This is a genomic window from Rhodococcus sp. Z6_132 (genome assembly GCF_058133635.1).
The window spans coordinates 507924-565168 of sequence record NZ_JBYUNP010000002.1; the positions used below are offsets into that span (position 1 = coordinate 507924).

Consider the following 57245-nt stretch of genomic DNA (forward strand, 5'->3'; position numbering starts at 1 on the left):
GTGCTCAGCAGTCGTAGTACAGGGAGAACTCGTACGGGTGCGGGCGCAGCCGGACGGGGTCGATCTCGTTGGTGCGCTTCATCTCGATCCAGGTCTCGATGAGGTCGGGCGTGAAGACACCACCCTCGAGCAGGTAGTCGTGGTCGGCCTCGAGGCGGTCGATCACGGCGGGCAGCGAGGTCGGAGCCTGCGCGATGTCCTTGGCCTCCTCGGGCGGCAGCTCGTAGAGGTCCTTGTCCACCGGGGCGGCGGGCTCGATCTTGTTCTTCACCCCGTCCAGACCGGCCATCATCATGGCGGCGAAGGCCAGGTACGGGTTGCCCGAGGAGTCGGGGGAGCGGAACTCGATGCGCTTGGCCTTGGGGTTGTTGCCCGTGATCGGGATGCGGACGCACGCCGAGCGGTTGCGCTGGGAGTACACCAGGTTGATCGGCGCCTCGTAGCCCGGCACCAGGCGGTGGTAGGAGTTCACCGTCGGGTTGGTGAACGCCAGCAGGCTCGGGGCGTGGTGCAGGATGCCGCCGATGTAGTGCCGGGCCACGTCGGACAGGCCCGCGTAGCCGGCCTCGTCGTGGAACAGCGGCACGCCGTCCTTCCACAGCGACTGGTGGCAGTGCATGCCGGAGCCGTTGTCACCGAAGAGCGGCTTGGGCATGAACGTCACCGTCTTGCCCGCGGCCTTGGCGGTGTTCTTGATGATGTACTTGAAGCGCATCACGTCGTCGGCGGCGTGCAGCAGGGTGTTGAACTTGTAGTTGATCTCGGCCTGGCCGCCGGAGCCCACCTCGCTGTGCAGGCGCTCCAGCTCGAAGCCGGCGTTCTGCAGGTTGGTGGACATCGTGTCGCGCAGGTCGACGTAGTGGTCGGCCGGGGCCACGGGGAAGTAGCCACCCTTGTAGCGGGTCTTGTGCCCCAGGTTGGGGGAGCCGTCCAGCTCGTTCTCGCGGCCGGTGTTCCACCAGCCCGCCTCGGCGTCGAGCTTGTAGAACGTGCCGTTGGGCTGGGAGTCGAAGGTGACCGAGTCGAAGATGTAGAACTCGGCCTCGGCCCCGAAGAAGCAGGTGTCGGCGATGCCGGTGCTGGCCAGGTACTCCTCGGCCTTGCGGGCGACGTTGCGGGGGTCGCGGCTGTAGGACTCGCGGGTGAACGGGTCGTGCACGAAGAAGCTCATGTTCAGCGTCTTGGCGGCACGGAACGGGTCCAGGTGCGCCGTCGCCGGGTCGGGCAGCAGCATCATGTCGGACTCGTGGATGGACTGGAACCCACGCACCGAGGAGCCGTCGAAGGCGAGGCCGTCGTCGAAGACGTCCTGGGTGAAGGCCTTGGCCGGCACGGTGAAGTGCTGCATCACGCCGGGCAGGTCACAGAACCTGATGTCGACGTACTCGATGTCCTCGTCAGCCAGGTACTTCAGGACCTCTTCAGAATTTTTGAACAACCTAGTGGCTCCTTCGCTCGGTCCCGCGCGGCAAGAGCGTGCGGGTTTGCAACGGGCTCTGACTGTAAACAGGCCTTGTTGCCCGGTAGTCAACCGTATGTTTCGCCAATGTTACGGGGACGGGGCGGGAGGGGTGGTCCCTGCCCCGTGCGGGCCCGCCTACCCTGGACCGCATGGCACGAATCACCGGTTCCTGGCTGTCCGGATCGGCAGCGGGGCTGCCCATGGGAGCCGACGGCAAGCCCGCACGCTACCGGGGAGAACGCTTGGGGCTGCCCGAGACCGGGCCACGTGCGCTGGCCACCGTGGGCCGTCGGGCCGGGGGGCTGGCCATCGACTGGGCCATCGCCACGGTGATCGCCGCGGCGATCGGGTCGATGTCCTGGAACCTGGCCGTCTGGGCGGTTGTGTCGATCATCTCGGTGGCCTTGTTCTCGATGACGCCCGGCCAGGCCGCCGTGGGCATCGGGGTGGCCCGCGTCGACCGGGAGGCGCCGGTGGGGCTGTGGCGCTCCGTCGTGCGCGTCGCCCTGGTGGGGCTCGTGCTGCCGGCGCTGTTCACCGACGGCGACGGCCGCGGCGTGCAGGACCGGCTCACCAGCACCGCCGTGATCCGCTCCCGCTGATCCCGCGCTGACCGGGCCCCGGCACCCGGGTGTCCTAGCGGCGGCGGGCGGTGCGCTGCGGGTTGCGGATCTTGGCGCCGGCGGGGTTGGGGCCCTTGGGGATGGCCGGGCCACCGCCGCGCGAGCTCAGTGCCGACAGCCGGGAGTCGATGGTGTCCATCCGCTTGGTGTCGATGTTGCGAGGCAGCTTGGCCACGTGCCGCTGCAGCTTGCTCAGCGGAACCTGGCCCTCCTCGTTGCCCACCACGATGTCGTAGATGGGGGTGTCGCCGACCAGGCGGGCGACCTTCTTCTTCTCCTGCGCCAGCAGGCCCTTCACCCGGTGCGGGGCACCCTCGGCGACCAGGATGACGCCGGGACGCCCGACCACGCGGTGCACGGCGTCGAACTGGGTGGTGGCAGCGACGGCGGACTTGACCCGCCACGCGCCACGCATGTTCTCCAGCGCCCACCCGGCGGCACCGGGCTGGCCCTCGGCCTTGGTGTAGACGCTGCGCTGCAGGCGGCGGCCGAACACGACGAACGCGATGAGCACACCCATGACGAGGCCGAACGGCAGAGTGAGCCACTGGATGCCGATGAGGTAGCCGAGCCCGAAGAGCACCAGGGTGGTGAGCACCACGGTGCCCACCAGGATCGGCAGCAGCGCCTTGTCCTCCTTGCGCTGCATCTGGAACGCCTGCCACATCTGGCCACGACGCTCCTTCGACGCCTGCTTGCGCACGCGCCGAGCCTCTGCTTTTGCCGCCTTGTCGGGCTTGCCCTTCGCCATGCCTCCCAGGATACGGCGGAGGCACCCTCCGCTCGCCGCCGGTGGCCCGGAGTCAGCGCGCGAGCAGCGCGCTGGCCTCCTGGCGAGCCGTGCCGGCCTCGGCGAGGTGGCGCAGGTTCTCCGGCACGGCGTCGCCCCGGTGGGTGACGGCCTGGGTGAACAGCCGTCCGGCGCGGTAGCTGGAGCGCACCAGCGGCCCGGACATCACGGCGGAGAAGCCCATGGCGGTGGCCGCCTCGGAGTGAGCGATGAACTCCTCCGGCTTGACCCAGCGGTCCACGGGGTGGTGCAGCGGACTGGGCCGCAGGTACTGGGTGATGGTGAGGATCTCGCAGCCGGCCTGCTGCAGGTCCGACATCGCCTCGGTCACCTCGTCGAAGGTCTCGCCCATGCCCAGGATCAGGTTGGACTTGGTGACCAGGCCGTCCTCGCGGGCGGCGGTGATGACGTCCAGCGAGCGCTGGTAGCGGAAGGCGGGACGGATCCGCTTGAAGATCCGGGGCACGGTCTCCACGTTGTGGGCCAGCACCTCCGGGCGGGAGGAGAAGACCTCGGCCAGCTGGTCGGGCTGGGCGGTGAAGTCGGGGATGAGCAGCTCCACGCCGGTGTCCGGGTTGAGGTGGTGGATGCGGCGGACGGTCTCGGCGTACAGCCACGCACCGCCGTCGGGCAGGTCGTCGCGGGCGACGCCGGTGATGGTGGAGTAGCGCAGGCCCATCGCCTGCACGCTCTCGGCCACCCGGCGCGGCTCGTCGCGGTCGAGCGCGGCGGGCTTGCCGGTGTCGATCTGGCAGAAGTCGCAGCGGCGGGTGCACTGCTCGCCGCCGATCAGGAAGGTCGCCTCGCGGTCTTCCCAGCACTCGTAGATGTTGGGACAGCCCGCCTCCTCGCACACCGTGTGCAGGCCCTCCCGCTTCACCAGGCCCTTGAGCTCGGTGAACTGGGGGCCCATCTTCGCGGTGGTGCGGATCCAGCTCGGCTTGCGCTCGATCGGCGTCTCGGAGTTGCGGGTCTCGATGCGGAGAAGCTTGCGTCCCTCTGGTGCCACAGTCACGTCCCGGATCCTACGCCCGGCGAACGGACACCCCTGGGGCGGCGAGTCAGCCGTGCGAGATGCGGTTGGACGGTCCCGACGGGTGGATGAGGCTGGGCGCGGGAACGATGCCGGACTGCTGCCCGCTGAGCGACCACACCACCTTGGCCAGCCGCTCGTCCTGCGCGACGGGGGAGGGCCCGATGAGCTCTGGGGCGCCGCGCAGCTGCCCGAGCCCGGAGGGGCCGTAGTACTCGCCACTGAGCACGCCGGGTGCGGTGGCCGCGTAGAGCTGGGGCAGCGCACCCCGGCGAGGCGTCTGGCCCAGCAGGCCGATGCCGAACTCCGTGACGCGGCCGGTGAGGCTGCGCGGACCGCGCTGCATGCTGTTGGCCAGGTTGGTGGCGGCAAAGCCGGGGTGCGCAGCCACGCTCAGCACGTGCGGGGCGTCCACCCGCAGACGGCGGTGCAGCTCGAAGGCGAAGAGCAGGTTGGCCAGCTTGGAGCGGGAGTAGGCGGACTGCGGGTTGTAGTCGGCGCCGCGGCTCTGCGCGTCCAGGCGCAGCGGGGAGATCTTGGCGAAGCGTGCGGTGACGCTGGAGACGGTGACCACCCGAGCGCCCTGGGTGGCGGTCAGCGCGGGGTAGAGCAGCCAGGTGAGCGCAGCGTGGCCCAGGTGGTTGGTGGCCCACTGTGACTCGAAGCCGTCCACCGTGAGGGTCAGCGGCGGAGCCATGATGCCGGCGTTGTTGATCAGCGCGTGCACGGAGTCACCGGTGCGCTCGCGGATGTCGGCCGCGGCGTGGCGCACCGAGCTGAGGTCCCCCAGGTCGAGCTGCACCAGCTCGGGGCGCTGCCCGGTGGCGCAGGCGGTGACCTCCTCGAGCGCAGCAGCCCCCCGCTCGGGGTTGCGGGCGGTGATGAGCACCTTGCCCCCACGCTCGGCCAGCGCACAGGCCGACCGCAGACCCAGCGCCCCGGTCCCACCGGTCACCACGATGGTGCGGCCGCTCTGGTCCAGCATGTCGATCTCGGTCCACGTGGGGCGCGTCGCTCGAACGTTCATTCTCTATGCATACCCTGTGATCAGGGTTGGCTGCTGGCCAGGGAACCCAGGTGCAGGTCAAGGCCGGGTACCTGCAGGGGGCGCCGCGGCAGGTCCCTCTCGGTCAGCGGCAGCGCACCCTCGAGCGCGGCCAGCACCGCGGTGGTGACGGCGTCGACCACGTCGGCGGGCTCGACCTGCCGGTTCAGCTCGCGGGTGAGCGAGGTGACCCCGGCGTCGGTGATGCCGCACGGAACGATGCTGTCGAAGCTGCGCAGGTCGGCACTGCAGTTGAGGGCGAACCCGTGCAGGGTGACCCCGCGCTGCACCCGCACGCCGATGGCGGCGATCTTGCGCTCGGGCTGGGTGCTGGTGGCCGCCAGCCACACCCCGGACCGGCCGTCCACGCGTCCCGTGGGCACGCCGAGGTCGTCGCAGACGGTGATCAGGGCCTGCTCCAGGCGCCGGACGTAGTCCACCACGTCGAGCGGCTCGGCCAGCCCGATGATGGGGTAGCCGACCAGCTGGCCGGGGCCGTGCCAGGTGATCTTGCCGCCGCGGTCCACGTCGATCACCGGGGTGCCGTCGGTGGGGCGCTCCTCGTCGGTGGTGCGCCGCCCCGCGGTGTACACCGGCGGGTGCTCCAGCAGCATCAGTGTGTCCGGACCGGTGCCGTCGGCGCGGGCCGCAGCGTGGGCGCGCTGCAGGGCCAGGGCCTCGGTGTAGTCGAGGAGTCCGTGCCGGGAGACCACCACGGCGTCGTGGCCGGCCCGCAGCGAACGGGTGGGTGCGCTCATGGGCGCACACGCTACGCCCGGCGCGCTCAGCGGCAGGCTGCCCGTAGGGCGGACGCCACGTCAGCGTGCCGGAACCGGTAGCCGGCCTGCTGCAGCACCGCGGGCACGGCCCGCTGCCCGGCCAGCACGCCCTCGGTGGCGAACTCCCCGAGCGCGGCGCGCAGGGCGAAGCCGGGCACCACCCACGGGGCGGGGCGGTGCAGCACCGCGGCGAGCGCACGGGAGAACTCGGCGTTGGTGACCGGCGCCGGCCCCGTGACGTTCATCGGGCCGGAGATGGCCGGGTTCTCCAGCGCGAAGGCGATGGCGGCGACCTGGTCGTCCAGGGAGACCCACGGGTAGTACTGCCGGCCGCTGCCCAGGCGCCCGCCCAGACCCAGGGAGTACAGCGGCTTGAGCCGGCCCAGCAGTCCGCCGCTGGGGGCGAGGACCAGCCCGGTGCGCAGCAGCACCACGCGGGCGGCCGCTGCCGCGGGCAGGGCGGCGCCCTCCCAGTCGGCGCAGACCTGGGAGAGGAAGTCCGGTCCGGCCGGGGACGCCTCGGTGACCACCGCGTCGCCGGTGTCGCCGTAGTAGCCGACGGCACTGGCACTGAGGAAGGTGGGCACGCCCTGGGCGAGCACTGCCCGGGCCAGCACCTCGGTGGGTGCGATGCGGCTGTCCCGGATCTGCTGCTTGTAGCTGCCGGTCCAGCGCTTGTCGCCGATGCCGACGCCGCAGAGGTTCACCACGGCGTCGGCACCGTCGAGCGCGGCGTCGGCACCGTGGCCGGCCGCAGGGTCCCACTCGTGCTCGTCGCCGGCTCCCGCCGTGCGCCGGACCAGCCGCAGCACCTCGTGCCCACCTGCGCGCAGGTGAGCCATCAGGGCTGTGCCGATCAGGCCGGAGGAGCCGGCGACGACCACGCGCATCGTGGCGCTACAGACCGAGGTCAGCCTCGAACGCTGCGTCCTCCAGTCGCTGCTTGACCGTGGTCAGGAAGCGTCCGGCGTCGGCACCGTCGATGAGGCGGTGGTCGTAGGTGAGCGGCAGGAAGCACATCGACCGGATCGCCAGCGAGTCGTTGCCGAGCTCGTCGGTGACCACGACCGGCCGCTTGACGATGGCGCCCGTGCCCAGCATGCCCGCCTGCGGCGGGACCAGGATCGGGGTGTCGAACAGGGCGCCCTGGCTGCCGATGTTGGTGATGGTGAACGTGCCGCCGGAGAGCTCGTCGGGCTTGAGCTTGTTGTTGCGGGTGCGGTCGGCCAGGTCGGCGATGGCCCGGGCCAGCCCAGCCAGGGACAGGTCGCCGGCGTTGTGGATCACCGGGGAGAGCAGCCCGTTGGGGGTGTCCACGGCGATCGCCAGGTGCACCGCGCCGTGGTAGGTGATCTCCTTGGCGTCCTCGTTGTAGGAGGCGTTGACGTTGGGGTGCGCCTTGAGCGCCTCCACCACGGCCTTGGCGAAGAACGGCAGGAACGTCAGGTTGACGCCCTCGGACTTCTGGAACGAGGCCTTGGCCCGCGTGCGCAGCGCCGCCACCCGAGACATGTCGACCTCGAAGGTCTGGGTGAGCTGCGCGGTGGTCTGCAGCGACTCCCGCGTCTTGGTGGCGGTGATCTGCCGGATCCGGTTGGCCTTCTGCTTGGTGCCACGCAGGGCGGCCAGCTCGGGACGCACGCCAGCGGTGGCCGCGGGGGAGCGGCCGGTGTCGCTGGTGCTGGCGGCCTCCTCGGCCGGAGCGGCCTGCTGGGAGTCGGCGTCCTTGGCCTCGGCGGCGGCGAGCACGTCCTGCTTGCGGATGCGGCCACCCACCCCGGTGCCGGTGAGCGAGTCGAGGTCCACGCCCTTCTGGTTGGCGAGCTTGCGCACCAGCGGGGTCACGTAGGGCGCGGAGCCCTTGTCCCCCGCCGAGGTGCTCGCGTCCGGCTTGGACTCGGCGGGCTTGGGCTCGGCGGGCTTGGGCTCGGCGGGCGTGGACTCGGCCTTGGCCGGCTCGGCCGCCTCCTGCTCCTCGGCGGCCTCCTCCGCGGCGTCGTCGGTCTCGGCGCGCTGCGCCGTCTCGTCCTGGGTGGCCTCGCCCTCGGCGGTCTCCTGCTCGGGCTCGCTGTCGTCGGTGTCGTCGGCCCCGGCGGAGGCGTCGTCGGCGGAGCCGATCTTGCCCAGCACCCCGCCGACCTCGACGGTGTCGTCCTCGGCGGCGGTCTGCTCCAGGAGCACGCCGGCCACGGGGGAGGGGATCTCGGTGTCGACCTTGTCGGTGGAGATCTCCACCAGGGGCTCGTCCACGGCGACCTCGTCACCGACCTGCTTGAGCCAGCGGGTGATGATGCCCTCGGTGACGCTCTCGCCCAGCTCGGGCATGGTCACGTCGGTGCCGGAGCCACCCTTGTTGGGCTTGGCGCCACCGGCCGGTGCCTGCTCAGCCTCGTCCTGGTCCTGGCTGGACTCCTCAGCACCGGACTCCTCGGTGCTCGACTCCTCGGCGCCGGACTCCTCGGCCTCGGGCTCCGCAGCGGAGTCCTCGTCCTCGGTGCTGTCCTGCTCGGCGGTGTCGTCGGCGGAGTCCCCACCGTCGTCGGTGGACTCACCCTCCTCGGCGATGACGGCGAGCTCGGCGCCGATCTCGACCGTCTCGTCCTCGGCGGCGACGATGCGCTGCAGCACGCCGGCGGCCGGCGAGGGGATCTCGGTGTCGACCTTGTCGGTGGAGACCTCGAGCAGCGGCTCGTCGACGGCTACCGTGTCGCCCTCCTGCTTGAGCCAGCGGGTGACGGTGCCCTCGGTGACGCTCTCACCGAGGGCCGGCATCTGGACGGAGAAGGCCATTTCGTCTGACTCCTCGTCAGTCGTAGCGGAGTGAAGCTGTTAACGGTGGTTAGGAGTGTGCGTGCAGGGGCTTGCCGGCCAGCGCCAGGTGCGCCTCGCCGAAAGCCTCTGACTGGGTGGGGTGGGCGTGGATGAGCTGGGCAACGTCGTCGGCGTAGGCCTCCCAGTTGTAGACCAGCTGAGCCTCCCCGATGAGCTCTCCGACGCGGGCGCCCACCATGTGCACGCCCACCACGGGACCTTGCTCGTCCTTGCCGCCGGCGCGGATGAGCTTGACGCCGCCGGAGGTCTTGAGGATCTGGCTCTTGCCGTTGCCGGCGAGGTCGTAGACGACGGTGCTGACCTCGCCGAACTTCTCCTTGGCCTGGGACTCGGTGAGCCCGACCGAGGCGACCTCGGGGTTGGAGTAGGTGACGCGGGGGATCCCGGTCTCGTCGATCGGCGCCGGCTCCAGGCCGGCGAGGTGCTCGGCCAGGTAAACACCTTGGGCGAAGCCCCGGTGGGCCAGCTGCAGGCCGGGGACGATGTCGCCCACGGCGTAGACGCCGTCCAGGCTGGTCTTGAGGTGCTCGTCGGTGAGGACGAAGCCGCGATCCATCTCCACGCCGGCCTCGGCGAAGCCGATGTCGGCGGTGCGGGGTCCGCGACCCACGGCCACCAGCAGCAGGTCGGCCTCGAGGGGGTCGCCCTTCTCGAGGCTGACCGTGACGCCGGAGTCGGACTGCTCCACGCCGGTGAACTTCACGCCGGTCTTGAAGGTGATGCCACGCTTGCGGAACGCCCGCTCGAGCTGCTTGGAGGACCACTCGTCCTCCAGCGCGACCAGGCGGGGCAGCGCCTCCACCACGGTGACCTCCGCGCCGAAGGAGCGCCACACGCTGGCGAACTCCACGCCGATCACGCCGCCACCGAGCACCACCACCCGCTCGGGCACGTAGTCGAGGTTGAGCGCCTGGTCGCTGGTGACCACGCGACCGGTGATCTCCAGGTCGGGCAGGCTGCGGGCGTAGGAGCCGGTGGCCAGCACGACGGCCTTGGTGGCGGTGTAGCGCTCGCCGTCCACCTCCACCGTGGTGTTGTCGACCAGCCGGCCGGTGCCCTCCACGACGGTGATCTTGCGGCTCTTGACCAGGCCCTGCAGTCCCTTGTAGAGCTTGGCGATCACGCCGTCCTTGTAGGAGTTGACGCCGCTCATGTCGATGCCCTCGAGGGAGGTCTTCACCCCGAAGGCGTCACCCTCACGGGCGGAGTCGGCCACCTCGGCCGCGTGCAGCAGGGCCTTGGTCGGGATGCAGCCCTTGTGCAAGCAGGTGCCACCCACCTTGTCGTTGTCGATCATCGTGACCGTGAGGCCCAGCTCGGCCGCGCGCAGCGCGCAGGCGTACCCGCCGGAACCTCCGCCGAGGATCACCAGGTCGGTGGCTTCGCTCAACATCGTCTCCTCTTCGTCGTCGCCGCACGTCCTGCTGTCCAGCACCGGAAGTGCGGCGTCTCGCCGGTGGGACGGGTGGTGCAGCAGGTGCCCGGTCATCCTTTCACTTCTCCAACTCGGCCGGGTGGCGAGGTGGCACTATCGACCCGCTCAGTGCCACAACGGCAGTGCGGGCAGACGTGACCGGGGGACACACGGTGGGGATGTTCAGGCGGCGACGCCGCGACGTGACGGCGACCAACCGGTGGCAGCGGGCCGAGCCCGCGGACGGGCGTCATCTGCGGTCATGGGCGCGCGAGCACCTCGGGGTGGAGGCCTACGTCGAGCCGGCCACCGCGGTGACCGGGATGACGGTGGTGCTGGTGGCCCACGACGGGGAGTGGACGCGCCGCCGCGTCGACGGCCCCGACGCGGCGCGCCGGCTGGGCAAGGACCTGAGGATCCCGGTGTACGACGTGCACCGGGTGGGCTACCCGCAGCGGATGCGGGACCACGACGCCCGCCTGCGCATCGTGCGCAGGCGGGCGGCCGGGTTGTCCGGGGGCTGATCTGGGCCTTTGCTGACGCGAGTCCCCGCCGCGAGCGGATCAGCCGTGCTCGGCGATGTCCTCCAGGACGGCGATCATGGTGCGCACCGGAACGCCGGTGCCGCCCTTGCCGGTGTAGCCGTGCGGGCTGCCGGTGTTGTACGACGGGCCGGCGATGTCGATGTGCGCCCACTGCACCCCGTCGGCCACGAACTCCTTGAGGTAGGTGCCGGCCACCAGCATGCCCGCCCAGCGGTTGCCCGCGACGTTGGCCAGGTCGGCGATGGGGGAGTCCAGCTCGGCGCGCAGCTCGGCGGGCAGCGGCATGGCCCAGCCGCCCTCGCCGACCTCGCGGGAGATCACCGCGACGCGGTCCCGGAACGACTCGGTGCCCATCACGCCGGGGGTGCGGTTGCCCAGGGCGACCATCTGCGCGCCGGTGAGGGTGGCGGTGTCGATGAGGTAGTCGGGGTTGTCCTCGCAGGCCCGCACGATCGCGTCGGCCAGCACGAGGCGGCCCTCGGCGTCGGTGTTGAGCACCTCCACCGTGGTGCCGCCGTACTGGGTGAGCACGTCGCCGGGGCGCTGCGCGGTGCCGGAGGGCATGTTCTCCGCCATCGGCACGGTGGCGGTCACGTTGATGGGCAGCGCGAGCTGTGCGGCCAGCACCACGGTGGCGACCACGGCGGCGGCACCGGACATGTCGGAGGTCATCGCGTCCATCCCGGCGGCGGGCTTGATGGAGATGCCACCGGTGTCGAAGGTGATGCCCTTGCCGACCAGCGCCACCGAGGGCTTGCCCCGCTTGCCGCCGGTGTAGGACAGCCGCACCAGGCGCGGGGGCCGGCTGGAGCCCTGCCCCACCCCGAGCAGGCCGCCGTAGCCCCCCTTGGCCAGGGCCTTCTCGTCCAGGACCTCGACCTTGAGCCCGGCGGCCTTGCCCAGGGCGGCGGCCCGGTCGGCGAAGGAGGCGGGAAACAGGTCGTTGGGCGGGGTGTTGATCAGCTCGCGGGCGGTGGCCACCGCACCACCGATCGCCGTGGAGCGGGCCAGCGCGGCCTTGGTGGCGGAGTCGGCGGCGTCCGGCACCACCAGGTCCATCCGGGCCATCGGCGCCTTGCCCGCCTCGGACTTGTACGCGGTGAACACGTAGCTGCCCAGGATGACGCCCTCCGCGGTGGCGCCCAGGTCCACCGTGGACAACGTGGTGGCGGCGCGGGCGGTGCCGGCCAGCGCGCGCGCGGCCACGCCGGCGGCGCGACGGACCTGCTCGCCGGTGGGGGCGCTGGTGCCCTCCTCCAGCGCGCCGAGCCCGACCGCGAGCAGCGTGGCGGCGCCCACCGCACCCCGAGTCGGCAGCTTGGTCACCTCACCGGCCGAGCCGGTGGCACCGAGGACGGCGAGCTCGGCGAGCAGCTCGCTGCCCCCGAGCACGTCCGCGCCCACCAGCTCGGGGCTGGGGGAGTCGCCGTTGGAGCCCTTCAGCAGCCCGACGACCAGCACGTCGACGCCGCCCTCGACCTCCTCGACCAGCCGCAGCTCAGGGGTGGTGGGCAGGGCCTTGGCTGGTTGAGCGCTCACGTGGTGACTCCTTGGGATGGTCTGCGGGAACAACGCGTGTCTCTGTCCGGTGATGCTAGTGCCGGGCCGGCAGCGGCGTCCGGGCTGCCGCCAGCGGTTCGCACCGGCACCGCGGGATACCGTCAGCACGTGGACGAACAGTCGAGCCAGCTGCGGCAGAGCCCGGTGCGCGACCAGCACGTCGCGCTGGGCGCCACCTTCGCCCCGTTCGGTGGCTGGGAGATGCCGGTGTCCTACGCCGGGGTGGTCGCCGAGCACACCAGCGTGCGCGAGGCCGTCGGGGTGTTCGACGTCAGCCACCTGGGCAAGGCCGCGGTGCGCGGACCGGGTGCGGCCGAGCTGGTCAACCGCTGCCTCACCAACGACCTGGGCCGCATCAGCCCCGGCCAGGCGCAGTACACCCTGTGCTGCACCCCCGACGGCGGCGTGGTGGACGACCTCATCGCCTACCTGGTGAGCGACGACGAGGTGTTCCTGGTGCCCAACGCCGCGAACACCGCCGCCGTCTGTGCCGCGCTGTCCGCAGCGGCGCCCGCGGGGGTCACCGTCACCAACGAGCACACCGGCCACGGCGTGCTGGCCGTGCAGGGTCCCCGCTCGGCGGAGGTGCTCGCCCAGCTGGGCCTGCCGCAGGACATGGACTACATGGCCTTCGCCGACGCGCAGTGGCAGGGCCGGGCGGTGCGGGTGTGCCGCACCGGCTACACCGGTGAGCACGGCTACGAGCTGCTCCCGCGGTGGGCCGACACCGCCGAGCTGTTCGCTGCGCTGCTGGCTGCGGCCGAGCCGCTCGGGGGACAGGCGTGCGGGCTCGGCGCCCGGGACACGCTGCGCACCGAGATGGGCTACCCGCTGCACGGCCACGAGCTCACCGCCGACATCACCCCGGTGCAGGCGCGGGCGGGCTGGGCCGTCGGCTGGGGCAAGCCGGAGTTCTGGGGAAAGCAGGCGCTGGAGGCGGAGAAGGCGACCGGTCCGGTGCGCCGGACCTGGGGCCTGCGGGCCAGCGGGCGCGGTGTGCCACGGGCGGACATGCCGGTGCTCGTCGACGGCGTGCAGGTCGGCCGCACCACCTCCGGGACGTTCTCGCCGACCCTGCGCACCGGCATCGCGCTGGCGCTGCTGGACACCGTCGCGGGCTTGTCGGCGGGCAGCCAGGTGGTGGTGGACGTGCGCGGGCGCAGCCTGCCCTGCGAGGTGGTGGCGCCACCGTTCGTCCCGGCGCACACCCGCTGACCGGCGGGTACTACCGTGCAGGGCATGAACGCGCCCGCCACCTTCACCCGAGCTCCGCACCCGTCCCCCGCCTCGGAGCAGGCGCGTGCGGACATTCTCGCTGCTCCGGGTTTCGGCGCGCACTTCACCGACCACATGGTGAGCATCAGCTACACCGAGGAGCGGGGCTGGCACGACGCGCAGGTGCTGTCCTACAGCCCCATCGAGCTGGACCCCTCGGCGATGGTGCTGCACTACGGGCAGGCGATCTTCGAGGGCCTCAAGGCCTACCGCCACGCGGACGGCACCATCAGCTCCTTCCGCCCCACCGCCAACGCGGAGCGCTTCCGCACCTCCGCCCGGCGCCTGGCCATGCCCGAGCTGCCCGAGGAGCTGTTCATGGGCTCCATCGCCGCGCTGCTGGAGGCGGACGAGGCGTGGGTGCCCGCGGCCGGCGGTGAGGAGTCGCTCTACCTGCGCCCGTTCCTGTTCGCCACCGAGGGCGGCCTCGGCGTGCGCCCCGCGCGGGAGTACCGCTACCTGCTCATCGCCTCACCGGCGGGGGCCTACTTCAAGGGTGGGGTGAAGCCGGTGAGCGTGTGGCTGTCCACCGAGTACGTGCGGGCCGCTCCCGGCGGCACCGGTGCCGCCAAGTTCGCGGGCAACTACGCCGCCTCGCTGCTCGCCCAGGCCCAGGCCGCGGACGAGGGCTGCGACCAGGTGGTGTGGCTGGACGCCACCGAGCGCCGCTGGGTGGAGGAGATGGGCGGGATGAACCTGTTCTTCGTCCTCGGCTCCGGCGACGACGCCCAGGTGGTCACCCCCGAGCTGTCCGGCTCGCTGCTGCCCGGCATCACCCGCAGCTCGCTGCTGCAGCTGGCCCAGGACATGGGCCTGCCGGTGACCGAGCGCCGCATCTCCACCGAGGAGTGGGAGAAGGGCGCCGCCTCCGGGGACATCACCGAGGTGTTCGCCTGCGGCACGGCCGCGGTCATCACCCCGGTCGGTCGGGTCAAGCACGCCGGCGGCGAGTTCACCATCTCCGACGAGGTCACCGGGCCGGTCACGTCCCAGCTGCGGGCCACGCTCACCGGCATCCAGCGCGGCGACGTCGCCGACACCCATGGCTGGATGCAGGTCATCAAGAGCTGACCGTCCCGGCAGGGCGCAGGCCGCGTGCCCTGGGCTAGGCGCCCAGGGCGAGGACCAGCACGGTCGCGGTGACCACGCTCTCCGAGCAGGCCCCCAGCACGTCCCCGGTGACGCCGCCGAAGCGACGGGTGGTGTGCCAGGACAGCGCCGCGGCGACCGCGGCACCGACCAGCACCGCCACCGGGCCCTGCCACCAGCGCCCGTCCACCGCCGCGGCTGAGGCCACCAGCAGCACCGCGCCCCACGCCAGCGGCGCGGCCACCGGCTGGGTGCCGGCCACCAGCGCGCCCAGCCCCTGCGGGCGGGCGGCGGCCACGCCGCGGCGACAGGCCCAGCCCACGGCCACTCGCCCGGCCGCCACCGCCAGCACCACCGCCCACCAGCGGCCCTCGACGGCGAGCGTGCCCAGCCCCACCGCCTGCACCCCGAGCACCAGCACCAGCGCCACCACCGCGAACGGTCCGGTGCTGCCGTCGCGCATCACGGTCAGCGCCCGCTCGGGCGGGCCGTAGCAGCCCAGCCCGTCCACGGTGTCGGCCAACCCGTCCAGGTGCAGCCCGCGGGTGGCCAGGGCCAGCCAGCTCACCGCGAGCAGCCCGGCCAGCAGCGCCGGGGCCTGCGCCTCGCCCAGCACCCACAGCAGGCCCGCGGTGGCCGCGCCCAGCAGCAGACCCACCACGGGCGCCACGGTGATCGCGCCGCCGGCCACCCGCCGGTCGACCTGCTCGGGGCCACGCACGGGGGCGACGGTCAACCAGGACAGCGCCAGCCGGGCCGAGTCCGCTGGCGTGGCGCTCACCGCTCGGAGGAGGGGATCGCCGGGGCGGGAGCGGGATCACCCGCGGGCCCGGCCACGCCGGCGCTGTCGAAGCTGGCCATGTCGGTGAGGATGCGCACCGCGGACTGCACCAGCGGCAGTGCGGTGACCGCGCCCGAGCCCTCGCCCAGGCGCATCTCCAGGTCCAGCAGCGGCACCAGGCCGAGGCGGCCCAGGGCCAGCTCGTGCGCGGGCTCGGCGGAGCGGTGCCCGGCCACCCACCAGGCCTTGGCGCCGGGGGCCAGGCGCTCGGCGACCAGCGCGGCGGCGGTCACCACCATGCCGTCCAGGATGGCCGGGGTGCGGCGGACCGCGGCCTGGGCCAGGAAGCCGGCCATGGCGGCGAAGTCCGCGCCGCCGACGCTGCGCAGCAGGGCCTCGGGGTGGTCCACCACGGCCATCGCCCGGCGGCGGGCGTCGCGGACCACGGCGGCCTTGCGCATCCAGCCGTTGTCGTCCACCCCGGTGCCACGGCCGATGACGGTGACCGGCTCGGCGCCGGTGAGCGCGGAGATCAGCACCGCGGCGGGGGTGGTGTTGCCGATGCCCAGGTCGCCGGCGATGAGCAGGTCCGCGCCGGAGTCCACCTCCTCGTCGGCCAGCCGCCGGCCCAGGGCGATGGCGTCGGCGCACTCCTGGGCGGTGAGGGCGTCCTCCCGGTCGATGCGGCCGGAGCCGCGGCGGATCTTGCCGCCGGAGACCACGTCGGCGGTGTCCACGTTCACGGCCACGTCCACCACGCGCACCGTCGCCCCTGCGGCGGCGGCGATCACGTTCACCGCGGCACCGCCGGCGAGGATGTTGTCCAGCATCTGCGGGGTGACCTCGGCCGGGTAGGCCGACACCCCGTGCGCGGCCACCCCGTGGTCACCGGCGAAGACCACCACGCGGGCGCGGGTGATGGGCTGCGGGGGACAGGTGCCCTGGCAGGCGGCGATCCACACGCCCAGCTCCTCCAGCCGGCCGAGCGAGCCGGCGGGCTTGGTCAGCTGCAGCTGACGGGCCACGGCCTCGCGGTGCGCCTGCTCGTCGGGCGGGGCGACGGGGGGAAAGTCGGTGCTCACGGGCAGCCTCTCGGTGGACGGGTGGGGAACGTGCGGCGGTCGGGGTACGGGGTCACTGGGCTAGCGCAGCCGGAGCGGCAGCCCGGCGACCACGAGCAGCACCTCGTCGCACACCGCGGCCACGGCACCGTTGAGCGCACCGACCTCGTCGCGGAACAGCCGGCCGGACACGGTGGCGGGCACCACGCCCATGCCCACCTCGGGGGTCACCAGCACCAGGCGGGCGGCGCAGCCGGCCACGGCCCGCACCAGCTCCGCGCAGCGGGGGGCCAGCGTGCCGCGCGGGGACTCCCAGGCGCCGGCCTCGTCGAGCTCGCGGGTGAGCCAGGTGCCCAGGTCGTCCACCAGCACCACGTCGCCGGCGACGGCACCGTCCAGCACGGCCACCAGGTCGGCGTCCTCCACGGTCAGCCAGTGCGCGGGGCGGCGTGCACGGTGGGTGGCGATGCGCGCGGCCCAGTCGGAGTCCTGCGGGCGGTCGGCGGCGGTGGCCACGTACCGCACCGGCCCGGTGCCCAGCAGCTGCTCGGCGTGCGCGGACTTGCCCGATCGGGCCCCGCCCAGCACCAGTGTCCGCACGTCCGGGCACGCTACCGTGCGCGACGACGTGGTCGGCGGCACGGCCACCCGGCGCCGCCGCTACGGTCTGGGCACACCCCAGGGTCGCCCGACCGGGGCAGCTCGCACGCAGGAGGAGCACACCGATGGCACACCGCTGGCGCTACGAGGACAGTGCGGGCCACCCCGTGGCGGGCCCGGACCTGGAGTTCGACGACGCTGCCGAGGCCGAGGCCTGGTTCAGCGACAGCTGGGAGGAGCTGGCCGGCGCCGGCGTGCACCAGGTGGTGCTGCTGGACGGCGACACCAAGGTCTACGGACCGATGGGCCTGGACCCGGCCTGACGGGCCGGCGGGGGGAGCGGCTAGACCGGGTCGCCGGGCTTGACCCGGGGACGCGGCGCCCGCAGGCGGCGGATCTGGGAGGCGCGGATGAAGGAGTACCAGCCCAGCCGCAGCCCGCTGGTGGTGTCGTCGGGGTAGCGCTCGTGCACCCGGGCCGAGACCAGCCTGCCCAGGTACACACCCTCCACCGCCATCACGATCATGATGAGCAGCATCCCGATGGCCACGACGTTCTGCAGCGACGGGATCATGAAGGTGAGCACCACCACCAGCGCCAGCGGCATGAACAGCCCGGTGATGTTGCGGCGCCCGTCCACCACGTCGCGGGCCAGCGCCTTGGCCGGACCACGGTCGCGGGCCAGCACGAAGCGGTCGTCGCCGGACATCATCCGCTCGCGCCGCTCGGCCGCGGCCTGGCGTCGCTCCGACTTGGTGGTCTTGGCGCCCTTGGTGGTCTTGGAGCGCTTGTAGGCCTCGCGCTGGGTGACCGGCGGCGGGGGGACCGGTCCGCGGCGGCGACCCTCGGCGTCGCGCCGCTTGGGCGTGGGGCGCCCCTTGCCGTTCACGACCTCCGGCTCGGAGACCGTGGGTTCCACGGTGTCGGAGGGAGTGGGCGTGCGTCGGCGCAGGAGTTTCACAGCACCAGGGTAGGCGAGAGCTCCACGACGGTCACCAGTGCTGGTGGCAGGACGTACCGGTCACAGGGTGAGGGAATGCCAGGAGGCGGAGTACCGTTAGCCCAGGCAAAGCCAATAGCACGAGCTGAGGGAGACCCATGAGCGTTCAGGACGAGACCACCACCACCCATGGTGTGATCATGACTGAGGCCGCCGCCAGCAAGGCGAAGGCGCTGCTCGAGCAGGAGGGCCGGGACGACCTGGCGCTGCGCATCGCTGTCCAGCCGGGTGGTTGCGCGGGCCTGCGCTACCAGCTGTTCTTCGACGACCGCACCCTCGACGGTGACCTCGTCAAGAGCTACGACGGCATCGACCTCGCGGTCGACCGGATGAGCGCCCCCTACGTCGACGGTGCATCCATCGACTTCGTGGACACCATCGAGAAGCAGGGCTTCACGATCGACAACCCGAACGCGGGCGGCTCCTGCGCCTGCGGCGACTCGTTCAACTGAGTCCGGCGGCCCGCTAGCCGGGCCGGGCACGGCGCGAGCCGGCAGAGCTTCCGAGGACCGTCACCCCCCGTGGGTGGCGGTCCTCGGTCGTGTCCGCACCACGGTCCCCGTACGGTAGACAGACTCGCGCTCCACACTGGAAAGGTCTTGCCACCGTGACGATCGCCGTTGCCGGTTCCATCGCTACCGATCACCTGATGAAGTTCCCCGGACGCTTCTCCGAGCAGCTGGTCGCCGACCGCCTGGACAAGGTGTCGCTCAGCTTCCTCGTCGACGAGCTGGTGATCCGCCGCGGCGGGGTGGCCGGCAACATCTGCTTCGCCATGGGGGTGCTCGGCGGCAACCCGCTGCTGGTGGGGGCGGTGGGCGCCGACTTCGCCGACTACCGCGCCTGGCTGGAGCGCCACGGCGTGGACTGCACGGCGGTGCGCGTCTCCGAGACCGCGCACACCGCGCGCTTCGTGTGCACCACCGACGTGGACATGGCGCAGATCGCCTCGTTCTACTCCGGGGCGATGGCCGAGGCCCGCGACATCGAGCTGGGCCCGCTGCTGGACAAGCACGGCGAGCTGGAGCTGGTGCTCGTCGGCGCCGACGACCCGGACGCGATGCTGCGCCACAGCGACGGCTGCCGCGCGCTGGGCATCCCCTTCGCCGCCGACCCGTCCCAGCAGCTGGCCCGCCTCGACGGTGACCAGGCCCGCCGGCTGATCGAGGGCGCGACGTACCTGTTCACCAACGACTACGAGTGGGACCTGCTGCTGCGCAAGACCGGGCTCACCGAGGCCGAGGTGCTCGACCAGGTGGGCATGCGGGTGACCACGCTGGGCCACAAGGGCGTGGAGATCGTCAGCGCCGACGGCACCTCGCTGCACGTGGGAGTGGTGCCCGAGACCGACAAGACCGACCCCACCGGCGTGGGCGACGCCTTCCGTGCGGGCTTCCTCACCGCCCGCAGCGCCGGGCTGAGCCTGCAGCGCGCCGCCCAGCTGGGCTCGCTCATCGCGGTGCTGGTGCTGGAGACGGTGGGCACCCAGGAGTGGACCCTGGACCGCGACGCGGCGCTCGCGCGCCTGCGGGGCGCCTACGGCGACGAGGCGGCCGAGGAGCTCGGCGCCCTCCTGCCCGTCTAGCGCTGGACACCTGAGACCGAGCAGGGCCCGGACACCACGCGGTGTCCGGGCCCTGCTCGTCGTGGCGGGTGCTGGGCTAGAGCAGCACGGGGTACTGCTGGTCGGAGATCTCCGGGTTGATCCGCTGCTCCACGAAGATGCCGTGCCAGAGCATGAACACCAGCACCGTCCAGATGCGCCGGCTGTGGTCGGTGGTGCCGGCCTGGTGCTCGTCCAGCATCCGCAGCACCGCGGTCTTGTCCAGCAGGTGGTCGGTGCCCGACTGGGTGACGATGTCGCGGGCCCAGGCGTTGAGCTCGGTGCCGCGCAGCCAGTGCTTGAGCGGCACCGGGAAGCCCAGCTTGGGTCGCTGCAGGACGTGCGCGGGCACGATGTCCTCCAGCGCCCGGCGCAGCGCGTACTTGGTGGTGTCCTTGGTGATCTTCTGCTGGTGCGGCAGCGCCGAGGCCACCTCGAAGACCCTGGTGTCCAGGAACGGCACCCGCAGCTCCAAGGAGTTGGCCATGGTCACCTTGTCCGCCTTGACCAGGATGTCCCCGCGCAGCCAGGTGAACAGGTCCAGGTGCTGCATCCGCGCCACCGGGTCCCAGCCCTCGGTCTGGGCGTAGAGCGAGGCGGTGACGTCGGTGTGGCCCCAGCCGGGGTTGAAGTCGCGCAGCACCGTCTGCAGCTCGTCGTCGCGGAAGTTGCGCGCGTTGCCGTAGTAGCGCTCCTCCAGGGTCAGCGCCCCGCGGCGGAGCAGGTCCTTGCCGCGGCGGCCGTCCGGGATGCGCTTGGACAGCTGGCCCAGCCCGCGGCGCAGGCCGCGGGGCAGGTGCTCGAACGGCGCCAGCGACAGCGGCTCGCGGTAGATGGTGTAGCCACCGAACAGCTCGTCGGCGCCCTCGCCGGAGAGCACCACCTTGACGTGCTTGCGGGCCTCCTTGGCCACGAACCACAGCGGCACCAGCGCGGGGTCGGCCACCGGGTCGTCGAGGTACCAGACGATCTGGGGCAGCGCGGCGGCGAACTCCTCCGGGCCCACGGTGCGCACCACGTGGCGCACACCGATGGCGGCGGCGGACTCCGCGGCCACGTCGACCTCGGAGTAGCCCTCCCGCTCGAACCCGGTGGTGAAGGTGATCAGGTCGGGGTTGTGCCGCTTGGCCAGCGCTGCGATGGCGGTGGAGTCGATCCCGCCGGAGAGGAACGCGCCCACGGTGACGTCGGCGCGCATGTGCTTGGCCACCGAGTCCTGCAGCGCCTCGGAGATCTCCGCGTAGCGCCGGGTGGCGTCGCCCTTGGCGAAGGGCACCGCGGAGAGCTCGGCGTGGAAGTAGCGGGTGATCTCCGGGTCCTTGCCGGGGCGCACCACGGCCCAGCAGCCAGACTCCAGCTTGCTGATCTGGGCGTGCAGGGTCTCCGGCTCGGGCACGTACTGCAGCGCCAGGTAGTGCTGCAGCGCCCGCTGGTCCAGGCCGGTGTCCAGCTCCATCGCCGAGGCCAGCTCCAGCAGGCTCTTCTTCTCGCTGCTGAACGCGGTGCCGGCGGCGGAGGTGGCCAGGAAGCAGGGCTTGATGCCGAACGGGTCGCGGGCCAGGAAGAGCTCGCGGGTCTGGGTGTCCCAGATGCCGAAGACGAACATCCCCCGCAGCCGGGTGACGGCGTCCGGGCCCCAGTGGTGGAAGGCAGCCACGATCGGCTCTGTGTCACCCTGGGTGGTGAACACCACACCGTGCTCGCGCTCCAGCTGCTCGCGGAGCTCGACGTAGTTGTAGACCTCGCCGTTGAAGGCGATGGCGTAGCGGTCCGGCGACTCCGGCGGCCCCCAGCGCAGCGGCTGGTGGGAGTGCGCGACGTCGATGATGGAGAGGCGGTTGAAGCCGAGTGCCAGGTCCTCGTCGTGCCAGCTGCCGGTCTCGTCCGGACCGCGGTGGCGCTGGCAGTGCATGGCGGCGGCGACCGCGTTGGCATGGTCGGCGGCGTCAGCCGAGGAGGTCAGAAGTCCAAGCAGTCCGCACACGCTGTAAGAGCACCTCAATCAAGTTGGTCGGGAGGATCGCCAGGGCGACCGACGACGGTCTCAGTATGCCGCTTGCTGCCCTCGCGAACAGTCACCACGGGCCGCCGGGACACGGCGCCGCACCGGGCGAACCCACGGCGCGCGTGCGCGGCGGGCTGCGATAGTCTTTCGCCACCCCGGCAGACCTGCTGGGGTTTGTGACTAGGAGGGCGTGGACGTGGCGCAGAGTGGGAACACCCGTCGTCGGGCGACCCGTACAGGGCTCGCGGCGCTGCTCGCGCTGACCGCAGTTCTGGTGTCCGGGTGTTCATCGGAGGAAGTGCTCCGCTTCGGCTGGCCCGAGGGCATCACGCCTGAGGCCGAGGACATGCGTGAGCTGTGGACGTGGTCGGTCATCGCCGCCCTGGTCGTGGGTCTGCTGGTGTGGGGCCTGATGTTCTGGACCATCACCTTCCACCGCAAGAAGAAGGGTGCGGAGGAGTTCCCCCGCCAGACGCAGTACAACCTCCCCCTCGAGGTCGTCTACACCGTCATCCCGTTCCTCATGATCGCCGTGCTCTTCTACTTCACGGTCATCACGCAGAACAAGGTCACCGACGTGCAGGCCGACCCGGACGTCAAGGTGAACGTCACTGCTTTCCAGTGGAACTGGGAGTTCAGCTACCCGGAGGAGGGGGACACCCCCTCTGGCGGCGAGGTCACCACCATCGGCTCCAGCGAGGAGGTGCCGATCCTGGTGCTGCCCACGGGCCAGCGGGTGGAGTTCACCATCGAGTCGGCTGACGTCATCCACGCCTTCTGGGTCCCGGAGTTCCTCTTCAAGCGTGACGTGTTCCCGCACCCGGAGAAGAACGACAGCCAGAACGTCTTCCAGATCTCCAGCATCGACAAGGAAGGTGCCTTCGTCGGCCGCTGCGCCGAGATGTGCGGCACCTACCACTCGGCGATGAACTTCGAGGTCCGCGCCGTCAGCCCCGAGCTGTTCGACCGCTACGTCGCGCTGCGCAAGCAGGTCGACCCCGCGACCAACGCTCCGTACACCACGGCCGGCGCGCTGAGCGAGCTGGGCAAGCAGGACACCGCCTGCGGTGAGCTGTGCAGCCCGGTCTCCACGTCGACCATCCCGTTCGACACCAAGCGTGACGCTCGCCAGGCGACCGTCGCCGACGGCAACTGACAAGAGAGACGTGGACTGACCCATGAGAATCGAAGCGCGCATCTTCGAGCTGCTCACCGCGTTCTTCCTCATCGTCGCGGTGATCTACGGAGTGCTCTCCCAGGAGCCGATCGGCACCACGGCGCTGGCCCTCAGCGCTGGGCTCTCGCTCATCGTCGGCACCTACTTCCGGTTCGTCGCCCGACGGCTGGCCCTGCGTCCGGAGGACTACGGCGACGCCGAGATCTCTGATGGTGCCGGTGACCTCGGCTTCTTCAGCCCGGGCAGCTACTGGCCGGTCGTCGTGGCCGCCGCCGCGGGCATGATGGCGATCTCCCTGGCCTTCTACCACGTGTGGATGATCGTGCTGGCTGGTGTGGTCGTCATCCTCACCGCGGCCGGGATGGTCTTCGAGTACCACATGGGCCCGGAGAAGCACTAGCAGCAACGCGCCCCACTGATCGCCCTCGGCCACCGGCCGGGGGCGATCAGTCGTTTGGTGAGCGGCTCGGCGCCGGCCGACCCTGGTGGGCGTTCAGGTCCCTTGTCGCCCTTTTCCGCCCCTGCCAGGTCGAGGAGGGACCTGGACGCCCCGAGAGCGGGATCAGGCGGGGAGGGCGTCCATGGCCTTGTAGATGCGCTTCTCCGAGATCGGGTAGGCGGTGCGCAGGGTCTGCGCGAACAGGCTGACCCGCAGCTCCTCGATCATCCAGCGCAGCTCGGCGACGTCGGGGTCGTCGTGGCGGTCCGGCGACAGCGACGCCAGCAGCTGGGCGTGCTCGGTGCGCACCCGGTTGAGCACCACCATGGCGTCGCGGTCGCGGTTGGCGCTGCCGGGCAGCGACTCCAGCCGGCGCTGCGCCGCGGTGAGGTAGCGCGCCAGGTCGGGCAGGCGTCGCTGGCCCACCTCGGTGACGAACCCGGCGTGCACCAGGTCGGCCAGCTGCTGGGCCACGTCCTCGGCGGGCTCGCCCCGGGCGCCAGCCAGGGTCAGGCGCAGCTGCTGGGCGGCGGCCAGCACCGGGCGCACCGCGGTGAGCACGGCGAACACCCGCTCGGACAGCTCGCCGCGCACCCGGTCCCGCAGCGCGGCGAAGCCGGCTTCGCTCCACACCGGGCCACCGGCCTCGGCCACGATCGCGTCCACCGCGGCGGCGGTGCAGTCGGCGAGCAGCGCGGCGACGCTGCCGTGCGGGTTCTGGCTCAGCGCGAGCCGGTCGGCGTTGCTCAGTCGCGCCACCACCGACTTGCTGGGGCTGGGCACCGCCAGCAGCAGCATGCGGCGCAGACCGGCGGCCATGGCGCGGCGCTGCTCGGCGGCGCTGGGCAGCACCTGCACCGCCACGGCGTCGCCGGTGTCCACCAGGGCGGGGTAGCCGCGCACGGTCTGTCCGCCCACGGCGTGCGCCACGCTGCGCGGCAGCTCGCCGATGCTCCAGGCGGTGAGCCCGGAGCGCTCCACGCCGGAGACCGCCTGGCTGACCGCGGTGCGCACGTTGGGCTGCAACCGGCGGCGCAGCGCCTCCAGGTCCTTGCCCTCGGCCAGCGTGGCGCCGGCGGTGTCCACCACCCGGAAGGTCATCCGCAGGTGGTCGGGCAGGGCGTCCAGGTCGAAGGCGCTGGGCGGGATCTCCGTGCCGCTGAGCGACCACAGGGCGTCGGCCACGGCATCGGTGAGGGGAGCGCTGCGCGGCTTGACCCGGTCCAGCACGGCGGTGGCGTAGTCCGGCGCCGGCACCACGTTGCGGCGCAGCTGCTTGGGCAGGGTCTTGATCAGCGCGGTCACCAGCTCGTGGCGCATGCCGGCCACCAGCCAGTCGAAGCCCAGCGGGCGCACCTGGTTGAGCAGCGGCAGCGGCACCTGCACGGTGACCCCGTCGGCGTTGCCGCCCGGCTCGAAGGAGTAGCTCAGCGGCAGCAGGATCTCGCCCTGCCGCCAGGCGTCGGGGTACTCGCCCTCCAGCACCGGTGCCGCCGCCGGGTTGGTGACCACCTCGGGGGTGAACGTCAGCAGCTCGGGGTCCTCCCGGCGCGCCTTCTTCCACCAGGTGTCGAAGTGGCGGGCGGAGACCACCTCCTTGCCCACCCGGGCGTCGTAGAACTCGAACAGCGTCTCGTCGTCGACGACGATGTCGCGCCGCCGTGCTCGGCTCTCCAGCTCGGCGACGTCCTCGAGCAGCTCGCGGTTGGCGTGGAAGAACCGGTGCTGGGTGCGCCACTCGCCCTGCACCAGGGCGTGCCGGATGAACAGCTCGCGGGAGACCTCTGGGTCGATGCGCCCGTACTGCACCGGGCGCTGGGCCACCAGGGGGATGCCGTAGAGGGTGACCCGCTCGTAGGCCATCACCGACTGCCGCTTGATGGACCAGTGCGGCTCGGAGTAGGTGCGCTTGACCAGGTGTGGGGCCAGCTCCTCGGCCCACTCCGGCTCGATGCGTGCGGCGGTGCGTCCCCACAGCCGGCTGGTCTCCACCAGCTCGCCCACCATCACCCAGCGCGGGGGCTTGCGGGCCAGCGCGGAGCCCGGCCACACCGCGAAGTGGGCCCCTCGGGCTCCGAGGTACTCGCGCTTCTCGCCCTCCTTGAGCCCGACGTGGCTGAGCAGGCCGGCCAGCAGCGCCTGGTGCACCGCGTTGGGGGCGGCCGGGGAGGTGTTGGGCGTCCACCCCAGCTGCTTGGTGATGGAGCGCAGCTGCCCGTGCAGGTCCTGCCACTCCCGGATGCGCAGGTAGTGCAGGAAGTCGGCCTTGCACTGCCGGCGGAACTGGTTGCTGCTCAGCTCGGTGCGCTGCTCGCGCAGGTGGTTCCACAGGTTGAGGAAGGCCAGGAAGTCCGAGGTGGGGTCGGCGAAGCGGGCGTGGCGCTCATCCGCCGCCTGCTGGTGCTCGGTGGGGCGCTCCCGGGGGTCCTGGATCGACAGCGCCGCCACGATCACCAGCGCCTCGGCCAGGCAGCCGTTGCGGTGGGCCTGGGAGAGCATGCGGGCCATCCGCGGGTCCACCGGCAGCTGCGCCAGCTCGCGGCCGGAGGCGGTGAGTCGCTTGCGGGGGTCGGGCTCACCGGGCTGCAGCGCGCCCAGCTCCTCCAGCAGGGCCACGCCGTCGCGGATGCTGCGGGCGTCCGGTGGCTCCACGAACGGGAACGCGGCGATGTCGCCGAGGCCCAGGGCGCTCATCTGCAGGATCACCGACGCGAGGTTGGTGCGCAGGATCTCCGGGTCGGTGAACTCCGGGCGGGACTGGAAGTCCTCCTCGGAGTACAGCCGGATGCAGATGCCGTCGGCCACCCGGCCGCAGCGGCCGGCCCGCTGGTTGGCCGAGGCCTGGCTGATCGGCTCGATGGGCAGGCGCTGCACCTTGGTGCGCACGCTGTAGCGGGAGATGCGGGCGGTGCCCGGGTCGACCACGTACCGGATGCCGGGCACGGTCAGCGAGGTCTCGGCGACGTTGGTGGCCAGCACCACCCGGCGGCGGGTGCCCGGGGCCGGGGGAGTGAACACCCGGTGCTGCTCGGCGGCGGTGAGCCGGGCGTACAGCGGCAGGATCTCGGTGCCGCGCAGGTTGCGCTCGCGCAGCGCGTCGGCGGTGTCGCGGATCTCCCGCTCGCCGGAGAGGAACACCAGCACGTCGCCGTCACCGGCCTCGCCCAGCTCCTCCACCGCCTCGCACACCGCGTCCACCGGGTCGCGGTCGATGCTCTGCTCGCCCACCTCCACCGTCAGCGGCCGGTAGCGCACCTCCACCGGGAAGGTGCGTCCGCTGACCTCGATGATTGGCGCCGGCCCTGCGTCGGTGGCGAAGTGCTCGGCGAAGCGCTGCGGGTCGATGGTGGCCGAGGTGATGATGACCTTGAGGTCGCGCCGGCGCGGCAGCAGCTCCTTGAGGTAGCCCAGGATGAAGTCGATGTTCAGGCTGCGCTCGTGCGCCTCGTCGATGATGAGGGTGTCGTAGCGCTGCAGCAGCGGGTCGCGCTGGATCTCGGCGAGCAGGATGCCGTCGGTCATCAGCTTGACCAGGGTGGTGTCGCCGGCCTGGTCGTGGAAGCGGACGGTGTAGCCCACGGCGCCACCGAGCTCGGTGTCCAGCTCCTCGGCGATCCGCTCGGCCACGGTGCGGGCGGCGATGCGGCGGGGCTGGGTGTGCCCGATGGTGCCCAGCACGCCGCGGCCCAGCTCCAGGCAGATCTTGGGCAGCTGGGTGGTCTTGCCGGACCCGGTCTCACCGGCCACCACCACCACCTGGTGGTCGCGGATGGCTGCGGCGATGTCGTCGCGGCGCTGGCTGACCGGCAGCTGCTCGGGATAGGTGATGGCCGGCACCGCAGCCCGGCGACCGGCCACCCGCAGCTCGGCGGCGTCGACCTCGCGGGCCACCTGCTCCAGCGCGCGGGCAGGGTCCTTGCCCTTGCGAGCCCGCTCCAACCGGCTGCGCAGCCGGCGCTGGTCACGCAGGGCCAGCTCGGGCAGGCGCGCGCGCAGCTCTGCCACCGACGGGGTGGCGCGGGGTGCGGGAGAGGTGGAGGTCATGCCCCAGACAGGGTACCGGGAGGCGCACCGAGGGCCGGCGGCGCCGCTGCGGTCGGTGCGGCCCCGGCGGCGGGGGCGTCCGTGGTCGCGCTGGCGGGGCTGGCGTCCACGGTCTTGCGCAGCGGCACCTCCCGGATGAGCAGGATGCAGATCAGCGTGAGGATCCCCAGCGGGGTAGCCACCAGGAAGAGGTCCCCGGTGCCGTGGCCGTAGGCCGACTGCACCACCGCGCGGGTCGCCTCGGGCAGCGCGGCCACGTCGGGCAGCGCACCGCCGCCGCCGGGCTGCAGCGCACCGGTGCCCCGGGCGTGGTGGGCGGCGCGGGTGGCCAGCAGGGCGCCGAGGGCCGACACTCCCGCCGCACCGCCAAGGGTGCGGAAGAACATCACGCCGGAGCTGGCGGCACCGATGTCGCGCATGTCCACGGTGTTCTGCACCGCCAGGATGAGGTTCTGCATGAGCAGGCCCATCGCCGTGCCCAGGCTGCACATCGCCAGGGCGAGGACCAGGTAGGACGTGTCCGCGCGCACGGTGGCCATCGCGGCGAGACCAGCGACCAGCAGGACCGCGCCGAGCACGAGGTAGCGCTTCCAGTAGCCGAAGGCGCTGACCAGCCGGCCCACCACCGTGGAGGCGACGAACATGCCCCCGATGAAGGGCAGGGTGAGCATCCCCGCCTTGGTGGGCGACACGCCCTGGCTGACCTGGAAGTACTGGCTGAGGAAGACCGTGCAGGCGAACATCACCACCCCGACCAGGGTGGAGGCCACGGTGGCCAGCACGACGGTGCGTCCGCGCAGCCGGTTCAGCGGCAGCAGCGGCTCGGCCACCCGCGTCTCCACCACCACGGCGATCGCCAGCAGCAGCACCCCGCCGCTGACCAGCACTGCCGTGGTGGGGGAGGCCCACGCGAAGCGCTTGCCGGCCAGGCTCACCCAGATCAGCAGCGCCGAGACCCCCGCGCTGATGAGGAGGGCCCCGAGGTAGTCGATGCGCACCGGCCGGCGCTGCACGGGCAGCTGCAGGGTGCGCTGCAGCACCACGATCCCGGCCACGGCGAAGGGGATCACCACGTAGAAGCACCACCGCCAGCCCAGCCAGCTGGTGTCCACCAGGACGCCGCCGATCAGGGGCCCGCTCACGGTGGCCAGGGCGTACGTCCCGCCGAGGTAGCCGCTGTAGCGACCGCGCTCGCGCGGGGACACCATCGCGGCGAGCACCACCTGGGTGAGCGCGGCGACCCCGCCGGCCCCGACGCCCTGGAACGCCCGGCAGGTGAGCAGCATCCCGGTGGACGCCGACATGCCGGCCGCAACCGAGGCGATGGTGAATATCACAAGTGCAAGCTGCATCAGCAGCTTCTTGGAGAACAGGTCGGCGAGCTTGCCCCACAGCGGCGTGGAGACGGTCATCGCCAGCAACGTGGAGGTGACCACCCAGCTGTAGGCAGCGTCGCTGCCGTGCAGGTCAGGGATGATGGTGGGCAGCGCGTTGGCCACCACTGTGGATGCCAGCGCGGTGACGAACATGGCAAGCAACAAGCCCGACAAGGCTTCCATCACCTGTCGGTGAGTCATGCCTGGAGCGGCGCCGGGGGCGGCGACAGGTGCGGTCGGTCCGGAGTGGCCTCGCGTCGCTCGCCCCATGCCCACTCTGTCCTTTTTCTATTACGTGCAGAAACCAACTACCCCGCTGCGGATAGTGACACCCGGCCGCGGCTGGGCGCAAGCCTGAGTCCCGCAGTGCCCCGCGGCGTGGCCGCTGACCGGGCGAAGGTCCCCTGGGCTGAGGTCACGATCCGTTACCGTCACGTACTCCAAACGATGCGTAGCCACGCACTGACGAAGAGTGACTGGGGAACGACATGGGTGTAAAGAACCGCCTGCGAGACATGATCACGCTGGCTGCCGTGGCCGCTGGCGCAGTCGCTGGAGTCGGTATCGGGCAGGGTGCGGCACAGGCGGCTCCGGCGTGCCAGCCCTACGGGGAGATCGGCAGCACCTGGCACGGCGCCGGGGGCAACAAGTCCTATCTCGGGCACTGTGTGGACGACGAGCATGCGGTGCCGGGCGGTCGTGCCCAGGGCTTCGCCGGTGGCGCTGTCTACTGGAGCGACAAGTCCGGCGCCCACAGCGTCAAGGGCCTCATCCGCGAGCACTACTACAACATGGGAGCCAGCGGGTCCTTCCTGGGCTTTCCGCTGAACGACGAGTGGGGCACGGCCAAGCACACCGGCTCGTTCAACCACTTCCAGGGCGGCAGCATCTACTGGTCGCACGCCACGGGGGCGCACGAGGTGCACGGCGCGATCCGGGACCGCTGGAAGAGCATGGGCTGGGAGACCGGCGCCCTGGGCTACCCGACCTCCGACGAGTACAAGGTGAGCGAGGGCAAGCGCAGCGACTTCCAGGGCGGGTCGATCATCTGGAACGCCAAGACCGGAGCGACCCGGGTGATCGGCAACGCCGCCGCCGCGGTGGCGCCGGCCGCGCACACCACCTCGGCACCGTCCTCGGCGGGGCAGAAGGCGCTGGCCGTGGCGGCCACCAAGCTGGGTGCGCCCTACGTGTGGGGCGCCAACGGCCCGAGCACCTTCGACTGCTCCGGCCTGACGTCCTGGGCCTTCCGGCAGATCGGGATCAACATCCCGCGCACGGCGGCACAGCAGGCCACGGTGGGCAGCCACGTCGCCAAGGGTGACCTCAAGGCCGGGGACCTGGTGTTCTTCTACAGCCCGGTCTCGCACGTGGGCATCTACGACGGCAAGGGCAACGTGCTCAACGCCCCCACCGCCGGGCAGGGCGTGAAGTACACGCCGATCCAGTACCTGGAGTACAACACCGCTCGCCGCATCTAGGTTCGGCACGAGCATCTAGGTTCAGCACGAGCATCTAGGGCAACACGAGAGCCCGACCCTGGGAGGGGTCGCGCCCGCCGTCACATCCGCTGCACAGCGGTGACGGTGAGCGCGACCTCTCCCTTCTCGTCGGAGGCGGCCAGGTCGACCTCGGCCAGCACCGCCCAGTCGTGGTCGCCGGCAGGGTCGGCCAGCACCTGGCGCACCTTCCACGTGCCGGGGTGCTGTTCCACCTGGAACAGCTGGGGGCCGCGGGCGTCGGGGCCGGTGCCGATCTCGTCGTGGTCGTCGAAGTACTCCTCCAGCGAGCCCGCCCAGTCCACGTCCGGGTCGAGCTCGTCCAGGGCGTCCCACTGCTCGCGCGCGGCCAGCTGGATGCGGCGGAACAGGGCGTTGCGCACCAGCACCCGGAAGCTGCGGGTGTTGGCGGTGATCGACCGGGGGGCGTCGTCCAGCGGCTGCTCGTGCGGGACGCTCTCCGGGTTCTGCAGGGCCTCCCACTCGTCGAGCAGGCTGGAGTCCACCCCGCGGATCAGCTCGCCGAGCCACTCGGTGAGGTCGGCGAGCTCCTCGGTGCGGGCGTCCTCGGGAACCGTCTGGCGCAGCGCCCGGTAGGCGTCGGTCAGGTAGCGCAGCACCAGGCCCTCGGAGCGGCCCAAGTTGTAGTGGCTGACCAGCTCGGTGAAGGTCATGGAGTGCTCCACCATGTCGCGCACCACCGACTTGGGCGACAGGTTGAGCTCGCTCACCCACGGGTGGCCCTGTCGGTAGGTCTCGAACGCCGGGTAGAGCAGCTCCTCGGCCAGTGGCTTGGGCCAGGTGACCTCCTCCAGCAGCTCCATCCGCTCCTCGTACTCGATGCCCTCGGCCTTCATCGCCGCCACCGCCTCACCACGGGCGGCGTGCTGCTGGGCCATGAGCACCTGGCGGGGGTCGTCCAGCGTCGACTCGATCACCGACACCACGTCCAGGGCGTAGGTGGGCGAGGCCGGGTCGAGCAGCTCCAGCACCGCCAGCGCGAACGGCGACAGCGCCTGGTTCAGCGCGAAGTCGCGCTGCAGGTCCACCGTCAGCGCCACGGTGCGCCCGTGTGCGTCAGGCTCGGGCAGCACCCGCACGATGCCGGCGTCGCGCAGGCTGCGGTAGAGCCGGATGGCCGACAGCGCGTGCTTGCGCTGCTGGGCGGGGCTCTCGTGGTTGTCGGTGATGAGGTGGCGCATCGCGGCGAAGGCGTCGCCCGGACGGCTGATCACGTTGAGCAGCATGGAGTTGCTCACCGAGAACCGGGAGGTGAGCTGCTCGGGGTCGGCGGCCACCAGGCGGTCGAAGGTGGGCCGGCCCCAGGACACGAAGCCCTCCGGCGCCTTCTTGCGCTGCACCCGCTTGAGCTTCTTGGGGTCGTCGCCGGCCTTGGCCACCAGCCGGGCGTTCTCCACGTCGTGCTCGGGGGCCTGCACCACCACGGTGCCCAGCGTGTCGTAGCCCGCACGCCCGGCCCGGCCGGCGATCTGGTGGAACTCCCGCGCTCGCAGGTGCCGGGTGCGCACGCCGTCGTACTTGGTGAGACCGGTGAACAGCACGGTGCGGATGGGCACGTTGATGCCCACCCCGAGGGTGTCGGTGCCGCAGATGACCTTGAGCAGGCCGGCCTGGGCCAGGCGCTCCACCAGCCGGCGGTACTTGGGCAGCATCCCGGCGTGGTGCACGCCGATGCCCATCCGCACCAGCCGCGAGAGCGTCTTGCCGAAGCCGGTGGAGAAGCGGAAGCCACCGATCATCTCGGCCACGGCGTCCTTCTCTGCCTTGGTGCACAGCTTGACGCTGGTGAGCGCCTGGGCCCGCTCCAGCGCGGAGGCCTGGGTGAAGTGCACGACGTAGACCGGCGCCTGGTTGGTGGCGACGAGCTCCTCGATGGTCTCCTGCAGCGGGGTGTTGACGTAGGAGAACATCAGCGGCACCGGGCGCTCGGTGCCGCTGACCACGGCCACCTCCCGGCCGGTGCGGCGCTGCAGGTCGTCCACGAAGAAGCTGACGTCGCCGAGGGTCGCGGACATGAGGACGAACTGCGCGTCGGGCAGCTCGATGAGCGGCACCTGCCAGGCCCAGCCGCGGTCGGGCTCGGAGTAGAAGTGGAACTCGTCCATCACCACCTGGCCGATGTCCGCGCCGGCGCCCTCGCGCAGCGCGAGGTTGGCCACGATCTCGGCGGTGGCACAGATGATCGGCGCGCTGGAGTTCACCGCGGCGTCGCCGGTCATCATGCCGACGTTCTCCGCGCCGAACACCTCGCACAGGGCGAAGAACTTCTCGCTCACCAGCGCCTTGATGGGGGCGGTGTAGAAGGTGCGCTTCTTGGCCGCCATCGCCGCGAAGTGCGCGCCGATGGCCACCATCGACTTCCCCGACCCGGTGGGGGTGGCCAGGACGACGTGCGAGCCGGAGACGATCTCCAGCACCGCCTCCTCCTGCGCGGGGTAGAGGGTGATCCCGCGCTCCTGGGTCCACTCGGTGAAGGCCTCGAACAGGGAGTCCTCGTCGGGCGAGCTGGGGATCCGGGCGGTCAGGGTGGCCGGAGCGGGAGTTGTCATGGTGGTACCTATCGTGCCCTGCCGGGCGCTGGCGGTGGCGCGGCGGGCGATCGCGGGTGAAGTTGGCTAGGTTGACGAGATGGCTGACACACAGGTGACCACAGTGGAAACAGGCCCGCGCAGGGTCTCCCGACGAGTCGTGGTGGACGCCACCCCCGCCGAGGTCTTCGCACTCGCGGCGGACCCGCGGCGCCACGGCGAGCTGGACGGGTCCGGCACGGTGCGCGACTCGGTGAAGGCGCCCGACACGCTCAGCAAGGGTGCCAAGTTCTCGGTGAGCATGAAGATGTACGGCGTGCCTTACCGCATCACCAGCACCGTCGTGGACTTCGAGCCCGACCGGGTGATCGAGTGGCGCCACCCCATGGGTCACACCTGGCGGTGGGAGCTCGCCCCGGTCTCGCCCGGGCAGACCGAGGTGGTGGAGACCTTCAGCTACGGCACCCACGTGCTGCCCAAGGCGCTCGAGCTCGTCGGCGTGCCCAAGATGAACGGCACCGGCATCACCCGCACCCTGGAGAAGCTGCAGCAGCGCTTCGCCAGCTGACCTGCCGCGGGCAGACCCTGCTCCGGCTACAGGCCCTCGGGACCGTCGCCGGAGGAGGGGTCCTGCCCGGCGTTCTGGGCGAGGAAGCGCTCGAGCTCGGCCCCCAGCTCGTCACCGGTGGGCAGCTCGCCGTTGGCCGCCAGCAGCGACGTCCGCTCCTGCGAGCCGACGTAGGCGTCGTACTGGCGCTCCAGGGCCTGCACCACGGTGGCCACCTCCTCCGAGGCGGTCACCTGCGCGTCGATCTGCTCGCGCACCCGCGCAGCGGCCTCGGTGAGCTCCTCGGTGGGCAGCGTCAACCCGGAGGCGTCGCTCAGGTGCGACAGCAGGGTGAGCGCGGCCTCGGGGTAGTCGGTCTGGGTGAGGTAGTGCGGCACGTGCACGGCGAAGCCCATCGCCTCGTGCCCCGCCTCGCCCAGGCGCAGCTCGAGCAGCGAGGCCGCGCTGGCCGGAACCTGCACGTTGCCCACCCACGGCTCGTAGCCGCGGACCAGGTCGGTGGAGGTGCCGTGCGCGGTGACCCCGGTGGGGCGGGTGTGCGGCACGGCCATGGGGATGGCGTTGAGGCCGATGGTGCGGCGCACGCCGAAGCGCTCCGACAGCATCCGGACCGCGGTGATGAACCGCTCCCACTTCAGGTCGGGCTCCATGCCGGCCAGGAGCAGGAACGGGGTGCCGGTGGCGTCCTTGACCGAGTACAGGTTCAGCGTGGGCTCGGCGTAGCTGGCGAAGTGGTCGCCCTCGAAGCCCATCATCGGCCGGCGGGAGCGGTAGTCCAGCAGCGCGTCGATGTCGAAGCTGGCGACCAGGTCGGTCTCCATCGACTCGCGCAGGTGCGTGGTGGCGATGCGGACCGCGTGCCCGGCGTCGGAGAAGCCTTCCATCCCGTGCACCAGCACCGGACCGCTCCCGTCCGCACCCGTCAGCTCGGGGGAGGGGAACTCAAGTTCGTACATGGGGGAGCTCTCGTCGTTGGTCATGGGTGGTTCGTCACCTTCCGTCACGTCCCTACATTGTCCCCCAACGTCGGGCTGCGGTGCCGCATTCCGTCCCGCCCGCGTCTCGCCCGAGGAGGCGAGACCCGTCACAGCCGGCGGGGCGACCCGCTCGGCTGGAGCAGGCCTCAGCTGGAGAAGGCGTTGAGCGCGCGGATCTTGTTGGTGACGTCCAGCGCCGCCACCTTGTAGGCCTCGGAGAGGGTGGGGTAGTTGAACACCGCGTCCACCAGGTAGTCCACCGTGCCACCACACCCCATCACCGCCTGGCCGATGTGCACCAGGTCGGTGGCGCCGGAGCCGAAGACGTGCACGCCGAGCAGGGTGCGGTCCTCGGTGGAGACCAACAGCTTGAGCATCCCGTAGGCGTCGCCGGTGATCTGCCCGCGGGCGAGCTCGCGGTAGCGGGCGGTGCCCACCTCGTAGGGCACCGATGACTCGGTGAGCTGCACCTCGGTCTTGCCCACGTAGGAGACCTCGGGGATGGAGTAGATGCCGATCGGCTGCAGGCCCAGGTCCTTCGGCGTGGGCTCGCCGAAGGCGTGGTAGGCGGCCAGGCGACCCTGGTCCATGGACGTCGCCGCCAGCGCGGGGAAGCCGATGACGTCGCCGACGGCGTAGATGTGGTCGACCTCGGTGCGGTAGTGCTCGTCCACCGCGATGCGGCCGCGCTTGTCCGCCTTCAGCCCCGCCGCCTTCAGCTTGAGCTCGTCGGTGAGGCCCTGCCGGCCGGCGGAGTACATCACCGTCTCGGCGGGGATGCGCTTGCCGCTGGCCAGCGTGGTCACGGTGCCGCGGCTGCCCTTGGTCACCTTGGTGACCTCCTCGCCGAAGCGGAAGGTGACGGCCAGGTCGCGCAGGTGGAACTTCAGCGACTCCACGATCTCGGAGTCGCAGAACGCCAGCATCCCGGCCCGCTGCTCCACCACGGTGACCCGGGTGCCCAGGGCGGCGAACATGGAGGCGTACTCGATGCCCACCACGCCGGCGCCCACCACGACCATGCTGGCGGGGATCTTGGTCAGGTGGAGGATGCCGTCGGAGTCCAGCACCCGCTCGTCGTCGAACTCCACGTCCGCCGGCCGGGCTGGCCGGGTGCCGGTGGCGATGACGATCTTGGCCGCCCGGACGGTGGTGTGCTCGCGCTTGTTCTCCCCGTCGACCACCACGGTGTGCGGGTCGCTGAAGTGCGCGGTGCCGGTGAGCAGGTCCACCCGGTTGCGCATCAGCTGGGACCGCACCGTCTGGGTGTCCTTGCCGATGGTGTGCTGCGTGCGCGCCAGCAGGTCGTCCACCGTGATGTCGGACTTCACCCGGTAGCTGTCGCCGTAGAGCGTGCGCTCGTTCATGCCGGTGAGGTAGAGCACGGCCTCGCGCATGGTCTTGGACGGGATGGTGCCGGTGTTGGTGCACACCCCGCCGAGCATCCTGACCTTCTCCACGACGGCAACCCGCTTGCCCAGCTTGGCCGCAGCGATGGCCGCCTTCTGCCCTCCGGGGCCGGAGCCGATCACCACCAGGTCGTAGTCGTTGGCCTCGTCCTCCGCCTCGACCGGGGCAGGCACCTCGTCGATCGTCGCGCTGTCGGTCATGGAAGTCCTTCCGACGGTAAGTGTGTGACGCTACCGGAGCAGCCGGTGCCGGCCCGGGGCGAAGAGAAGTCCTTACGGGACGGTAACGCCGCTCTTACGCACCCGCAGGGTCGTCGGAGACGGCCACGTCGTCGTTGCCCCAGTAGGCGCGCATGGCCGTGATGCGGCCCTGCTCGTCGAAGGTCATCACGTCGATGCTGGAGATGGTGGTGACCCGGTTGCCGGCGTGCATGCGCACGTCCAGCTGGAACGCCGCGGTGTCGGCGACCGCGCGCACGGTCACCAGCTCGGCCTCCAGCTTCATCCCCGCCATGCCGCTGTAGTGGGTGGCGATCTCCTCGCGGCCGCGCCGCACCGGGCCGCCATAGGGGTCCTCCAGGGTGGCGTCGTCGGCGTAGAGGCCGACGATCGTGTCGACGTCCCCGGCGGTGACGGAGGCGATGTAGGTGGCGACGACGTCGCGCAGCTGGTCGGGTGCGGGCACGGCGGGCTCCTGAGCGGTGGGAGGCGAGGGTCGGGGCCTAGTTCTAGCCCGCACGCGTCGGCGACGGCGAGGGCCGTTCCCGGTGGGTGGTGGGTGGCCGTCACCGCGGTCCGCGCGCCTGGTGCGGGTTCTGGGACGATGGTCGGCGACGTCGGCTCTGTCCGAGCCGCAGGTCTTCCCGCCCAAGTCGAGAGAGGTGGCAGCACATGCCCCAGCAGGTACGCGGAGTGATCGCCCGGAGCAAGGGTGCCCCGGTGGAGCTGGTGACCATCACCGTTCCCGACCCTGGTCCCGGCGAGGTGGTCGTGGACGTGCAGGCCTGCGGCGTCTGCCACACCGACCTGACCTACCGCGACGGCGGGATCAACGACGAGTTCCCCTTCCTGCTGGGCCACGAGGCGGCCGGCGTGGTGGAGTCGATCGGCGAGGGCGTCACGCACGTGCAGCCGGGCGACTTCGTGGTGCTCAACTGGCGCGCGGTGTGCGGGGAGTGCCGGGCCTGCAAGCGTGGCCGCCCGTGGTACTGCTTCAACACCCACAACGCCACGCAGAAGATGACGCTGGAGGACGGCACCGAGCTCACCCCGGCCCTGGGCATCGGCTCCTTCGCCGACAAGACCCTCGTCGCGGCTGGCCAGTGCACCAAGGTGGACGCCTCGGCCGATCCCGCCGTGGTGGGCCTGCTCGGCTGCGGCGTGATGGCCGGGATCGGTGCGGCGGTGAACACCGGCAACGTCAGCCGGGGTGACTCGGTGGCGGTGATCGGCTGCGGCGGCGTGGGCGACGCGGCGATCGCCGGTGCCCGCCTGGCCGGGGCGTCGAAGATCATCGCCATCGACCGCGACCCCAAGAAGCTGGAGTGGGCCACCGACCTCGGTGCCACCCACACCATCGACGCCTCGGCCGTGGACGACGTGGTGACCGCGGTGCAGGAGCTCACCGACGGCTTCGGCGCGGACGTGGTGATCGACGCGGTGGGTCGTCCGGAGACCTGGAAGCAGGCCTTCTACGCCCGTGACCTGGCCGGCACCGTGGTGCTGGTAGGGGTGCCCACGCCGGAGATGCAGATCGAGATGCCCCTGGTGGACCTGTTCTCCCACGGCGGCTCGCTGAAGTCGTCGTGGTACGGCGACTGCCTGCCCGAGCGGGACTTCCCGGTCCTGGTGGACCTGTACCAGCAGGGCCGGCTGCCGCTGGAGCGCTTCGTCACCGAGCGGATCGGCCTGGAGGACGTGGAGCAGGCCTTCACCACCATCCACTCCGGCGGCGCGCTGCGCTCGGTGGTGATGCTGTGAGCGTGCGCGTGGACCACGTGGTCACCTCCGGCACCTTCAGCCTCGACGGCGGCACCTGGGACGTGGACAACAACATCTGGCTGATCGGTGACGACTCCGAGGTGGTGGTGGTCGACGCCGCCCACGACGCCCAGCCGATCATCGACGCCGTGGGTGGCCGCCGCGTGCTGGCAGTGGTGTGCACGCACGGCCACGACGACCACGTGACGGTCGCACCGCAGCTGGGCGAGCAGCTCGACGCCCCGGTGCTGCTGCACCCGGCCGACCAGGTGCTGTGGGACATGACCCACCCGGGCGTGCAGCACGGCGAGCTGTCCGACGGGCAGCGCATCTCGGTGGCCGGCACCGAGATCCACGTGCTGCACACGCCAGGGCACTCCCCGGGCAGCTCGTGCCTGTACCTGCCCGAGGCGGGCGTGCTGTGCACCGGCGACACCTTGTTCTCCGGCGGCCCCGGCGCCACCGGGCGGTCGTACTCGGACTTCCCGACCATCATCGGCTCCATCCGGGACCGGCTGTTCGCCCTGCCCGAGGACACCACGGTGCTCACCGGCCACGGCGACGGCACGACCATCGGCAGCGAGGCCCCACACCTGCAGGAGTGGATCGCCCGCGGCAGCTGAGGCCACCTGCCGGGTCTCGCCCGGCTAGCAGGCAGGCCCGACACGTCACCGCAACGGCCGCCCCCGCCACGACCGTGGTCCACACTCCGCCCGGAGTGTCCACAGCGTGGGGTGGGTGGCCGTTGCCCGTCGTGCCCGGGCGGCAGGGTCACGCCATGACCACCTCAGCCGACTCGCCCCCGAGCACCATCTGCATCGCCGAGCCAGGCGAGCTGATCGCCTCGCTGCCCGCCCTGCTGGGCTTCGTGCCCCAGCGCTCACTGGTCCTGCTCTGCCTGGAGGGGCCCACCGGCGCCCGGGTGGGACTGGTGATGCGGGTGGACCTGCCGCACCCGCACCAGGCCGAGCCGGGGCACGTCCCGGCGCTCGCCGAGGAGCTGTCGGTGCAGTGCGCCCGGCGCGGCACGGTGGCGGTGATCCTGGTGGTGGTCGACGACCGGTCCCGGCGCCCGGACGCCCACGCCGACCTCCTGGCTGAGTTGGTGCCCGCCTGTGAGGCGGTGGGCACGGCGGTGCTGGGGGTGCACGGCGTGGCGGTCGTCGCTGCCGGTGCACCGTGGTGGAGCCGGGACCGGGTGTCCGGCGGTGTCGATGGCCGGTGGCGAACGGATGCCGGTGTGCTGCCCGACCCGCAGAGCTGCCCGGCCGCCGCCGCGCACGTGGCGCACGGGCGGGTGATCCACGGGGGCCGCGACGAGCTGGACGCGCTGCTGGGTGGTGGCGACGCCGACGAGTGCCGGCGGTGCGCCCAGCTGGTCGACCGGGCGCTGGAGGAGTCGCTGCAGGCGCGGGAGACCCGCGGTCAGCGCGCGGTGCGGGAGGACCTGGAGCGGGTGCTGGCCGCGGCGGCCCGCACCGAGGACGGTGCCGCGGTGGACGCCGACGAGGCCGCCCGGCTGGGGGTGGCGCTGGCGGACCCGCTGGTGCGCGACGCCTGCTTCGCCCTGGCGGTGGGCGAGCACGCCGCGGCGGCGGAGTCGCTGTGGCTGCAGCTGTGCCGGCTGCTGCCCGCGCCGGAGAAGGCGGAGCCGGCGGTGCTGGTCGCCTACGGCTGCTACGTGCGCGGCGAGGGCCCGCTGGCGGGGATCGCCCTGCGCGCGGCGCTGGAGGCTGACCCCGGACACCGCATGGCGGGGCTGCTGGAGGCCGCCCTGGCCGGTGGTCTGCGCCCGGAGGCGGTGCGCGAGCTGGCCGACACCGCGATCGAGGTCGCCGCCGACCTCGGGGTCACGCTCCCGGCTGGGCCGTCCGCTGCTGGATGAGGGACCACGCGTCGGCCACGATGGTGTCCAGCTCGGGCCGCGACGGCTTCCAGCCGAGCTCGGCGGCCGCCCGGGCGCTGGAGGCCACCAGCACGGCCGGGTCGCCGGCGCGACGTGCAGCCACCTGCGCGGGGATGGGGTGGCCGGTCACCCGGCGGCAGGCCTCGATGACCTCCAGCACGGAGAAACCGGCGCCGGTGCCCAGGTTGTAGATGCTGTGCCGCCCCGCCTCGGCGTGCTCCAGCGCCAGCAGGTGCGCCTCGGCGAGGTCGCGCACGTGGATGTAGTCGCGCAGGCAGGTGCCGTCCGCGGTCGGCCAGTCGTCGCCGTAGACGGTGATGTGCTCGCGATCGCCGCTGGCCACCTGCAGCACCAGCGGGATCAGGTGCGTCTCCACGGTGTGCCGCTCGCCGTAGCCGCCGTGGGCGCCGGCCACGTTGAAGTAGCGCAGGCTCACCGCCGCCAGGCCGTGGGCGTTGGCGTAGGAGGTGATGGCGTGGTCGATCGCCAGCTTGCTCGCGCCGTAGGGGTTGGTGGGCCGGGTGGGCGCGTCCTCGGTGATCGGGTTGGTCTCGGGCTCGCCGTAGGTGGCAGCGGTGGAGGAGAACACCAGCCGCGGCACACCGGTGGCCCGCACCGCCTCCAGCAGCTGCAGGCTGGTCACCACGTTGCCGAACCAGTACAGCTCGGGGCGCTCCACCGACTCGCCGACCAGCGACTTGGCGGCGAAGTGCAGCACGCCGTCCATGCCCTCGGCCAGCAGCGCGTGGGCGTCGGTGGCCACGTCGCCCTCCACGAAGCGGGCGGCGGGGGAGACCGCGTCGCGGTGCCCGGTGGAGAGGTTGTCCAGCACGGTGACGTCGTGACCGCGCTCCACCAGCAGGTCGGTGCACACGCTGCCGACGTAGCCGGCCCCTCCGGTGACGAGCAGCTTCACGACGACCTCTTCCTGGTGGGACGGGCGGGCTTGCGGTTCCTGGCGTGGCTGGGTGGCCCCGCCGGTGCCCCGGCGGCGAGCGGCGTCGCGGCGTGCGGGCTAGCTGGCGGCCGGAGCCGCCGCGTCGACCAGCTCCACCTGGACGGCGTGCGCCATCTCGGTGGGCAGGTGGGCGGTGGTGTGCCCGGTGACGGTGATCTCCACCCCGGTGCGGGTGCGCTCCACGGTGACCCGGGCGTCGGGCACCACGCCGGCCTGGCGCAGCTGGGCCATCACCCCGGCGTCGGTCTGCACGTGCTCGGAGATGCGGCGCACCACCACGGCGACCGGGGCCTTGCCCGCGGCGTCGGTGAGCCGGACCAGCGTGGCGCCGTTGACGGGGCTCGGGGTGCCTCCGAGGTCGGCCAGGCCGGGGATCGGGTTGCCGTAGGGGGAGGTCGTGGGGTGGTCGAGCACCTCCACCAGGCGGCGCTCCACGCCCTCGCTCATCACGTGCTCCCAGCGGCAGGCCTCGGCGTGCACCTCTTCCCAGGCGAGCCCGATGACGTCCACCAGCAGTCGCTCGGCCAGCCGGTGCTTGCGCATCACCGCGATAGCCACGGCACGGCCCTCGGGCGTCAGCTCCAGGTGACGGTCCTGGGCCACGGCGAGCAGGCCGTCCCGCTCCATGCGCGCCACGGTCTGGCTCACGGTCGGGCCACTCTGCTCCAGGCGCTCGGCAATGCGGGCGCGCAGCGGGGTGACGCCCTCTTCCTCGAGCTCGTAGATGGTCCGCAGGTACATTTCCGTGGTGTCGACCAGGTCGTTCACGCTCACACCCCTTCGTTGTCCACGAGTATATGTACCGGGGTGGTCATCCGACGAAGGCTGTGGCGAGACGCTCGCCCGGCACGCCGCGATCCCGCTGGCGGCTGCCAGACAGTAGCGTCGCCGGCATGAGCCAGGCGCCAGCTGCAGTCGTGTGGACCAGTGACTACCTCAGCTACAAGCTGAGCGAGGACCACCCGCTCGACCCCATCCGACTGGACCTGACCATGCGGCTGTCCCGCGGGCTGGGTCTGTTGGACGGGGTGGAGACCATCCGGCCGCAGGCGGCCACCGACGACGACCTGCTGCGCATCCACACCCCGGCCTACCTGGCGGCGGTCAAGGGCGCGCCCACCCAGCTGCAGGCGGTCAACCATGGCCTGGGCACCGAGGACAACCCCATCTTCGAGCACATGCACGAGTCCAGCGCGCTGCTCACCGGCGGCTCGCTGGCCGCCGCGCGGGAGATCGCCGCCGGCCGCACGCGCCGGGCGGTCTCCCTCGGCGGCGGCCTGCACCACGCCATGGCCGACGCAGCCTCCGGGTTCTGCGTCTACAACGACCCCGCCATCGCCATCTCCTGGCTGCTCGACCACGGCTACGACCGCATCGCCTACGTGGACGTGGACGTCCACCACGGCGACGGGGTGCAGGCGGCGTTCGTGCACGACCCGCGGGTGCTCACCCTGTCCCTGCACCAGCACCCCGCCACGCTGTGGCCCGGCACCGGCTGGCCCCAGGAGGTCGGCCGGGGCGAGGCGGCCGGCAGCACCGTCAACCTGCCGCTGATGCCCGGCACCGACGACCAGTCGTGGCTGCGGGCCTTCCACGCCGTCGTTCCCGGGGTGCTGCGCGCCTTCCGCCCGCAGGTGCTGGTCACCCAGTGCGGGGTGGACACCCACCGCGAGGACCCGCTGGCTGACCTGCGCCTGAGCGTGGACGGGCACCGGGCCATCTTCCAGGCGCTGCGGGCGCTGGCCGAGGAGACTGCGGAGGGGCGGTGGCTGGCGATGGGCGGCGGCGGCTACGGGCTGCTGCGGGTGGTGCCCCGCTCGTGGACGCACCTGCTCGCCGCGGTGCTCGACCGCGACGTCGCCGTGGAGCGGCAGGTGCCCGCAGACTGGACCGCCCACGTGGCCACGCTCTCGCCGCAGGTGCCGGTACCCACCACCATGGGTGACGGCACCGACGTCACCCACCAGCCCTGGGACGGCGTGGCTGCCAGCGGAGATCCAGCAACGACCAAGGTGGACACCATGATCCGCGACACGCGACGTGCGGTGTTCCCGCTTCTCGGGCTGGACCCGGAGGACCCTCGAGACTGAGATCGCGGGACCGAGCAGGGGGACTGAGGAGTAAGGATGTCCACCATGGATGACAAGGTCGAGGTGGCCGAGGAGATCGACCCCTACCACTACCCCAAGCACTGGGAGGGTGACGCGCTGGCCTCCGACGGCGGCACGGTGCACCTGCGGCCGATGACCCCTGACCTGGCCGACGACCTGGTCCGCTTCCACAGCCAGCTCTCCGAGCGCACCCGCTACCTGCGCTACTTCGGTCCGTACCCCACCATGTCGGCCCGCGACCTGGCCCGCTTCTCCACCGTCGACCACCACGACCGGGTGGCGTTCGTGGTGCTGCTGGGCGGGGAGATCATCGCCGTGGGCCGCTACGAGCGGCTCACCAACGTCGGCGACGGGCACTCCGCCGAGGTGGCCTTCGTGGTGGCCGACGCCCACCAGGGCCGCGGGCTGGGGTCGGTGCTGCTGGAGCACCTCGCCGCGGCGGCGGCCGAGTGCGGCATCCGCACGTTCGTGGCGGAGGTGCTGTCGGAGAACCGCAGCATGCTCGGCGTGTTCAAGCAGGCCGGCTACCAGATCAAGCGCTCCTTCGACGGTGGTGTGCTGCACCTGGAGTTCGCCGTCGACCCCTCCGAGGCCCTGCTCACCGTGCGCAACTTCCGCGAGCGCGCCTCGGAGGCCCGCAGCGTGCACAACGTGCTGCACCCGTCCTCGGTCGCGGTCATCGGCGCCTCCACCGACCGGTTCAAGGTGGGCCACGCGGTGCTGGTGAACCTGCTGCGGGCGGGGTTCACCGGGCCGGTGTACCCGGTCAACGCGGAGAACCGCTCCGTGCAGGGCATCCGCGCCTACGCCGCGGTCTCCGACATCCCCGACCCGGTGGACCTGGCGGTGGTGGCGGTGCCCGCCAGCGGGGTGGAGGCCGTGCTCGACGACTGCCTGGCCAAGGGCGTCAAGGCGCTGGTGGTGATCTCCGCCGGCTTCAGCGAGGCTGGGCCCGAGGGCCTGGCCGCCGAGCGACGCATGGTGGAGGCTGCCCGCGCCCACGGCATGCGGGTGGTCGGCCCCAGCGCCCTCGGCGTGGCCAACACCGACCCCGAGGTGGCGCTCAACGCCACCCTGGCCCCGGTGCTGCCGCCGGCCGGGCGGGTGGGCTTCTTCTGCCAGTCTGGCGCCCTGGGCATCGCCATCCTCGCCGCCGCCGCCGAGCGCGGCCTGGGGTTGTCCACCTTCGTCTCGGCCGGCAACCGCGCCGACATCTCCGGCAACGACCTGCTGCAGTACTGGGACTCCGACCCGGCCACCGACGTGGTGCTGCTGTACCTGGAGAGCTTCGGCAACCCGCGCAAGTTCTCCCGGCTGGCCCGGCGCCTGGCCCGCAACAAGCCGGTGATCGTGGTCAAGAGCGGCCGCCACGCGGTGCCCGCCGGCCTGGCGGCCACCAGCGTGGAGGTGGACGAGGCGAGCGTGCAGGCGCTCTTCGAGGAGGCCGGCGTCATCCGGGTGGAGTCCATCGCCCAGCTCTTCGACTGCGCCCTGCTGCTCGCCTACCAACCGCTGCCGGCGGGTCCGCGGGTGGCCGTGGTGGGCAACTCCACGGCGCTGGGCGTGCTGGGCGCCGACGCCGCCCGCAGCCGCGGGCTCACCGTGGTGGGCGACCCGGTGGACGTGGGCGCCAGCGCCACCCCGCAGGAGTTCGCCAAGGCCGTGGGCGACGCGCTGGCCGCCGACGACGTGGACGCGCTGATCGCGGTGTTCGTGCCGCCGGTGGCCATCCCCGGCACCGAGTTCGCCACCGCCCTGCGGGAGACGCTGGCCGGCTCGCACAAGCCGGTGGTCACCACCTTCCTCGCCGCCGAGGGCATCCCGGACTCCCTGGCCGTGCTCGGCGCGGACGGGCAGCCCGCGCGCGGCTCGGTGCCCTCCTACCCCGGCCCGGAGCGGGCGGCGCTGGCGCTGTCGCGGGCGGTGCGCTACGCCCAGTGGCGCGAGCGCCCCGGCCCGGACCCGGAGCCGCTGGCCCACCCTGAGCTGGTGGACGTGGCCCGGGCCCGTGAGCTGGTGCAGGGCTGGCTGGCCGACGCCCCGGAGGGGCGCTGGCTCACCGACGACGAGGCCGCGGCGCTGCTGGACACCTACGGGGTGGAGGTGGCGGCCTTCCGGGTCGCCCACGACGCCGACCAGGCCGTCGCCGCCGCGCACGAGCTGGGCTTCCCGGTGGCGGTCAAGGCGATGGGGGAGCAGTGGCGCGACCGCTCCGACCTCATCGGGGTGCGCCTGGACGTGAGCAGCGACGACGCGGTGCGCATCGCCTACGACGACCTGCGGGAGGTGTCCGGCAACAGCTCGGTGTACGTGCAGCAGATGGCGGGCAAGGGCATCAACTGCACGGTGGCGGTGCAGGACGACCCGTCGTTCGGGTCGCTGATCTCCTTCGGCCTGTCCGGGGTGATCTCCGACCTGCTGGGCGACCGCGCGTACCGGGTGCTGCCCTTGACCTCGCCGGAGGAGCTGATCCGCGCGCCCAAGGCTGCGCCGCTGCTCACCGGCTACCGGGGCAGCGAGCCCGCGGACCTGGACTCCCTGGCCCTCGTGGTGGGCCAGGTGGCCGCGCTGGCCGAGCACGTCAGCCAGATCCGCGAGCTCTCCTGCGGCCCGATCCTGGCCTCGCCGGACGGCGCGTCGGTGACCGCGGCCCGGGTGCGCATCGGACCGGAGCCGACGCGGGCCGACCTGGGCCCGCGCCGGCTGCGCTAGGGATCCGGTGCTGGGCTAGCGGCGCGCTGCTGGGCTAGCGGCGGAAGCTGATCTGCAGGGTGGGCTGGGAGGTGCCGGCGAAGAAGTCGTTGCCCTTGTCGTCCACCACGATGAACGCGGGGAAGTCCTGCACCTCGATCTTCCACACCGCCTCCATGCCCAGCTCGGGGTACTCCAGCACCTCCACCGAGGTGATGCAGTCCTGGGCGAGGCGGGCGGCCGGACCACCGATGGAGCCCAGGTAGAACCCGCCGTGGGTGGAGCAGGCCTCGGTGACCTGCTTGCTGCGGTTGCCCTTGGCCAGCATCACCATGGACCCGCCGGCGGCCTGGAACTGCGCCACGTAGGCGTCCATCCGGCCCGCGGTGGTGGGGCCGAAGGACCCGGAGGCGTAGCCCTCGGGCGTCTTGGCCGGGCCGGCGTAGTACACCGGGTGGTCGCGCAGGTACTGCGGCATGGGCTCGCCGGCCTCCAGCCGCTCGGCGATCTTGGCGTGCGCGATGTCCCGGGCCACCACCAGCGGGCCGGTCAGCGACAGCCGGGTCTTCACCGGCAGGGCGCTCAGCGTCGCCTGGATCTCCGACATGGGGCGGGTGAGGTCGATCTGCACGACCTCGTCGGAGAGGTCCTCGTCGGTCACCTCGGGCAGGAACTGCGCGGGGTCGCGCTCCAGCTGCTCCAGGAAGATGCCGTCGGCGGTGATCTTGGCCTTGGCCTGGCGGTCGGCCGAGCAGCTCACGGCCAGGCCGATGGGCAGCGAGGCGCCGTGGCGGGGCAGCCGGATCACCCGGACGTCGTGGCAGAAGTACTTGCCGCCGAACTGGGCGCCGATGCCGAACTGGCGGGTCATCTCCAGCACCTGCTCCTCCAGGTCGGTGTCCCGGAAGGCGTGCCCGGCCGCAGAGCCCTCGGTGGGCAGGGTGTCCAGGTAGCGCGCCGACGCCAGCTTGGCCACCTTGAGGTTCTGCTCGGCCGACAGCCCACCGACGACGATGGCCAGGTGGTAGGGCGGGCACGCCGCGGTGCCCAGCGAGCGCAGCTTCTCGTCCAGGAACATGGCCAGGCGGCGCGGGTTGAGCACCGCCTTGGTCTCCTGGTAGAGGAACGTCTTGTTGGCGCTGCCACCGCCCTTGGCCATCACCAGGAAGTGGTAGGCGTCGCCGTCGACGGCGTTGAGGTCGATCTGGGCGGGCAGGTTGGTGCCGGTGTTGCGCTCCTCCCACATGGTCAGCGGGGCCATCTGCGAGTAGCGCAGGTTCAGCTCGGCGTAGGCCTGCCGGATGCCCTCCGACAGCGCGGCCTCGTCCCCACCGCCGGTGAGCACCCGCTCACCCTTCTTGCCCATCACGATGGCGGTGCCGGTGTCCTGGCACATCGGCAGCACCTTGCCCGCGGCGACGCAGGCGTTGCGCAGCAGGTCCATGGCCACGAAGCGGTCGTTGCCGCTGGCCTCCGGGTCGTCCACGATGGCGCGCAGCTGCTTGAGGTGGCTGGTGCGCAGCAGGTGCTGGATGTCGGTGATGGCCGCCTTGGCCAGGGTGGTCAGCGCCTCCGGGGACACCTGCAGGAACGAGCCCAGCTCGGTGTCCACCCGGCGCACCCCCTCGGTGCTGACGAGGCGGTACTCGGTGCCGTCGTCGGTGAGGGGCAGCAGCTCGGTGAAGGGGGGCACGCTCGTCATGGACAGGCACGCTACCGGAGCGGCGGAGGCCTCCCGCACGGCCACGGACGGCCGACGAGGCCAGGGCCCGTGCGGGTCCCGGCCTCGTCGGGCCGTGCTGGCTAGCTGGCGTAGGAGCGCAGCCGCTCCGCGCGGTCGCCGGCACGCAGCTTGCCCATCACCTCGCGCTCGATCTGGCGGACCCGCTCCCGGGAGAGTCCGAAGAGCTTGCCGATCTGGTCCAGGGTGCGGGGCTGTCCGTCGTCCAGGCCGAAGCGCAGCCGGATGACCTGCTGCTCGCGCTCGTCCAGGGTGGCGAGCACCGAGAAGATGTCGGAGTGCAGCAGTCCGGAGATCACCGCGCTCTCCGCGTCGGTGGCGTCGGCGTCCTCGATGAAGTCTCCCAGCGGGGCCTCCTCGTCGCTGCCCACCGGCATGTCCAGGCTCACCGGGTCCCGGCTGTGGTCGAGCAGGTCGGCGATCTTGTGCTCCGGGATGCCTGCCTCGGTGGCGAGCTCCTCGTCGGTGGCCTCCCGGCCCAGCTGCTGGTGCAGCTCCCGCTTGATCCGGGCGAGCTTGTTCACCTGCTCCACCAGGTGGACGGGCAGCCGGATGGTGCGGCTCTGGTCGGCCATGCCGCGGGTGATGGCCTGGCGGATCCACCAGGTGGCGTAGGTGGAGAACTTGAAGCCCTTGGCGTAGTCGAACTTCTCCATCGCCCGGATGAGGCCGAGGTTGCCCTCCTGGATCAGGTCGAGCAGGGGCATCCCGCGGCCGGTGTAGCGCTTGGCCAGCGAGACGACCAGCCGCAGGTTGGCCTCCAGCAGGCGCTGGCGGGCGGCGTGGCCCTCGCGGACCAGGGTGTTCAGGTCTCGCTTGCGGGCCGGGCTGATCTTGGTGCCCTCGCTGAGCAGGTGCTGGGCGTAGAGCCCGGCCTCGATGCGCTTCGACAGCTCCACCTCGTCAGCAGCGGTCAGCAGCGCGGTGCGTCCGATCCCGTTGAGGTACACGCGGACCAGGTCGGCTGCGGGGCTCTGGGCGTCCAGGTCGCCGTCGGACATGGACTTTGCGGTTCCCGTGGAGGTGGTGGTGGCAGATGTCATGGTGCGCCTCCGTGTCGTTGGTTCTCACTGACTTCAACGACGGGACGGCGGTGATTAGTTCCCTGTCTCACCGCGTCACACCCGCTGTGACCTGGGCAAACGCCCGCTCGGGCTGAGAAGTTCCTGAGAGTCCGATTGTGAGACGCACCGCGGCACGCGGACGATCTTTGCCGCCGCCGGGCGAACGTGCGTCAGCAGTCCACCAGCACCGTGAACGGGCCGTCGTTGACCGACGCCACCGCCATGTCGGCGCCGAAGCGACCCGTGGCGGCGGGCACCCCGCGCTGGGCCAGCTCGGCGAGCACCCGCTCGATCAGCGCGGTGGCGTGCTCGGGGGCGGCCGCGGCCGACCAGGACGGGCGCCGGCCCTTGCGGGTGTCGCCGTAGAGGGTGAACTGGCTGACCACCAGCACCCCGGCGCCGGTGTCGGCCACCGAGCGCTCCTCGCGCAGCAGGCGCAGCTCGGCGATCTTGCGGGCCATGGTGGCCGCTGCCGCGGGCTGGTCGTCCCTGGCGACGGCCAGCAGCACCAGCAGCCCCGGGCCCGTCAGCTCCGCCACCAGCTCGCCGTCCACGGTGACCGAGGCGCTGCTCACCCGGGAGATGACGGCGCGCACTCCTGGTCCCGCCCGGCTACTTGACCGAGCCCGCCATCACGCCCTGCACGAAGTACCGCTGGAAGGCGAAGAACACCCCGAGCGGGACGATGAGCGACAGGAACGCGCCGGGGGCCAGGATGTCGATGCTGGCGCCGAATGCCCGCATCTGGGAGGACAGCGCCACGGTGAGCGGCTGGGTGGAGGAGTCGGAGAACACCAGCGCCACCAGCAGGTCGTTCCACACCCAGAGGAACTGGAAGATGGCCAGCGAGGCGATGGCCGGCAGGCCCAGCGGCAGGATCACCGTGAGGAAGATGCGCAGCTCGCCGGCGCCGTCCATCCGCGCCGCCTCCAGCAGGTCCTTGGGGATGCCGGCGAAGTAGTTGCGGAACAGGAAGATGGCGAACGGCAGGCCGAACGCCACGTGGAAGACCACCAGGCCGGTGACCGAGCCGTAGATGCCTACCGTGCTGAACAGCTTGACCACCGGGATCAGCGCCACCTGGATGGGCACCACCAGCAGCGCGATGACGGCGATGAACAGCCAGTCGCGCCCGGGGAACTCCAGCCACGCGAAGGCGTAGCCGGCCAGGGCGCCGATGAGCACCACCAGCAGGGTGGACGGGACGGTGATCTTGACGGTGTTCAGGAAGGAGTCGGTGATCGCCGAGGTGGACAGCAGCGCCGAGTAGTTGTCGGCGGTGAGCTGGGCGGGGTGCAGCAGCGCCTGCCACCACCCGCCGGAGGAGTAGAACTCCTTGTTGCGCACCGACTGGACCAGCAGCCCGAAGGTGGGCAGCAGCCAGACCAGCGCGATGACGACCAGCACGATGGTGGCCGTGCCGCTGGTGAGCCGGGCGACGATGCGCTGGGGCAGCGTGCGCCCGCGGCCGGTGACGAGGTCGGTGCCTGCGGTGGTCAACTCTGCTCCGTTCGGAACCGGCGGATGTTGAACAGCATGGCGGGCAGCACCAGCAGCACCAGCGCGATGCCGATGGCGCTGGAGCTGCCGTAGCTGCCGTTGGCGTACAGGTTGTACATCTGCACGGCGAGCACGGTGGCGGCCGGACCGCTGCCGGTGCCCTGGGTCATCACGTAGACCAGGTCGAAGATCTTGAGCACGTTGATCACCAGCGTCACGAACACCACCATCAGCACCGGGGCCAGCAGCGGCGCGGTGACCCGGCGGAACACCTGCCACTCGGTGGCGCCGTCGATCCGGGCGGCCTCGAGCACGTCGCGGGGGATGGCGGCCAGCCCGGAGGCGATGAGGACCATGGCGAAGCCGGCCCACACCCACAGGTAGGCGATGAGGATGGCCGGGGTGATGAGGTCGGGCCCCAGCCAGTTCAGCCCACCGTAGGGCGCGGCGAAGTTGCTGGCCGGCAGGCGCAGCTGGTAGCTGCCCTCGGTGAGGGAGGGGAAGGAGAAGGTGCCGTCGGCGCTGACGGTGGCGGTCTCCACCACTGCGCCGTCGCGGACGGCCTGGATCTCCAGGCCCGGCAGGCCCAGCTCGCCGGAGTCGATGCTGCCCACGGTGCCGCCACCGCCGGCGGCGAAGTCGTTCCACACCGTGCCGTGCAGGCCCGCGCCGTTCGGGGCCGGTGCGGCCGGGGCCGCGTCGGCGGGTGGGTTGGCCACCGGCAGCCCCACCATTGGCAGCAGCACCGGGGTGCCGGCGGCGACGGCGGCGGTGGAGGTGTAGTCGCTTCCCTCCGCGCCCTCGAGCCCGGCGACCGGGCGAGGCTTGACGGTGGGGTAGGAGGCGGCCGGGCTGAACGTGTCGTGCACGCCCACCGCGACCGCGTTGGCCAGCCCACGGGTGGGCTGGTCGGAGTAGATCATCTGGAAGGTGATGCCCGAGGCCAGGAACGAGATGGCCATGGGCATGAACAGGATGAGCTTGAACGCGGTGCCCCAGCGGACCCGCTCGCTGAGCACCGCGAAGAGCAGGCCCACGATGGTGACCACCGTGGGCGCCACCACGATCCAGATGATGTTGTTCTTGACCGCGGTGAAGTTGTCCGGGTTGGTGAACAGGGCCGTGTAGTTGTCCAGCCCCACCCAGTCGCCCCAGCCGCCGCCGGCGTCGCTGAAGAAGCTGCGGGCCAGGGAGTAGCCGATCGGGTAGAGCAGGACCGCGGCGAGCAGCACCAGCGCCGGCCCCAGGAACGCGTAGGCCAGCCAGCGCCCCTCGCCGGGCGGGTGCGCCCGCTTGCCGCGCCCTGCGCCCCGAGACCGGGACGCAGGGACGACGTCTGGTTCCGCCCTGACGAGCACGTCAGCGCTCGTCGTCCCTGCGTCCTGGCTCATCGGTGCTCGTCCTGCCTCGTGATCGGATGTCCTGCCGGCTGGATCACCGGCAGCGGGGAGGAGCTACTTGTAGGCGGCCTTGGCTGCCGACTCCAGCTGGGCCTGGGCGGCGGCGACGTCACCGTTGCCCAGGAAGTCCTGCAGAGCCTTCCACTGCCCCTGGCCCTTGGTGCCGCCGAACGCCGAGGGCGTCTGGTCGGACATGTCGAAGCGGAACTTGTCACCGGCGGCGACGATGTCCGCCCCGACCTTGGCCAGGGTCTCGTTCGGGTAGTCCGACGCCTGCAGCGTCTTGTTGGCCGAGGCGAAGCCACTGCCCTCGCTGGACACCATGAGCTTGGCGGCGTCGGTGGAGGCCATGTACTGCAGGAACGCCTGCGCGGCGGGGTTGTCGGTGAAGGCCACCACCGCGTCACCGCCACCGACGACCGACTGCGGGGAGCCGTCGATCTCGGGGAACGGGAAGAACTTGGCGTCGGTGCCGACCTTGGCGGTGGGCACCTCCTGGCCGATCTGGGTGGCCACGAAACTGGCCTCGTAGACCATGGCCGAGGGGGCGTCGTTCTTGAAGGTGTTGGCCACCGACTGGGTGAAGCTGGTCTGCAGCGCGGTGGCCGGGTCACCGACCAGCGCCTTGTTGCCCCAGATCTTCTTCAGGGTCTCCAGCGCCTTGGTCACCGACGGGTCGGTCCACGGGATCTCGTGCTTGGTCAGCTTGTCGTAGCTGTCCAGGCCCGCGGTGCGGATGTAGACGTTCTCGAACCAGTCGGTCAGGGTCCAGCCGTCGCCACCGGCGACGGCGATCGGCACCTGGACGCCGGAGTCGGCCAGCGTCTGGGCGGTCTTCACCAGGTCGTCCCAGGTCTTCGGCTCGTCGGTGACGCCCGCGGTCTCGAAGGCCTTGGTGGAGTACCAGAAGGTGGACTTGTTGGAGGCGTCGGCGTAGACGCTGTAGAGCTTGCCGTCGACGCTGCCCAGCTCGGTCCACAGCGGGCTGTAGTTGGCGGCCACGGCCGCCTGCACCTGCGGGTTGGCGGGCTTGAGCTTGCCCTCCTTGGCGAACTTCTCCACCGTGCCGGGGGAGGCGATCACCGCGACGTCCGGCGGGGCGCCACCGGCGACCTTGGTCCCCAGGATGGTCGGCACGTCGTCGCCACCGGAGGTGTAGGTGCCCTTGGCGCCGGTCTTGGCGTTGAAGTCGTCGATCACCTTCTGGAAGGTGACCTGCTCGTCCTTGGTCCAGGGGCCCAGTATGGCGAACTCCTGGCCGTTGAGCTGCGGCAGCGCCGAGGCGCTGGAGGACGTGGTGGGGCTGGCCGACGACGAGCTGGAGGAGGACTCCTGGCTCGACGAGCACGCGGCGAGCAGCGCAGCCCCGGTGACGAGCGCTCCCAGCGCCAGGAATCTCTTGCGGTGCGATCTCATGCGATTTCCTCCCTAGTGTCGGCGCCGGGTCCGGGGTCGGGCTCGGCTGCCCAGATTCCGAGTCCGCTGCTCGGGTCGAAGAAGTGCAGGCGCTCGGTGTCGACGCGCACCGTCACCGGTGTGCCGACGCTGACGTCGCTGCGAGGGTTGAACCGGGCGACCATGGTGGCGGTTGCACCGTCGCGGCCCACGGAGGAGTCCCCACCGGGCAGCTCGTCGAGGTCGGCCAGGTCCGCGAGGTCGGCGACGGTGGCCGCGGACTCCGCGTCCAGGCCCAGGTGCACCACCAGGTCCGAGCCCAGCGGCTCGATGAGCTCGGCCACCACCTGCAGGGTCGCCTCGTCGGCACCGGGGCGCAGCGACGCGTCGTCCAGGTCCTCCGGCCGCACGCCCACCACCACCTTGCGGTCCACGTGCTCGGCCAGCGCCGGTCGCGCGGCGAGCACCGAGGCGGGCAGCGGCAGCGACTGCGAGCCCAGCTGCAGCTGCAGCGCGTCGTCGGCACCCCGGGAGAGGGTGCCCATCAGCAGGTTCATCGCGGGGGAGCCGATGAAGCCGGCCACGAAGATGTTGCGGGGGCGGTCGTAGAGCTCCTGGGGCGGGGCGATCTGCTGCAGCTCGCCCTTGCGCATGACCGCCACCCGGTGGCCCAGCGTCATCGCCTCGGTCTGGTCGTGGGTGACGTAGATGGTGGTCACGGCCAGGTCGCGCTGCAGCCGCGCGATCTCGGTGCGCATCTGCACCCGGAGCTTGGCGTCGAGGTTGGACAGCGGCTCGTCCATCAGGAACACCTGGGGCTCGCGCACGATCGCCCGGCCCATGGCCACCCGCTGGCGCTGGCCACCGGAGAGGTTGCGCGGCTTGCGGTCGAGGTAGTCGGTGAGGTCGAGGACCCGAGCCGCCTCCTCCACCCGCTTGCGGATCTCCGCCTTGGGCATCTTGCGCAGCTTCAGGCCGAACGCGATGTTGTCGCGCACCGACAGGTGCGGGTACAGCGCGTAGGACTGGAAGACCATGGCGACGTCGCGGTCGCGCGGCGGCACCGAGTTCACCACCCGGTCGCCGATGCGCAGCTCGCCCTCGCTGATGTTCTCCAGCCCGGCGACCATCCGCAGCGCCGTGGTCTTGCCACAGCCGGAGGGGCCGACGAAGACGATCAGCTCGCCGTCGGCGATGTCGATGGTGAGGTCGCGCACCGCACGGGTGCCGTCGTCGTAGACCTTGCCGATCCCCGACAGGGTGAGCCCAGCCATTCCGCAGCTCCTGACGATCAAGTCAATGGTGCCGGGCACAGCTGTCGCCGAGACGCGCAGAGCGCTCGTCGACGTTGACTGAGCCGGGCGTAAGGCGGCTCACGCTACAACGGCGCGCCGCAGATGATCGCCACCATCACCGGGTCGGTGTGTCGCCAGCCAGGTCCGCCGGGAGCACCAGGCCGTGTCGCAGCAGGTCGTGCACCAGGGAGGTGGCGGCGCCGGTCAGCGCACCCTCGTCCTCGCCGTGAGCCAGCTCCAACATCCCCACCAGCTCCCCGAGCGGAAGCCCGTCCGGGCGCAGCCCCGCCAGCAGGGAGACCGCGAGCTCGTCCACCTCGTGCTCCCAGCGCGGACCGTCGGTGCGAGTCACCCTGGCCACCAATGGCTTCCATCCTTCATCGGCGGCGACAGCCACCCGCTGCAGCACCACCCCGGGCGCCACGGCCAGCTGCGCGTCGAGCAGGTCGTGCTCGCGCAGCCACGCCACCCGGGCCAGGTACGCCTGCGCCTCGGGGCCCAGCGGGTCGGTGAACGGGTGCAGCAGGTCCTCGGCGAGCACGTCCGACGGCGCGTCGGTGGCCCGCAGCGTCACGTAGCCGAACCCGATGCCGGTGACCTCGGAGCGCTCCAGGTGCTCCAGCCAGGCGTCGTAGCGGCGGGCGCCCTCGCCGGTGTGCGGGTCCAGCCCGCCGTCGCGCAGCCAGGTGCTCACGTAGAGGGCGGGCTCGGCGACGTCGCGCTGCACCACCCAGGCGTCGATGCCGTGCTCAGGCAGCCACGACGCCACCCGCTGCCGCCAGTCCTGCCCGCGCACGTGCACCCACGACGCCAGCAGGGTGGCGGTGCCCCCGGGGTTGAGGTGCTCGGGGATGCCACGGATCACCAGCTCGCTGGCGCCGTCGAGGTCGAGCCCGGAGTCGCGGTAGACGCTGTGCACCTCGGCGGGGCCCACCACGAACGGCGGGTTGGCCACCACCTGGTCGAAGCGGCGCCCGGCCACCGGCTCGAACCACGACCCGGCCAACAGCTCCACCGACACCTGGTTGAGGGCGAAGGTGGCCGCGGCCATGGCCAGGGCGCGCGGGCTGACGTCGGTCGCGGTCACGGCACCGGCGTGCTCGCCCACCTGCAGGGCCTGCACCCCGCAGCCGGTGCCCAGGTCCAGCGCGGTGGCCGGTGCCAGCGCGGGGATGGCCTGCAGCAGCGACACCGAGGCCTGCCCCACCCCCGGCACGTACTCCCGGTCCCCAGCCAGCTCACCCCGGTCGGCGTCCAGGTCCGACACCACCCAGCGGGTGCCTGCCCCGGTGTCCAGCGGCCGCACGTCCAGCGCCGCGCGCACCGCACCTCCGTGGCGCTGCAGCAGCCCGCCAGCGACGGCGGCGTCGAGGTCCAGCGGCGCCAGCGCCGCCGCGGCCGCCGGCTCGGGGCAGGTGTCGCCGAGCAGGAACAGCCGCACCAGCGTGGCCAGGGACTGCCCGCCGGGATCGGTGGAGCCCTGGCGGTCCAGCACCCGGCGCACCGGCACCGCCTCGTTGCGGCCGAGGGCGGCGTTGACGTCCGCGCCCAGCAGCGCCAGCACGCCGTCGGTGTGGAAGCCGGCACGCAGGAACGCGGTGCGCAGGTCGGCGCACAGGGGCACCAGTTCCGGGACGGGGGCAGCGCTCGTGCGGGCATCGCTCATGGGCGCATTGTGCTCAGCGCGCACCCGAGGAGCGCGGCCCGCCCCGGGGCCGGTGCTGTGATGCCCCTGACGGGTGCGATCTTCTCGGCGCGGTGGGACACTGAACCAATGGCCGAACACGGATTTGCCGGACGAGGCGGTGGCCGCGACGACGCGGTGCTCATCACCGCCGCACAGCGCTCCTACGACGAGCAGCACAAGGCCCGCGTCCGCAAGTACGCGATCATGATGGCCTTCCGCATCCCGGCCCTGATCATCGCCGCGGTCCTGTACTCCATCTTCGAGAATCCCTGGCTGCCCCTGGCGGTCATCCTCATCTCGGTGCCGCTGCCGTGGATGGCCGTGCTCATCGCCAACGACGGTCCGGCGCAGAAGCAGGAGTACCTGAACCACTACCGCTACGGCGACGGCAGCGACCGTCCGGCCATCGAGCCCGCCCGTCGCGACGTCATCGAGGGCTGAGCTCCAGCCACGGCGGGACGGGGCGTGCGCGACGCTTGACCGAGGGGTGACGCTGGTGCCTGGGTGCGGCATCATGGTCGCTGTGAGCACCCAGACCCTGAACCCCACCCTGTCCACGCAGACCACGGTCGCGCCGGACACCCGCGAGCGCGAGACGACCGGCGACGACACGCCCAAGGTCTTCCACTACGTCAAGAAGAACAAGATCGCGGAGAGCGCCGTCATGGGCACCCACGTGGTGGCTCTCTGCGGCGAGGTCTTCCCGGTCACGCGGTCGGCCAAGCCGGGCTCCCCGGTGTGCCCGGACTGCAAGAAGGTCTACGAGGGCCTGCGTCCCGGCGGCGACGACTGAGCTCTCGGCACGCCTGAGGGCGTGAAGCTGAGGGTGCGCGGCGTGGTGATGCGCGTGCCCAGCCGCCCCAGCGTGCTGGTGGTCGCGTCGCGGGCGGCGGTGGGGGCGCCGCCTCGGCCGGCGACGCGCACCCGGGACGACGCAGTGGCAGCCGGACCGCCGCCTGCCGCGCGGACTCGGGCCGTGTCGCTGGGCTCGGGCACCGGCGAGGCACCGTCTGTCGGAACCGACACGTGGGTTCCCGGACCGGCCGTGCTGTCCTCCGCCGTGACGTCCTCCTCGGGGCCGTCCTCCTCGGGGCCGTCACCGTCGTCGGAGCGGCCCCGCAGCTGGATGCGCTCGCGCATCTGGTCCAGACGGGTGGCCTTGGCCGGCCAGAACTCCTGCACGGTGGCGTTGAACTCCGCGCCCAGCACCACCGCGAAGCCCAGGAAAAACGTGAACAGCAGGAACGCGATGGGACTGGCCAGCGCGCCGTAGGTGTAGCCGGTGCTGGTCACCCAGCTGAAGTACATCCGCAGCCCCGCCGCGGCGGCCAGGAAGAACGCCCCGGCGAAGATCGCGCCGGGGATCATCCGGTGCCACGGCAGCGAGCGCGGCAGCGCGAACTTGTACAGCGTGGCCAGCGCGATCAGGGCGATCACCCCGACCGTCGGGTAGTAGACCGACTGGATGAGCGTCTCGGTGGTCTGCCGCCACGTCTCGGGCACCCGCTCCGACACCAGGCCGGGCCCCAGGGCCAGCAGCGGCACGGTGAACACCGCCAGCACCAGCGCCACCACGTAGAGCAGCAGCGCGAAGATCCGCTGCCACACGGGGTTGCGCTCGTTGTGCTGGTTGTGGGCCAGCACGATGGAGTCCACGAACGAGGAGACCGCCGAGGACCCTGCCCACAGCGACAGCAGGAAGCCCAGCGACACGATGTCGGCGCGGCCGCGCAGCAGGACGTCGCTCACGGTCGGGGCGATGATCTGGTCCACCACCGACGGGCTGAACGTGCTGCGGCAGAACGTGAGGATCTTGGACTGCACCACCTCGACGGTGTCGGGGCCGAACCAGCCACCGATGTAGCCGATGGAGCCGAGCAGGCCCAGCAGCAGCGGCGGCAGCGACAGCGTCTGCCAGAAGGCCGCCTGCGCGGCGCGGCCGAAGATCGAGTCGCCCCACGCCTTCGTCACGGTTCGCCACA

The 57245-nt window shown here is 71.8% G+C and carries 49 protein-coding genes (1 of these 49 only partly in view); 18 read left to right on the plus strand and 31 right to left on the minus strand.

Annotated elements, in window-relative coordinates; genetic code table 11:
- Nucleotides 1-4: 4 nt before the first annotated feature.
- Nucleotides 5-1438 (minus strand): type I glutamate--ammonia ligase, encoded by a 1434-nt coding sequence (gene glnA / locus AC3YO9_RS09040; protein ID WP_127783377.1) that lies wholly within the window; start codon nt 1436-1438, stop codon nt 5-7.
- A 173-nt stretch (nt 1439-1611) separates the two neighbouring features.
- On the opposite strand from glnA, the gene AC3YO9_RS09045 reads away from it, so the two are divergent.
- Nucleotides 1612-2064 (plus strand): RDD family protein, encoded by a 453-nt coding sequence (locus tag AC3YO9_RS09045; protein WP_489982921.1) that lies wholly within the window; start codon nt 1612-1614, stop codon nt 2062-2064.
- A gap of 34 nt (nt 2065-2098) precedes the next feature.
- Here AC3YO9_RS09045 and AC3YO9_RS09050 read toward each other — a convergent pair whose 3' ends face one another.
- From AC3YO9_RS09050 to lpdA, 7 genes are read right to left on the minus strand one after another with little or no spacing between them, the layout of a single operon-like run.
- Entirely contained in the window at nt 2099-2836 is a 738-nt protein-coding gene (locus AC3YO9_RS09050) for a DUF4191 domain-containing protein (RefSeq protein ID WP_127783375.1), read from the minus strand.
- 52 nt (nt 2837-2888) lie between these two features.
- Nucleotides 2889-3890, minus strand: a complete 1002-nt coding sequence (gene lipA / locus AC3YO9_RS09055) for a lipoyl synthase (protein ID WP_489982922.1) — start codon at nt 3888-3890, stop codon at nt 2889-2891.
- Nucleotides 3891-3936: 46 nt separating this feature from the next.
- Complete coding sequence (locus AC3YO9_RS09060) at nt 3937-4935, minus strand: oxidoreductase (RefSeq protein WP_127783373.1); 999 nt, start codon at nt 4933-4935, stop codon at nt 3937-3939.
- Nucleotides 4936-4955: 20 nt separating this feature from the next.
- On the minus strand, nt 4956-5711 hold the full coding sequence (gene lipB / locus AC3YO9_RS09065; protein ID WP_489982923.1) for a lipoyl(octanoyl) transferase LipB: 756 nt from the start codon (nt 5709-5711) through the stop codon (nt 4956-4958).
- A 26-nt stretch (nt 5712-5737) separates the two neighbouring features.
- Nucleotides 5738-6622 carry a TIGR01777 family oxidoreductase gene (locus AC3YO9_RS09070; protein WP_489982924.1) on the minus strand — a complete coding sequence of 295 codons (885 nt, stop codon included), beginning with the start codon at nt 6620-6622 and terminating at the stop codon, nt 5738-5740.
- Nucleotides 6623-6629: 7 nt separating this feature from the next.
- Complete coding sequence (sucB, locus tag AC3YO9_RS09075; RefSeq protein WP_489982925.1) at nt 6630-8522, minus strand: 2-oxoglutarate dehydrogenase, E2 component, dihydrolipoamide succinyltransferase; 1893 nt, start codon at nt 8520-8522, stop codon at nt 6630-6632.
- Nucleotides 8523-8571: 49 nt separating this feature from the next.
- Nucleotides 8572-9957, minus strand: coding sequence for a dihydrolipoyl dehydrogenase (gene lpdA / locus AC3YO9_RS09080; protein WP_489982926.1), 1386 nt, complete (start codon nt 9955-9957; stop codon nt 8572-8574).
- A 194-nt stretch (nt 9958-10151) separates the two neighbouring features.
- Between lpdA and AC3YO9_RS09085 the strand changes: the two genes are divergently transcribed.
- The gene (locus tag AC3YO9_RS09085; RefSeq protein WP_489983451.1) at nt 10152-10502 is read left to right on the plus strand and encodes an oxidoreductase; all 351 of its coding nucleotides are present in this window, start codon (nt 10152-10154) and stop codon (nt 10500-10502) included.
- Nucleotides 10503-10541: 39 nt separating this feature from the next.
- Here AC3YO9_RS09085 and AC3YO9_RS09090 read toward each other — a convergent pair whose 3' ends face one another.
- Nucleotides 10542-12062 carry a leucyl aminopeptidase gene (locus AC3YO9_RS09090; RefSeq protein WP_489982927.1) on the minus strand — a complete coding sequence of 507 codons (1521 nt, stop codon included), beginning with the start codon at nt 12060-12062 and terminating at the stop codon, nt 10542-10544.
- Nucleotides 12063-12191: 129 nt separating this feature from the next.
- On the opposite strand from AC3YO9_RS09090, the gene gcvT reads away from it, so the two are divergent.
- On the plus strand, nt 12192-13298 hold the full coding sequence (gcvT, locus tag AC3YO9_RS09095) for a glycine cleavage system aminomethyltransferase GcvT (protein WP_489982928.1): 1107 nt from the start codon (nt 12192-12194) through the stop codon (nt 13296-13298).
- A gap of 24 nt (nt 13299-13322) precedes the next feature.
- Nucleotides 13323-14429: a branched-chain amino acid aminotransferase gene (locus tag AC3YO9_RS09100; protein WP_489982929.1), complete on the plus strand. Its 1107-nt coding sequence runs from the start codon at nt 13323-13325 to the stop codon at nt 14427-14429.
- A 34-nt stretch (nt 14430-14463) separates the two neighbouring features.
- Here the strand turns inward: AC3YO9_RS09100 and AC3YO9_RS09105 are convergent, their stop codons facing one another.
- Genes AC3YO9_RS09105 through cobU form a run of 3 tightly spaced genes read right to left on the minus strand, consistent with a single transcriptional unit; the run spans nt 14464 to nt 16889 of the window.
- Nucleotides 14464-15228, minus strand: coding sequence for an adenosylcobinamide-GDP ribazoletransferase (locus AC3YO9_RS09105; RefSeq protein ID WP_489982930.1), 765 nt, complete (start codon nt 15226-15228; stop codon nt 14464-14466).
- Nucleotides 15225-16310, minus strand: coding sequence for a nicotinate-nucleotide--dimethylbenzimidazole phosphoribosyltransferase (cobT, locus tag AC3YO9_RS09110; RefSeq protein WP_127783364.1), 1086 nt, complete (start codon nt 16308-16310; stop codon nt 15225-15227). Before cobT ends, AC3YO9_RS09105 begins: the two co-directional genes overlap by 4 nt.
- Before the next feature lie 60 nt (nt 16311-16370).
- Nucleotides 16371-16889 carry a bifunctional adenosylcobinamide kinase/adenosylcobinamide-phosphate guanylyltransferase gene (cobU, locus tag AC3YO9_RS09115; protein WP_241248893.1) on the minus strand — a complete coding sequence of 173 codons (519 nt, stop codon included), beginning with the start codon at nt 16887-16889 and terminating at the stop codon, nt 16371-16373.
- A 125-nt stretch (nt 16890-17014) separates the two neighbouring features.
- Here cobU and AC3YO9_RS09120 point away from each other — a divergent pair, with 125 nt between their 5' ends.
- Nucleotides 17015-17212 carry a hypothetical protein gene (locus tag AC3YO9_RS09120; RefSeq protein WP_127783363.1) on the plus strand — a complete coding sequence of 66 codons (198 nt, stop codon included), beginning with the start codon at nt 17015-17017 and terminating at the stop codon, nt 17210-17212.
- Nucleotides 17213-17232: 20 nt separating this feature from the next.
- On the opposite strand, the gene AC3YO9_RS09125 is transcribed toward AC3YO9_RS09120, so the two are convergent.
- Nucleotides 17233-17850, minus strand: a complete 618-nt coding sequence (locus AC3YO9_RS09125) for a DUF3043 domain-containing protein (RefSeq protein WP_127783362.1) — start codon at nt 17848-17850, stop codon at nt 17233-17235.
- 137 nt (nt 17851-17987) lie between these two features.
- On the opposite strand from AC3YO9_RS09125, the gene AC3YO9_RS09130 reads away from it, so the two are divergent.
- Both AC3YO9_RS09130 and AC3YO9_RS09135 read left to right on the plus strand, forming a co-directional pair.
- A complete protein-coding gene (locus tag AC3YO9_RS09130) occupies nt 17988-18341 on the plus strand; it encodes a HesB/IscA family protein (RefSeq protein ID WP_127783361.1) in 354 nt (117 codons plus the stop codon).
- Between the two features lie 155 nt (nt 18342-18496).
- Nucleotides 18497-19474, plus strand: coding sequence for a carbohydrate kinase family protein (locus tag AC3YO9_RS09135; protein WP_127783360.1), 978 nt, complete (start codon nt 18497-18499; stop codon nt 19472-19474).
- A 76-nt stretch (nt 19475-19550) separates the two neighbouring features.
- On the opposite strand, the gene asnB is transcribed toward AC3YO9_RS09135, so the two are convergent.
- Entirely contained in the window at nt 19551-21476 is a 1926-nt protein-coding gene (asnB, locus tag AC3YO9_RS09140; RefSeq protein ID WP_489982931.1) for an asparagine synthase (glutamine-hydrolyzing), read from the minus strand.
- A 211-nt stretch (nt 21477-21687) separates the two neighbouring features.
- Here asnB and ctaC point away from each other — a divergent pair, with 211 nt between their 5' ends.
- Nucleotides 21688-22653, plus strand: a complete 966-nt coding sequence (gene ctaC, locus AC3YO9_RS09145) for an aa3-type cytochrome oxidase subunit II (protein WP_127783358.1) — start codon at nt 21688-21690, stop codon at nt 22651-22653.
- 22 nt (nt 22654-22675) lie between these two features.
- A complete protein-coding gene (locus AC3YO9_RS09150; RefSeq protein ID WP_127783357.1) occupies nt 22676-23074 on the plus strand; it encodes a cytochrome c oxidase subunit 4 in 399 nt (132 codons plus the stop codon).
- A 162-nt stretch (nt 23075-23236) separates the two neighbouring features.
- On the opposite strand, the gene hrpA is transcribed toward AC3YO9_RS09150, so the two are convergent.
- Together hrpA and AC3YO9_RS09160 are read right to left on the minus strand one after the other, a co-directional pair.
- Nucleotides 23237-27157, minus strand: coding sequence for an ATP-dependent RNA helicase HrpA (hrpA, locus tag AC3YO9_RS09155; RefSeq protein WP_489982932.1), 3921 nt, complete (start codon nt 27155-27157; stop codon nt 23237-23239).
- Complete coding sequence (locus AC3YO9_RS09160) at nt 27154-28716, minus strand: MDR family MFS transporter (protein WP_489982933.1); 1563 nt, start codon at nt 28714-28716, stop codon at nt 27154-27156. Before AC3YO9_RS09160 ends, hrpA begins: the two co-directional genes overlap by 4 nt.
- A gap of 305 nt (nt 28717-29021) precedes the next feature.
- Between AC3YO9_RS09160 and AC3YO9_RS09165 the strand changes: the two genes are divergently transcribed.
- Nucleotides 29022-30014 (plus strand): NlpC/P60 family protein, encoded by a 993-nt coding sequence (locus AC3YO9_RS09165; protein ID WP_127783354.1) that lies wholly within the window; start codon nt 29022-29024, stop codon nt 30012-30014.
- An 80-nt stretch (nt 30015-30094) separates the two neighbouring features.
- Here AC3YO9_RS09165 and AC3YO9_RS09170 read toward each other — a convergent pair whose 3' ends face one another.
- Complete coding sequence (locus tag AC3YO9_RS09170) at nt 30095-32602, minus strand: DEAD/DEAH box helicase (RefSeq protein ID WP_489982934.1); 2508 nt, start codon at nt 32600-32602, stop codon at nt 30095-30097.
- Nucleotides 32603-32681: 79 nt separating this feature from the next.
- Here AC3YO9_RS09170 and AC3YO9_RS09175 point away from each other — a divergent pair, with 79 nt between their 5' ends.
- The gene (locus AC3YO9_RS09175; protein WP_127783352.1) at nt 32682-33149 is read left to right on the plus strand and encodes an SRPBCC family protein; all 468 of its coding nucleotides are present in this window, start codon (nt 32682-32684) and stop codon (nt 33147-33149) included.
- A 26-nt stretch (nt 33150-33175) separates the two neighbouring features.
- Here the strand turns inward: AC3YO9_RS09175 and AC3YO9_RS09180 are convergent, their stop codons facing one another.
- The 3 genes from AC3YO9_RS09180 to AC3YO9_RS09190 form a co-directional block, all read right to left on the minus strand.
- Nucleotides 33176-34129, minus strand: coding sequence for a proteasome assembly chaperone family protein (locus AC3YO9_RS09180; RefSeq protein ID WP_206517992.1), 954 nt, complete (start codon nt 34127-34129; stop codon nt 33176-33178).
- 143 nt (nt 34130-34272) lie between these two features.
- Complete coding sequence (gene sthA, locus AC3YO9_RS09185; RefSeq protein WP_127783351.1) at nt 34273-35736, minus strand: Si-specific NAD(P)(+) transhydrogenase; 1464 nt, start codon at nt 35734-35736, stop codon at nt 34273-34275.
- 94 nt (nt 35737-35830) lie between these two features.
- Nucleotides 35831-36220: a nuclear transport factor 2 family protein gene (locus AC3YO9_RS09190; protein WP_489982935.1), complete on the minus strand. Its 390-nt coding sequence runs from the start codon at nt 36218-36220 to the stop codon at nt 35831-35833.
- A 206-nt stretch (nt 36221-36426) separates the two neighbouring features.
- On the opposite strand from AC3YO9_RS09190, the gene AC3YO9_RS09195 reads away from it, so the two are divergent.
- From AC3YO9_RS09195 to AC3YO9_RS09205, 3 genes are all read left to right on the plus strand, one after another.
- A complete protein-coding gene (locus tag AC3YO9_RS09195) occupies nt 36427-37515 on the plus strand; it encodes an S-(hydroxymethyl)mycothiol dehydrogenase (RefSeq protein ID WP_489982936.1) in 1089 nt (362 codons plus the stop codon).
- Nucleotides 37512-38138, plus strand: coding sequence for an MBL fold metallo-hydrolase (locus AC3YO9_RS09200; protein WP_489982937.1), 627 nt, complete (start codon nt 37512-37514; stop codon nt 38136-38138). Before AC3YO9_RS09195 ends, AC3YO9_RS09200 begins: the two co-directional genes overlap by 4 nt.
- Nucleotides 38139-38293: 155 nt before the next feature.
- Nucleotides 38294-39400, plus strand: coding sequence for a DUF4192 domain-containing protein (locus tag AC3YO9_RS09205; protein WP_489982938.1), 1107 nt, complete (start codon nt 38294-38296; stop codon nt 39398-39400).
- On the opposite strand, the gene galE is transcribed toward AC3YO9_RS09205, so the two are convergent.
- The gene (gene galE, locus AC3YO9_RS09210; RefSeq protein ID WP_489982939.1) at nt 39366-40337 is read right to left on the minus strand and encodes a UDP-glucose 4-epimerase GalE; all 972 of its coding nucleotides are present in this window, start codon (nt 40335-40337) and stop codon (nt 39366-39368) included. The genes AC3YO9_RS09205 and galE overlap by 35 nt on opposite strands.
- Before the next feature lie 99 nt (nt 40338-40436).
- Nucleotides 40437-41147, minus strand: a complete 711-nt coding sequence (locus tag AC3YO9_RS09215) for an iron-dependent transcriptional repressor DtxR (protein ID WP_127784814.1) — start codon at nt 41145-41147, stop codon at nt 40437-40439.
- Nucleotides 41148-41272: 125 nt separating this feature from the next.
- On the opposite strand from AC3YO9_RS09215, the gene AC3YO9_RS09220 reads away from it, so the two are divergent.
- Nucleotides 41273-42469, plus strand: coding sequence for an acetoin utilization protein AcuC (locus tag AC3YO9_RS09220; protein WP_127783345.1), 1197 nt, complete (start codon nt 41273-41275; stop codon nt 42467-42469).
- Between the two features lie 36 nt (nt 42470-42505).
- Complete coding sequence (locus AC3YO9_RS09225; RefSeq protein WP_489982940.1) at nt 42506-45202, plus strand: bifunctional acetate--CoA ligase family protein/GNAT family N-acetyltransferase; 2697 nt, start codon at nt 42506-42508, stop codon at nt 45200-45202.
- 34 nt (nt 45203-45236) lie between these two features.
- Here the strand turns inward: AC3YO9_RS09225 and AC3YO9_RS09230 are convergent, their stop codons facing one another.
- From AC3YO9_RS09230 to AC3YO9_RS09265, 8 genes are all read right to left on the minus strand, one after another.
- Nucleotides 45237-46883, minus strand: coding sequence for a fumarate hydratase (locus AC3YO9_RS09230; protein WP_489982941.1), 1647 nt, complete (start codon nt 46881-46883; stop codon nt 45237-45239).
- Between the two features lie 101 nt (nt 46884-46984).
- Nucleotides 46985-47965 carry a sigma-70 family RNA polymerase sigma factor gene (locus tag AC3YO9_RS09235; protein ID WP_489982942.1) on the minus strand — a complete coding sequence of 327 codons (981 nt, stop codon included), beginning with the start codon at nt 47963-47965 and terminating at the stop codon, nt 46985-46987.
- Between the two features lie 191 nt (nt 47966-48156).
- On the minus strand, nt 48157-48582 hold the full coding sequence (gene dtd, locus AC3YO9_RS09240) for a D-aminoacyl-tRNA deacylase (RefSeq protein WP_489982943.1): 426 nt from the start codon (nt 48580-48582) through the stop codon (nt 48157-48159).
- A gap of 16 nt (nt 48583-48598) precedes the next feature.
- The gene (locus AC3YO9_RS09245; protein WP_127783340.1) at nt 48599-49486 is read right to left on the minus strand and encodes a carbohydrate ABC transporter permease; all 888 of its coding nucleotides are present in this window, start codon (nt 49484-49486) and stop codon (nt 48599-48601) included.
- A complete protein-coding gene (locus tag AC3YO9_RS09250; RefSeq protein WP_127783339.1) occupies nt 49483-50877 on the minus strand; it encodes a carbohydrate ABC transporter permease in 1395 nt (464 codons plus the stop codon). Before AC3YO9_RS09250 ends, AC3YO9_RS09245 begins: the two co-directional genes overlap by 4 nt.
- Before the next feature lie 63 nt (nt 50878-50940).
- Nucleotides 50941-52302 (minus strand): ABC transporter substrate-binding protein, encoded by a 1362-nt coding sequence (locus AC3YO9_RS09255; RefSeq protein WP_489982944.1) that lies wholly within the window; start codon nt 52300-52302, stop codon nt 50941-50943.
- Complete coding sequence (locus AC3YO9_RS09260; protein WP_127783337.1) at nt 52299-53555, minus strand: ABC transporter ATP-binding protein; 1257 nt, start codon at nt 53553-53555, stop codon at nt 52299-52301. The genes AC3YO9_RS09255 and AC3YO9_RS09260 overlap by 4 nt, the downstream gene beginning before the upstream one ends.
- Before the next feature lie 136 nt (nt 53556-53691).
- Entirely contained in the window at nt 53692-55242 is a 1551-nt protein-coding gene (locus tag AC3YO9_RS09265; RefSeq protein WP_489982945.1) for a DUF7782 domain-containing protein, read from the minus strand.
- A gap of 108 nt (nt 55243-55350) precedes the next feature.
- Between AC3YO9_RS09265 and AC3YO9_RS09270 the strand changes: the two genes are divergently transcribed.
- Together AC3YO9_RS09270 and AC3YO9_RS09275 are read left to right on the plus strand one after the other, a co-directional pair.
- Entirely contained in the window at nt 55351-55704 is a 354-nt protein-coding gene (locus tag AC3YO9_RS09270; protein ID WP_489982946.1) for a DUF3099 domain-containing protein, read from the plus strand.
- Between the two features lie 109 nt (nt 55705-55813).
- Entirely contained in the window at nt 55814-56056 is a 243-nt protein-coding gene (locus AC3YO9_RS09275; protein ID WP_127784813.1) for a DUF3039 domain-containing protein, read from the plus strand.
- On the opposite strand, the gene AC3YO9_RS09280 is transcribed toward AC3YO9_RS09275, so the two are convergent.
- Nucleotides 56023-57245, minus strand: the 3' portion of a protein-coding gene (locus AC3YO9_RS09280) for a YihY/virulence factor BrkB family protein (protein ID WP_489982947.1). Its footprint extends 70 nt past the window's final position; 1223 of the gene's 1293 nt are visible here — the last part of the coding sequence; the start codon falls outside the window, past its right edge; its stop codon occupies nt 56023-56025. The genes AC3YO9_RS09275 and AC3YO9_RS09280 overlap by 34 nt on opposite strands.

Coding starts and splice junctions, on each gene's coding strand:
- AC3YO9_RS09045 (WP_489982921.1), top strand. CDS start 1,612: ATGGCACGAATCACCGGTTCCTGGCTGTCCGGATCGGCAGCGGGGCTG.
- AC3YO9_RS09050 (WP_127783375.1), bottom strand. CDS start 2,836: ATGGCGAAGGGCAAGCCCGACAAGGCGGCAAAAGCAGAGGCTCGGCGC.
- AC3YO9_RS09060 (WP_127783373.1), bottom strand. CDS start 4,935: ATGAACGTTCGAGCGACGCGCCCCACGTGGACCGAGATCGACATGCTG.
- lipB (WP_489982923.1), bottom strand. CDS start 5,711: ATGAGCGCACCCACCCGTTCGCTGCGGGCCGGCCACGACGCCGTGGTG.
- AC3YO9_RS09070 (WP_489982924.1), bottom strand. CDS start 6,622: ATGCGCGTGGTCGTCGCCGGCTCCTCCGGCCTGATCGGCACAGCCCTG.
- sucB (WP_489982925.1), bottom strand. CDS start 8,522: ATGGCCTTCTCCGTCCAGATGCCGGCCCTCGGTGAGAGCGTCACCGAG.
- lpdA (WP_489982926.1), bottom strand. CDS start 9,957: ATGTTGAGCGAAGCCACCGACCTGGTGATCCTCGGCGGAGGTTCCGGC.
- AC3YO9_RS09100 (WP_489982929.1), top strand. CDS start 13,323: ATGAACGCGCCCGCCACCTTCACCCGAGCTCCGCACCCGTCCCCCGCC.
- AC3YO9_RS09120 (WP_127783363.1), top strand. CDS start 17,015: ATGGCACACCGCTGGCGCTACGAGGACAGTGCGGGCCACCCCGTGGCG.
- AC3YO9_RS09130 (WP_127783361.1), top strand. CDS start 17,988: ATGAGCGTTCAGGACGAGACCACCACCACCCATGGTGTGATCATGACT.
- AC3YO9_RS09150 (WP_127783357.1), top strand. CDS start 22,676: ATGAGAATCGAAGCGCGCATCTTCGAGCTGCTCACCGCGTTCTTCCTC.
- hrpA (WP_489982932.1), bottom strand. CDS start 27,157: ATGACCTCCACCTCTCCCGCACCCCGCGCCACCCCGTCGGTGGCAGAG.
- AC3YO9_RS09160 (WP_489982933.1), bottom strand. CDS start 28,716: ATGGAAGCCTTGTCGGGCTTGTTGCTTGCCATGTTCGTCACCGCGCTG.
- AC3YO9_RS09165 (WP_127783354.1), top strand. CDS start 29,022: ATGGGTGTAAAGAACCGCCTGCGAGACATGATCACGCTGGCTGCCGTG.
- AC3YO9_RS09170 (WP_489982934.1), bottom strand. CDS start 32,602: ATGACAACTCCCGCTCCGGCCACCCTGACCGCCCGGATCCCCAGCTCG.
- AC3YO9_RS09175 (WP_127783352.1), top strand. CDS start 32,682: ATGGCTGACACACAGGTGACCACAGTGGAAACAGGCCCGCGCAGGGTC.
- AC3YO9_RS09180 (WP_206517992.1), bottom strand. CDS start 34,129: ATGACCAACGACGAGAGCTCCCCCATGTACGAACTTGAGTTCCCCTCC.
- sthA (WP_127783351.1), bottom strand. CDS start 35,736: ATGACCGACAGCGCGACGATCGACGAGGTGCCTGCCCCGGTCGAGGCG.
- AC3YO9_RS09195 (WP_489982936.1), top strand. CDS start 36,427: ATGCCCCAGCAGGTACGCGGAGTGATCGCCCGGAGCAAGGGTGCCCCG.
- AC3YO9_RS09205 (WP_489982938.1), top strand. CDS start 38,294: ATGACCACCTCAGCCGACTCGCCCCCGAGCACCATCTGCATCGCCGAG.
- AC3YO9_RS09220 (WP_127783345.1), top strand. CDS start 41,273: ATGAGCCAGGCGCCAGCTGCAGTCGTGTGGACCAGTGACTACCTCAGC.
- AC3YO9_RS09225 (WP_489982940.1), top strand. CDS start 42,506: ATGTCCACCATGGATGACAAGGTCGAGGTGGCCGAGGAGATCGACCCC.
- AC3YO9_RS09230 (WP_489982941.1), bottom strand. CDS start 46,883: ATGACGAGCGTGCCCCCCTTCACCGAGCTGCTGCCCCTCACCGACGAC.
- AC3YO9_RS09235 (WP_489982942.1), bottom strand. CDS start 47,965: ATGACATCTGCCACCACCACCTCCACGGGAACCGCAAAGTCCATGTCC.
- AC3YO9_RS09250 (WP_127783339.1), bottom strand. CDS start 50,877: ATGAGCCAGGACGCAGGGACGACGAGCGCTGACGTGCTCGTCAGGGCG.
- AC3YO9_RS09255 (WP_489982944.1), bottom strand. CDS start 52,302: ATGAGATCGCACCGCAAGAGATTCCTGGCGCTGGGAGCGCTCGTCACC.
- AC3YO9_RS09260 (WP_127783337.1), bottom strand. CDS start 53,555: ATGGCTGGGCTCACCCTGTCGGGGATCGGCAAGGTCTACGACGACGGC.
- AC3YO9_RS09265 (WP_489982945.1), bottom strand. CDS start 55,242: ATGAGCGATGCCCGCACGAGCGCTGCCCCCGTCCCGGAACTGGTGCCC.
- AC3YO9_RS09270 (WP_489982946.1), top strand. CDS start 55,351: ATGGCCGAACACGGATTTGCCGGACGAGGCGGTGGCCGCGACGACGCG.